General features: G+C 43.2%; 47 protein-coding genes, 1 pseudogene and 1 riboswitch (2 of these 49 running past the window's edge). Of the genes and pseudogenes, 5 read left to right on the top strand and 43 right to left on the bottom strand.

Features of this window, described 5'->3' with window-relative positions; genetic code table 11:
• Positions 1-987 carry the 3' portion of a radical SAM/CxCxxxxC motif protein YfkAB gene (gene yfkAB / locus LGO15_RS02045; RefSeq protein WP_226086485.1) on the top strand. It extends 135 nt beyond the left edge of the window, so only the last 987 of its 1122 coding nucleotides appear in the window; the start codon falls outside the window, past its left edge; its stop codon occupies positions 985-987.
• A gap of 43 nt (positions 988-1030) precedes the next feature.
• On the opposite strand, the gene LGO15_RS02040 is transcribed toward yfkAB, so the two are convergent.
• From LGO15_RS02040 to LGO15_RS01930, 23 genes are all read right to left on the bottom strand, one after another.
• Positions 1031-2131, bottom strand: a complete 1101-nt coding sequence (locus tag LGO15_RS02040) for a flavin monoamine oxidase family protein (protein ID WP_413231365.1) — start codon at positions 2129-2131, stop codon at positions 1031-1033.
• A 116-nt stretch (positions 2132-2247) separates the two neighbouring features.
• Positions 2248-2808 carry a sugar O-acetyltransferase gene (locus LGO15_RS02035; protein ID WP_226086484.1) on the bottom strand — a complete coding sequence of 187 codons (561 nt, stop codon included), beginning with the start codon at positions 2806-2808 and terminating at the stop codon, positions 2248-2250.
• 122 nt (positions 2809-2930) lie between these two features.
• The gene (locus tag LGO15_RS02030) at positions 2931-3959 is read right to left on the bottom strand and encodes a ribonucleotide-diphosphate reductase subunit beta (protein WP_226086483.1); all 1029 of its coding nucleotides are present in this window, start codon (positions 3957-3959) and stop codon (positions 2931-2933) included.
• Positions 3960-3980: 21 nt separating this feature from the next.
• Positions 3981-6203 (bottom strand): ribonucleoside-diphosphate reductase subunit alpha, encoded by a 2223-nt coding sequence (locus LGO15_RS02025; RefSeq protein WP_226086482.1) that lies wholly within the window; start codon positions 6201-6203, stop codon positions 3981-3983.
• On the bottom strand, positions 6178-6690 hold the full coding sequence (locus LGO15_RS02020; protein ID WP_226086481.1) for an acyl-CoA thioesterase: 513 nt from the start codon (positions 6688-6690) through the stop codon (positions 6178-6180). The genes LGO15_RS02025 and LGO15_RS02020 overlap by 26 nt, the downstream gene beginning before the upstream one ends.
• Before the next feature lie 164 nt (positions 6691-6854).
• A riboswitch (cobalamin riboswitch) is annotated at positions 6855-7040 on the bottom strand.
• Between the two features lie 99 nt (positions 7041-7139).
• Entirely contained in the window at positions 7140-7841 is a 702-nt protein-coding gene (locus LGO15_RS02015; RefSeq protein ID WP_226086480.1) for a LutC/YkgG family protein, read from the bottom strand.
• Positions 7838-9262 carry a LutB/LldF family L-lactate oxidation iron-sulfur protein gene (locus tag LGO15_RS02010; RefSeq protein ID WP_226086479.1) on the bottom strand — a complete coding sequence of 475 codons (1425 nt, stop codon included), beginning with the start codon at positions 9260-9262 and terminating at the stop codon, positions 7838-7840. The genes LGO15_RS02015 and LGO15_RS02010 overlap by 4 nt, the downstream gene beginning before the upstream one ends.
• Positions 9263-9280: 18 nt before the next feature.
• Positions 9281-9997 carry a (Fe-S)-binding protein gene (locus tag LGO15_RS02005; RefSeq protein ID WP_226086478.1) on the bottom strand — a complete coding sequence of 239 codons (717 nt, stop codon included), beginning with the start codon at positions 9995-9997 and terminating at the stop codon, positions 9281-9283.
• A 42-nt stretch (positions 9998-10039) separates the two neighbouring features.
• Positions 10040-10747, bottom strand: coding sequence for a FadR/GntR family transcriptional regulator (locus LGO15_RS02000; protein WP_226086477.1), 708 nt, complete (start codon positions 10745-10747; stop codon positions 10040-10042).
• Between the two features lie 77 nt (positions 10748-10824).
• A complete protein-coding gene (locus LGO15_RS01995) occupies positions 10825-12405 on the bottom strand; it encodes an L-lactate permease (RefSeq protein WP_226086476.1) in 1581 nt (526 codons plus the stop codon).
• A gap of 611 nt (positions 12406-13016) precedes the next feature.
• The gene (gene katG / locus LGO15_RS01990) at positions 13017-15236 is read right to left on the bottom strand and encodes a catalase/peroxidase HPI (protein WP_226086475.1); all 2220 of its coding nucleotides are present in this window, start codon (positions 15234-15236) and stop codon (positions 13017-13019) included.
• Positions 15237-15389: 153 nt separating this feature from the next.
• Positions 15390-15716, bottom strand: coding sequence for a hypothetical protein (locus LGO15_RS01985; RefSeq protein ID WP_226086474.1), 327 nt, complete (start codon positions 15714-15716; stop codon positions 15390-15392).
• Between the two features lie 515 nt (positions 15717-16231).
• A complete protein-coding gene (locus LGO15_RS01980; protein ID WP_226086473.1) occupies positions 16232-17251 on the bottom strand; it encodes a Gfo/Idh/MocA family oxidoreductase in 1020 nt (339 codons plus the stop codon).
• Positions 17252-17319: 68 nt separating this feature from the next.
• Positions 17320-18399, bottom strand: coding sequence for a D-xylose ABC transporter substrate-binding protein (gene xylF, locus LGO15_RS01975; protein ID WP_226086472.1), 1080 nt, complete (start codon positions 18397-18399; stop codon positions 17320-17322).
• Between the two features lie 81 nt (positions 18400-18480).
• Positions 18481-20019, bottom strand: a complete 1539-nt coding sequence (locus LGO15_RS01970) for a response regulator (protein WP_226086471.1) — start codon at positions 20017-20019, stop codon at positions 18481-18483.
• Positions 20012-21451, bottom strand: a complete 1440-nt coding sequence (locus LGO15_RS01965) for a sensor histidine kinase (protein WP_226086470.1) — start codon at positions 21449-21451, stop codon at positions 20012-20014. Before LGO15_RS01965 ends, LGO15_RS01970 begins: the two co-directional genes overlap by 8 nt.
• Positions 21444-22421 carry a sugar ABC transporter substrate-binding protein gene (locus tag LGO15_RS01960; protein WP_226086469.1) on the bottom strand — a complete coding sequence of 326 codons (978 nt, stop codon included), beginning with the start codon at positions 22419-22421 and terminating at the stop codon, positions 21444-21446. The genes LGO15_RS01965 and LGO15_RS01960 overlap by 8 nt, the downstream gene beginning before the upstream one ends.
• Before the next feature lie 292 nt (positions 22422-22713).
• A complete protein-coding gene (locus LGO15_RS01955) occupies positions 22714-23889 on the bottom strand; it encodes a sugar ABC transporter permease (RefSeq protein WP_167832376.1) in 1176 nt (391 codons plus the stop codon).
• Positions 23890-23901: 12 nt separating this feature from the next.
• Positions 23902-25422, bottom strand: a complete 1521-nt coding sequence (locus LGO15_RS01950) for a sugar ABC transporter ATP-binding protein (protein ID WP_167832377.1) — start codon at positions 25420-25422, stop codon at positions 23902-23904.
• A gap of 79 nt (positions 25423-25501) precedes the next feature.
• A complete protein-coding gene (locus LGO15_RS01945; RefSeq protein ID WP_167832378.1) occupies positions 25502-26611 on the bottom strand; it encodes a sugar ABC transporter substrate-binding protein in 1110 nt (369 codons plus the stop codon).
• Positions 26612-26937: 326 nt separating this feature from the next.
• A complete protein-coding gene (sstT, locus tag LGO15_RS01940; protein ID WP_167832379.1) occupies positions 26938-28176 on the bottom strand; it encodes a serine/threonine transporter SstT in 1239 nt (412 codons plus the stop codon).
• 438 nt (positions 28177-28614) lie between these two features.
• Positions 28615-30288 carry a M4 family metallopeptidase gene (locus tag LGO15_RS01935; protein WP_226086468.1) on the bottom strand — a complete coding sequence of 558 codons (1674 nt, stop codon included), beginning with the start codon at positions 30286-30288 and terminating at the stop codon, positions 28615-28617.
• 282 nt (positions 30289-30570) lie between these two features.
• Complete coding sequence (locus LGO15_RS01930; protein ID WP_226086467.1) at positions 30571-31554, bottom strand: tRNA dihydrouridine synthase; 984 nt, start codon at positions 31552-31554, stop codon at positions 30571-30573.
• A gap of 278 nt (positions 31555-31832) precedes the next feature.
• Between LGO15_RS01930 and LGO15_RS01925 the strand changes: the two genes are divergently transcribed.
• A complete protein-coding gene (locus tag LGO15_RS01925) occupies positions 31833-32930 on the top strand; it encodes a glycosyltransferase (RefSeq protein ID WP_226086466.1) in 1098 nt (365 codons plus the stop codon).
• A 20-nt stretch (positions 32931-32950) separates the two neighbouring features.
• Here LGO15_RS01925 and LGO15_RS01920 read toward each other — a convergent pair whose 3' ends face one another.
• The gene (locus LGO15_RS01920) at positions 32951-33895 is read right to left on the bottom strand and encodes a glycosyltransferase family 4 protein (protein WP_226086465.1); all 945 of its coding nucleotides are present in this window, start codon (positions 33893-33895) and stop codon (positions 32951-32953) included.
• 27 nt (positions 33896-33922) lie between these two features.
• On the bottom strand, positions 33923-34831 hold the full coding sequence (locus LGO15_RS01915) for an NAD-dependent epimerase/dehydratase family protein (protein ID WP_226086464.1): 909 nt from the start codon (positions 34829-34831) through the stop codon (positions 33923-33925).
• Between the two features lie 149 nt (positions 34832-34980).
• Between LGO15_RS01915 and LGO15_RS01910 the strand changes: the two genes are divergently transcribed.
• Positions 34981-35871, top strand: a complete 891-nt coding sequence (locus LGO15_RS01910) for a GT-D fold domain-containing protein (RefSeq protein WP_167832385.1) — start codon at positions 34981-34983, stop codon at positions 35869-35871.
• A 16-nt stretch (positions 35872-35887) separates the two neighbouring features.
• Positions 35888-36994, top strand: coding sequence for a glycosyltransferase (locus LGO15_RS01905; RefSeq protein WP_226086463.1), 1107 nt, complete (start codon positions 35888-35890; stop codon positions 36992-36994).
• A gap of 29 nt (positions 36995-37023) precedes the next feature.
• Here LGO15_RS01905 and LGO15_RS01900 read toward each other — a convergent pair whose 3' ends face one another.
• From LGO15_RS01900 to LGO15_RS01860, 9 genes and pseudogenes are all read right to left on the bottom strand, one after another.
• Positions 37024-38727: a glycosyltransferase family 4 protein gene (locus LGO15_RS01900; RefSeq protein WP_226086462.1), complete on the bottom strand. Its 1704-nt coding sequence runs from the start codon at positions 38725-38727 to the stop codon at positions 37024-37026.
• A 161-nt stretch (positions 38728-38888) separates the two neighbouring features.
• Positions 38889-41261, bottom strand: a complete 2373-nt coding sequence (locus LGO15_RS01895; protein ID WP_226086461.1) for a CsxC family protein — start codon at positions 41259-41261, stop codon at positions 38889-38891.
• Between the two features lie 379 nt (positions 41262-41640).
• On the bottom strand, positions 41641-42402 hold the full coding sequence (locus tag LGO15_RS01890; protein WP_226086460.1) for a Nif3-like dinuclear metal center hexameric protein: 762 nt from the start codon (positions 42400-42402) through the stop codon (positions 41641-41643).
• Between the two features lie 424 nt (positions 42403-42826).
• The gene (locus LGO15_RS01885; protein ID WP_226086459.1) at positions 42827-43228 is read right to left on the bottom strand and encodes a DUF429 domain-containing protein; all 402 of its coding nucleotides are present in this window, start codon (positions 43226-43228) and stop codon (positions 42827-42829) included.
• 53 nt (positions 43229-43281) lie between these two features.
• Positions 43282-43644: pseudogene (locus LGO15_RS01880) on the bottom strand (hypothetical protein); the annotation flags it as partial.
• A 628-nt stretch (positions 43645-44272) separates the two neighbouring features.
• On the bottom strand, positions 44273-44890 hold the full coding sequence (locus tag LGO15_RS01875) for an HAD family hydrolase (RefSeq protein WP_226086458.1): 618 nt from the start codon (positions 44888-44890) through the stop codon (positions 44273-44275).
• A 173-nt stretch (positions 44891-45063) separates the two neighbouring features.
• Complete coding sequence (gene mutM, locus LGO15_RS01870) at positions 45064-45867, bottom strand: bifunctional DNA-formamidopyrimidine glycosylase/DNA-(apurinic or apyrimidinic site) lyase (RefSeq protein WP_226086457.1); 804 nt, start codon at positions 45865-45867, stop codon at positions 45064-45066.
• 187 nt (positions 45868-46054) lie between these two features.
• Positions 46055-47425 (bottom strand): 23S rRNA (uracil(1939)-C(5))-methyltransferase RlmD, encoded by a 1371-nt coding sequence (gene rlmD, locus LGO15_RS01865; RefSeq protein WP_226087794.1) that lies wholly within the window; start codon positions 47423-47425, stop codon positions 46055-46057.
• Between the two features lie 90 nt (positions 47426-47515).
• Positions 47516-47884 (bottom strand): hypothetical protein, encoded by a 369-nt coding sequence (locus LGO15_RS01860; protein WP_226086456.1) that lies wholly within the window; start codon positions 47882-47884, stop codon positions 47516-47518.
• Between the two features lie 184 nt (positions 47885-48068).
• Between LGO15_RS01860 and LGO15_RS01855 the strand changes: the two genes are divergently transcribed.
• A complete protein-coding gene (locus tag LGO15_RS01855) occupies positions 48069-48344 on the top strand; it encodes a hypothetical protein (protein WP_226086455.1) in 276 nt (91 codons plus the stop codon).
• Positions 48345-48397: 53 nt separating this feature from the next.
• Here LGO15_RS01855 and LGO15_RS01850 read toward each other — a convergent pair whose 3' ends face one another.
• The 9 genes from LGO15_RS01850 to LGO15_RS01810 form a co-directional block, all read right to left on the bottom strand.
• A complete protein-coding gene (locus LGO15_RS01850) occupies positions 48398-48847 on the bottom strand; it encodes a BsuPI-related putative proteinase inhibitor (protein WP_226086454.1) in 450 nt (149 codons plus the stop codon).
• Positions 48848-48981: 134 nt separating this feature from the next.
• Positions 48982-49872 (bottom strand): ABC transporter permease subunit, encoded by an 891-nt coding sequence (locus LGO15_RS01845; RefSeq protein WP_167832395.1) that lies wholly within the window; start codon positions 49870-49872, stop codon positions 48982-48984.
• Positions 49865-50818, bottom strand: coding sequence for an ABC transporter permease subunit (locus tag LGO15_RS01840; protein ID WP_226086453.1), 954 nt, complete (start codon positions 50816-50818; stop codon positions 49865-49867). Before LGO15_RS01840 ends, LGO15_RS01845 begins: the two co-directional genes overlap by 8 nt.
• A gap of 57 nt (positions 50819-50875) precedes the next feature.
• Positions 50876-51298 carry a hypothetical protein gene (locus tag LGO15_RS01835; protein ID WP_226086452.1) on the bottom strand — a complete coding sequence of 141 codons (423 nt, stop codon included), beginning with the start codon at positions 51296-51298 and terminating at the stop codon, positions 50876-50878.
• 363 nt (positions 51299-51661) lie between these two features.
• Complete coding sequence (gene recQ / locus LGO15_RS01830; RefSeq protein ID WP_226086451.1) at positions 51662-53794, bottom strand: DNA helicase RecQ; 2133 nt, start codon at positions 53792-53794, stop codon at positions 51662-51664.
• A gap of 123 nt (positions 53795-53917) precedes the next feature.
• Positions 53918-54991, bottom strand: a complete 1074-nt coding sequence (locus LGO15_RS01825; protein ID WP_226086450.1) for an ATP-binding protein — start codon at positions 54989-54991, stop codon at positions 53918-53920.
• An 86-nt stretch (positions 54992-55077) separates the two neighbouring features.
• On the bottom strand, positions 55078-56058 hold the full coding sequence (locus tag LGO15_RS01820; protein ID WP_226086449.1) for an anti sigma factor C-terminal domain-containing protein: 981 nt from the start codon (positions 56056-56058) through the stop codon (positions 55078-55080).
• Complete coding sequence (locus LGO15_RS01815) at positions 56045-56545, bottom strand: RNA polymerase sigma factor (protein WP_226086448.1); 501 nt, start codon at positions 56543-56545, stop codon at positions 56045-56047. The genes LGO15_RS01820 and LGO15_RS01815 overlap by 14 nt, the downstream gene beginning before the upstream one ends.
• Before the next feature lie 159 nt (positions 56546-56704).
• A protein-coding gene (locus tag LGO15_RS01810; RefSeq protein WP_226086447.1) for a nicotinate phosphoribosyltransferase crosses the window boundary here: on the bottom strand, positions 56705-57671 show its 3' portion. Its footprint extends 509 nt past the window's final position; 967 of the gene's 1476 nt are visible here — the last part of the coding sequence; the start codon falls outside the window, past its right edge — the gene reads right to left on this strand; its stop codon occupies positions 56705-56707.

Raw genomic sequence — 57671 nt, 5'->3', positions numbered from 1 at the left:
TGCGCTGTCGGCTATACATTGCAGACCAAGGACCCTGCCGCACTTCCCTTGGAGCTGCTTTTGCACCGTTTGGAGGAAATCCCGAAGCTCCGGTCTTTGAGCATTACCGGCGGAGAGCCGATGCTTTCCCTTTCTTCTGTAAAAAATTATGTTGTGCCGATTTTGAAATATGCTTCTGAACGTGGCGTCCGGACGCAAATCAATTCCAATTTAACAATGGACCTTTCGCGGTATGAGTTGATCATTCCCTATTTGGATGTTCTCCATATCTCCCACAACTGGGGTACTGTCGATGACTTCGTTCAAGGCGGTTTTGCGATGATGGAAAAGAAGCCTGACTACCAGCAGCGCGAGAAATATTTTACAAGAATGATAGAAAACAGTAGAGAGCTCGTCAAAGCCGGAGTCATGGTGTCAGCAGAAACCATGCTCAACAAACGCACCTTGCCTTATCTTGAAAAAATACACAGGCAAATCGTTGATGAAATGCAGTGCCAGAGGCATGAGGTGCACCCTATGTATCCTAGCGATTTTGCCAGCAGCCTGGAATCGCTGACGCTTGAAGAAACTCGCCATGCCATCCACCATCTGCTCGACATTCGTGATGAAAATGTGTGGATGTTGTTCGGAACGCTGCCTTTTTACGCCTGCAGCAGCAATAAGGAGGACCTGGAACTCCTGAAACGTCTATACAGCAGCAAGAACGTCACCGTCAGGAACGATCCAGATGGACGTTCACGTCTTAATGTGAATATTTTCAATGGCGATATCATCGTCACCGATTTCGGCGACACCCCTCCGCTAGGCAATATCAAGGACACGAGGCTAGAAGACGCCTATCAAAAATGGCAGGAATCCGAAGTCGCCAAGCAGCTAAGCTGCCACTGCCCCGCTGTATCCTGCCTGGGCCCAAATATACTCGTAAAAAACAGCTACTACCAGGAGACCGACTTCAGCAAGAGGCATCATAACATCACTAAATACTAATGTTAAAAAGGCCCGATCCCTATTGGATCAGGCCTTGTTCCTATCATAAAGCTTTCATTGCTTCAGCTGCTGCTCGCTCTGCTGCTTGAAGTGCGCCTTCCAGATGCCCTCCATGTCCAGATGCTGTTTCTGTACCCGCGAAAACAACTTTGTTTTCCCACGAAATCATTCCTGCCGGCAGGCCATATTCCGGGAAAGCGGTCAATGGTTGTGCATCTTCCTCCACAGCTGTTGCCTGATCGCTCGCCCAATCTTTGTAAAATAGAGCTAGAGGTTTTTCTGCTGAAGGGCCAAAGAGCCGTGTCAATTGTTCGGTGACCAGCCTCAATATCTGTTCCTCACCAAGATCCTGTCGCAATTTGGGCGGAATGCCGAAAAAGCCAAAAAGTGCGCCATATTCTTTGTCAGGCGAGGCGTCATGGAGTTCCTGCAACGGACCTGCCCAGCTGGTAACCTGTCCGGAAAGGCCGTCCTCTCTCCAAAATGGCCGATCATAAACCGCAACCACTTTCGCCTGTCCACCCATCCACGTTGGTTTGTCTTTCAGGCTGGCTCTAAGTTCATCTGGGAGTGTCGGTGAAAAAGCAATCCTTTCCGCAACGATTCTAGGCGGCAATGCCAGGATCACAGCTCCTGCAGAGATGGTCTTCACGGTTCCATCAATCCCCTCAGCTACTATTGTGACTCCGCCAGCTTCATCCAGTTGGATGGCTTTTACCTCGGTATTCAATTCAACACTGCCATCTGGAAGCGATGCTGTCATGGCCTCCACAAGGGATTGAACACCTCCGGCCAGCCTTACAGATCTCTCAACAGCACCATCCGGAAGGACATGCCGCTGCACAGGACCAGATTGCGATTGTTCAAAAAGCATGGCTCCTGCGGTATGCTGATCTATCGTCGGCAGCCCAAGGTCTTTGACCAATTTCGTGATGATAGGCTCATGATCCGGCCAGAACCAGGTGGGACCTAAATCATACCTGCCCAGCTCTGGCCTATCTTTGGATGCCAAACTCAAAACCCTGCCCCCGATTCGACTCCGCGCCTCCAGCACTCTGCAGCTTATTCCTTTTGAAACAAGCAAAGCAGCAGCCCTAAGCCCGGACAGCCCAGCTCCGACAATCACGACCGGTTGCTTCATCATGGTTTCCTCCATTTATTAATACCTCGTTTCAGATGAGATCCAAGAATGTACATTTCGTCACACATTTTTTATCCAAAGCAAGATCAAGTCTTCCCACAGTTCCAGCTTAGACCTGCTTACAGTTCAATCTTCTTGATCACCCTGGCTGGATTTCCGCCAACTACCACGCTATCCGGCACATCCTTCGTCACGACTGCCCCTGAAGCAATCACGGCATTGTCACCAACCGTCACTCCCGGGTTGATGATGGCACTTCCGCCAATCCAGACATTGTTTCCAAACGTAATCGGCTTCGCATATTCCCGTCCCGAATTCCGTTCAGTTGGGTCAAGCGGATGGGTGGCTGTATAGATTTGAACACCTGGTGCAAGCATACAATTGTCGCCAAAACGGACTTCACAAACATCGAGGATCGTACAGTCGAAATTGGCAAAGAAATTCTCGCCGACATGAGTGTTATAGCCATAATCGAACCGTATATTGGGCTCCATCACGACCGTTTCCCCTGTTGAACCGAGCAATTCCTTTAATAACTTCGTCCGTTTTTCGCCTTCCGTTTCTAATGTTTGATTATAGAGCCTCACTTTTCGCCTTGCTTCCTCACGCTCTTTTACCAATACCGGGTCTGCAGGGTTGTACATTTCCCCTGCCAGCATCTTTTCTTTTTCAGTTTTCATGTTGATGACCTGCTTTCCAATCAAGTGTAGAAGACGTCAAAAAAAATGGAAGCGAAAGGAACGTCCCCTTTGCTTCCATTTTATCAATAGTAGCGAAACTTATAAAATAGGACCGCAGTAATCTACAGTTCATCAAATCCATTCTCATCGGAGGTCTTGGTGTACTGTCTTGATTTTTGCTCGAAGAAGTCGGTTTTTCCGAGATCCACTTCCTGATAGGCGATGATCCATCTTAGCGGATTGGTGCGATACCCTTCGAAGGGAGCAGCAAAGCCCAGTTGTTCTGCCCGTTTGTTGGCCATGAATTTTATATAGTTTTCGAGGTCTGAGATGAGCAGGCCGTCAATCTCGTTGCCGATGATATACTCTGCCCAATGTATCTCCAGCTGTGCTGCTTCCCGGAAGGCGGCAGTGCCAAATTCCCTCAAGGAGCTAGTGTCATACTCTGGATTTTCATGCAGGATTTCCTTGAAGATTCTTTCAAATAGCCCTACATGAAGCTGTTCGTCACGGTTGATATAATTAATCATCGTGCTCGTGCCGACCATTTTCTGATTGCGCGCCAGATTATAAAAGAAAGCGAAGCCTGAGTAAAAAAACAAGCCCTCAAGGATGACATCATAAACAATGGAATGCAGCAGGTTTTCAATGCTCGGATTCTGTGCAAAACCTTTGTACCCGTCCGTGATGAATTCGTTCCGCTTGCTTAAAGTCGGTTCTGTCCTCCAGTAGTCGAACACTTCCTCCTGCTTCGATTTGGAAACGATGCTTGACAGCACATAGCTGTAGGAATGGTTATGAATCACTTCCTGCTGGGCCAGCATGATCATCAGCGCATTCAAACTGGAGTCGGTAAGGTAATCAGCCACTTTACCGGCATAGTCGGTTTGAATGCTGTCGAGCAATGCCAGCAGCCCGATGATTTTTAAAAATGTATCCTGTTCCTTTTCAGATAGTGCGGGAAACTGTTTGATATCCTTTGACATGTTGATTTCAAAAGGAGTCCAGAAATTCCCGAGCATCCTCTTATATTTTGGATATGCCCATTGGTAACGCACATCATCCCAATTCAGGATATTCGAACTCCTGCCATTGATGATACCGGTTGAAGCATTAGGCGCATCGACATCAATCAGCACTCTTTTTTTCATGAATTTTCCCGTCCCTTCCTCTTAACTATGGCAGCTTTCACATTCCACAAAATCACTGCTCGATGTGGAACGCACATAATATGTGGTCTTCAATCCGGATTTCCAGGCATCCAGATGCAAATCCAGGAGCGCCTTTGCTTTGATCGTATTTTTCACATAAAAATTAAACGAGATGGATTGGTCAATATGGCGCTGGCGCCTTGCATTCTGCCTGATGCTCCAGTGCTGGTCCACATTGTAGGCCGTCTTATAGAACCACATCGTTTCCGCTGTTAAGTCAGGTGCGGTCACCGGAATCTTGTAATCTTTCTTCTCCTCCGAGTACTCAAGCCTGAAAATCGGGTCTATGCTTGCTGTCGAACCTGCCAGGATCGAGGTGGAGGAATTCGGCGCCACTGCCATCAGGTATCCGTTCCTGATGCCATGCTCTTTTACTTCCTCTGAGAGATCCCCCCACATTTTTCCTTTATACTGCCTCTTCTCGAAAAACTGTCCTGTACACCAATCTGATCCTTCGAAATAAGGATAAGCCCCTTTTTCCTTTGCCAGCTCCATGCTTGCACTGATCGTTAAATAGGCGATTTTTTCATAGAGAGTATCACAATACTCGACAGCTTCTTCACTCTCCCATTTGATTCCTTTCAGAGCGAGAAGATGATGCCAGCCGAATGTTCCCAGTCCGATTCCCCGATAATTCTTATTGGTCAACTGTGCCTGCAGTACAGGGATTTCATTGATATCGATGACGTTATCAAGCATTCGGACCAGTATATGAATCACTCTCTCAAGAACCTCATCCATGACACTTTTCGCCAGGGAAATCGAGGATAAGTTACAGACGACAAAGTCGCCTGGCTTTTTATAGATTAAAATCTTCCCATCCTCCACTTTTTCCTCTTCCAGGAGGGTCGGGCTCATGTTCTGGGTAATTTCCGTGCAAAGATTGCTGCAGTAAATCATACCCTTATGATGATTGGCATTCAGCCTGTTCACCTGGTCCCTGTAAAACATATAAGGAGTGCCGGTTTCAAGCTGGGAAATCATGATTGATTTAAAGATTTCGATGGCAGGTACCACTTCATGTGACAAGCCTGGATGATAGACGCATTCCCAGTACTTATCCCGGAAGGAGCCTGTCCCCTTCTCCTCATCAAAGAAATCCTCAAGCGAATAGCCCATGACGCGCCTTACCTCATGAGGGTCAAACAAATACCAGTCCCCGCGTTTTTCTACTTGCTCCATAAAAAGGTCCGGGAGGCAGATGCCTGTGAATAAATCATGGGTACGCTGGCGCTCGTCCCCATTGTTCAGCTTTGCGTCAAGGAATGGGAAAATGTCTTTATGCCACACATCCAGGTAGACAGCGATTGCACCCTGGCGCTGCCCCAATTGATCGACCGAAACCGCTGTGTTATTCAGCTGCTTCATCCATGGAATGACACCTGAACTGATCCCTTTAAAGCCTTTAATATCACTGCCGCGGCTCCTGATTTTCCCGAGATAGACACCGATGCCTCCTCCGTTCTTACTTAAGGTAGAAATGTCCGTGTTGGAATCATAGATGCTCCTTAAATCATCAGCCACCGTATCGATAAAGCAGCTCGATAGCTGGCCATAGCTTTTGCCGGCATTGGCTAGCGTTGGAGTCGCCACAGTCATATAGAGGTTTGAAAGCGCCCAGTAAGCTTCCTCCACTAATTGAAGCCGCTTTTCTTTCGGCTCTTCCGCCAGAAGGGTCATGGCGATAATCATGAACCGCTCCTGCGGCAGTTCAGCAACATCCCCTGTATGCGTGCGTGCCAGGTACCTTTCCACCATCGTTAACAGGCCAATATATGTAAACAGTTCGTCTCTCTCGGGCTCAATGACTCTCTCAAGAAAATCGATTTCTTCCCGTGAGTAAGATTCTACGATTTTCCCATCATAGATCCCTATTTCTATCAACCTATTGATCAATTCATAGAAGGATCCGTAACCAGTTGCTCCTCTGAAGGACGAACTAAGCTTGTACAATCTCTTCTGGTAAAGCCGTGCTGCAACATAGGTCCAATCTGGCTCATTCCGGTCAATTCGCTCTACTGCGTTCAGAATCAGCATGTTCTTGACCTGGTCATCTGTCATATTTTTCACCCGAAGAGCCTGTTCCGTTTTTTCTTTAAAATCCGAAAAGTCCAGCAGTGGGAATGCTCGTTCCATTTCTTCGATCTGCTTCGCGGCTCTATCCTCTTTTACTTGATTGCTCATTCACGATCCCTCCAGCTTGATTACTCTTCCTCTTTTCCAGTCTATGCTGCCTTCTCATATCAGCCGTGTTGAACAGCTGCCACTCCTCATCATTCTCTGGAATGACCTTTGCCACCGGAACGGGAGTACCCTTTTCATCCTTAGCGACCATGGTTAAAATCGAGGTGGTCGTCAAAGTCTTTTTACAAGTCTTCAAGTTTTCGCTTTCCACTTTTACGAACACTTCCATGGATGTTCTCCCTGTCGAAATCACGATTGCTTCCAGGGTCAATATATCGCCCACTACTGCGGAAGAGAGAAAATTAACCGAGTCAATCGAGGCCGTGACGACTGCCGTTCTGCTGTGTTTCATCGCCGCTATCGCAGCAATTTCATCAATATATGCCAATACCGTTCCGCCAAAAATCGTCCCAAGATGGTTGGTGTCCGGAGGCAAAACAAGCACATTTTGAAAAGTCCTCGACACATTTGTTGATAATCCTTCCATTCCTAACCTCCTGTTTTTTTAAAAATACTTCCTGAAAAATGAGAAAAACCCATCTCGAAAGATGGGTTAAAGTTAACGTTGATGTCATGAACGCTCATATGTAGCTAAAAAACAGCATGAGCCTGTCAATTGATCCCCGTAATACCTTCCCAATTCCCGAAGAAGATAACACGAATAGATATGGCAGGTCTCCTGACTTGTGCTTCACCCTACTTTGAGGCCTTCCCATCTATTTGTTAGACAGTGGTTCTTCCTCATTTCGTCAGCACTTACAGTTGCGGGAACAGTTCTGGATTCTCACCAGATTCCCTATTAAGTCTTATTCAGACACCATATTTACCGGTATATTCAATATTTAGTTATGAAACTACTTATCTAACACAATATATCGTGTTATGAAATGATAGTATATCATCTTTCATTCTTTTTCAACTATTTTTCATCGAAGCTTAATCCACGACAATGTATGTTGCTTTGACAGGTCCGTGCACTCCGACAATCAGGTTCATTTCGATGTCGGCACTGTTGCTTGGGCCGGTGATGAAACTGACATAGGAAGGGACGTCTTCGCCGCTGGCCTGTGCCTCGTGGATGTGTCTGGCTGCCTGAGTCATCCGTGGCACGAGGGTGCTTTTCGGAATGATGGCAATGAACGTCCGCGGCAGCAGACTGATCGATCGCCCATTGTCTTTCGTATTGAACAATGTCACAGTGCCAGACTCGGCAAGCGTGATGTCGCTGAACACAAGCCCTACATCTGCTCGTTCCGCAATCTTTTGATTTTCCTTGCCAAGCGCTGGATTCCACACATGGACATCCACACTGTCTCCCTGGTCTTCGAAAAACTTCGTGATCCCATACTCCTGATGGCGGACATCATTGGATGTGACAATCGCCTTGCCTTCATAGGCCTGAAGCGTTTCGTTCAAAACTTCCGTCAGGCCGGCACGGTCTGTCCTTTTAAAAGTGGTATGGATGACCTGGCAATGTTTTTCAAGCACTTCAACCAATTCGTCCTGGCTCATACCTTTGAACACTTCATCCTGAGGAGTAACGCTCCATTGTGGCCGCTGTACTCCTTCTGTCCGTCGCTCCCGGCCTAGTCTGGACGCCAGTTTATTTAAAAAGGCTTCTCGATTCTGGATGCTCATTTGGATTCACCGTCCTTCTGTCTTTGCTTGAACCACGAACGGAACGACTGTCCCTGTGGAGCATAAAAATCACGGACTTCGGTCCACGCCTTCAGTGGCCCTGGCCCATTTTCAATCATTCCATCTTTCGTCCATGGCCCAAGTGCCGGCTTGGCCATTTTCGCACTCATATTATAAACCGACGGATTAGAAGCCCAAGTGGAAAAACCTTTCATCATCAACTTTTCTGCCGTTGGGGTCATATTTTTTTCCACAATGATCTGTCGATGGCGGATCAGATGCTCATGCAGTGGAATTTTAACAGGACAGGCTTCCGTACAGGCTGCACACAAGGTCGATGCATATGGAAGCTCTTTATGATCTTCGTAACCTTCCAGCAGCGGTGTGATCACAGCACCGATTGGCCCCGGATAAATTGAGTTGTATGCATGCCCGCCGATATGACGGTAAACCGGACATGCATTGATGCAGGCTGCACAGCGAATGCAATGCAGAGCCGATTGAAACTCGGTTCCAAGGATTTTCGAGCGTCCGTTGTCGACAATCACCAAATGGAATTCCTCAGGACTGTCCACTTCCTGCTCAAGGCCAGCACCCGTAATCGCCGTGATATAGCTCGTCAATTTCTGACCAACCGCCGCACGTGTCAATAGACTGACAAGGACCTCCATCTCTTCCCATGTCGGTACGATCCGTTCCATACCCATCACCGTGATCACGATATCCGGAAGACTCGTCACCATTTCGGCGTTCCCTTCATTTGTGACCAGCGTGATTGAGCCAGACTCCGCAATCGCAAAGTTGCAGCCAGTCACACCGACATCAGCTGATAAAAAGTCCTGGCGCAGCTGCTCACGGGCAAAGGCAGCCAGTTCCTCCGGCGTGTCAGATCCGGTATAGCCTTTTTTCTTCGCGAACGTTTCGCGGATCTGTTGTTTGTTTTTATGCAGCGCAGGAGTCACGATATGGGATGGCGGATCTTCATCCAATTGCAGGATCCATTCGCCAAGGTCGGATTCCACCACTTCAGCGCCAACTTCCTCAAGCGCCTTATTCAAGCCGATTTCCTCAGTGACCATCGATTTCGCCTTGACGACTTTTTTCGCATCTTTCTTTTGAATGATGCTTTTCACATACTGGTTCGCTTCTTCTGCTGTCTCGGCAAAAAATACATGCCCGCCGCGTCTTGATACTTGCTCACTCAATTGATGCAGGTAATAATCGAGGTTTTCCAGCGTATGGGTGCGGATTTCCTCACCTAAATCGCGCCAGTCCTCCCAGTTTCCAAGCTCAGCCGCCTGTGTAAGCCGTCCGGTCCGGAATCTGCCTTGCGCGGAGGAAACAGCCTGCCGCATAAAATCATCTTTAATTCCTTTTTGGATTCGATCTTTATAAGGAACTTCACCAATTTTGATGCTCATCTCTTTTCCCTCCGTTCCTTAGTGTGTATTTAAAATTTCTGTGATGTGGATGATCTTCACTTTTTTGCCTTCTCGCTCCATGCGTCCGCCAATATTCATCAGGCAGCCCATATCAGCACCGACAAGATACTCCGCTTGCGTCTCTGAGACATGGCGCGACTTTTCACTGACCATCTCTTGAGAAATGACCGGATTCTTCACGGCAAACGTTCCGCCGAAACCGCAGCAATCCTCTTCCCACGGCAAATCTACCAGCTCAACACCCTTCACATTGTGCAACAGGATTTTCGGCTGTTCTTTTACCCCAAGAAGGCGTTTCATATGGCAGGAAGAATGGAATGTCACTCTTCCTTTAAAAGTAGAGCCCAAATCAGTGATGCCCATTACATCCACAAGGAACTCGGTAATTTCGTAACACTTAGCAGCGAAGACCTTCGCTTCTTCTTCCCACTCAGGGTCTCCTTTAAAAATATGTGGATATTCCTTCAGCATGCTCACGCAGGAGCCTGATGGCCCGACCACATATTCCGAGAAACGAAAAGCCTTCATCATCTGTTTCATAGATTGCTTAGCCTCTTGTAAATACCCGCTGTTATAGGCAGGCTGCCCGCAACACGTCTGTTCCATCGGGTAATCCACTTCACATCCAACTCGCTCAAGGATTTCAAGCGTATTTCTTGCCACATCTGCAAAAAGAATATCGCTCAGGCACGTACTAAATAAGGATACTTTCATGATTGTCCACCTCTGGTAAAAGTCAGCGAATCACCGCGCTAATCACTCAATGCATTTAAAAAGTCGGTCCTGCACTTTCTGTAAATGCTCAAACATGGCTTGGCGCGCTTCATCTGGCTGTCGATTTTTTATTGCTTCAAAAATCCTTCGATGCTCAAAATGCAAGTCATCAACAATGTTATCTGAATACAGGAGTACCTTCCGGGTTTCCTGAATGGTTTGTGAATTCAGCGCTGAGACGCTGCTCATCAGATTGATCAATAATTTGTTATGTGTCGCATTGGCGATGGCAACATGGAAATCCAGATCCGCTGTCGAAGCGAGCTCCTCATTTCCATTGGCATGCTCCATCACGATCAACGCTTTTTCGATCGCCAGCAAATCTTCCTCCTGGCGTACAGCAGCAGCATGAGCCGCCGTGCCGCTTTCCAGAATCTTTCTGACCTCATACAGTTCCTTCACATCTTCAAGCTTCATCAAGAAAGCGCTAGTGACGGGCAATTGGAATTTCGAAGGGTCAAAGGTATTCACAAACGTTCCTTCTCCCTGGCGCATCATCACCAGCCCCATTGTCCGCAGGCCACTCAATGCTTCCCGAATCGTGGAACTCCCAACGTCAAAGCTTCTTGCCAGCTTTTCAACTGAATCTAATTTATCACCAGGTTTTAACTCACCCGTTTTTATCAACTCAATAATTGAGTCAGCAACTTGTTCATAAACTTTTTTAATCTCAACTCTTTTGTATGGCATGTCGTTCATCTCCCATCTATTCCTTACTATTATACAGAGAATTTAGTTCTCCGAAAGATAGTGGGACCTTTTGGATACTATAGAAGGTTTAAAAAGATAAACCCAGAAATTCCAGCGAGGATTCCATAGAAAATCGCAGGCGCTAACGTTTTACGAATGATCTCGCCTTCTTTGCCGGATACTCCAACAACTGCACTTGCAGCAACGACGTTATGCACACAAATCATGTTTCCAGCAGCTGCCCCAATGAGCTGGACGGCCAGCACGATATTCGACTCGAGGCCAACGGAATCTGCGACGTTGAATTGAATTGGCGAAAACGTCAGCGTCGATACTGTGGCACTTCCGGTAATGAACGCCCCCAGCTCACCAAGGAATGGAGCAACGAAGATCCATACCGAGCCCAATGAGCTTGCGAAGGACTCCGCAATATACTGCGGCATGCTGATCAATTCATTCATGTTCAATCCTGAGTTCACGAATACTTGCACCATCGATAGCGTCGCAATCAATGAAATCGATGTCATTTTCATCGTCGATAATGACTCCTTCGACGCATTGGCAAAGGTTTGATATGATTTACGCTGGAATAAGAACGCTAAAACCGCCGCAGCAGTAAGGATGGTGCCTGGAGAATACAAGAATTCCCAGGCTGATGTCACGCCCTCAACCCCTAAGATATTGCTCCAGGTAAAGTCGATTGTTGTTCTCGTAAACTCTTTCAGCGCAGGAACAATCCTTGTAAGCAGCAATAAAAGAACGACAACAACATATGGTGACCAGGCTGTCACAATACCCATCTTTGACTTTTCAGTCGAAACAACAAAGTCTTTACGCATCGCTGCTTTCCATTCTGTTTTCGGAAGCAAGAATCCTTTCTTAGCAGTCACAGTCGCCACCGCCAATGTGATGAGGGACGCAAGAATCGAAACAAATTCATGTCCAAAAAGACTTGCTACCAGGAATGCACTGCCTGTATAAACGAACCCAATCATTAGTGTCCATGGAAGCATCGGCAACGCATCCTTGATACCGCTTCCAAAAAACACCGTTAACACAACCATTAAAACGAATGGAATAAACGAACCTGCCAGCAGATCAAGACTTGTCACTGTTACAGCAATATCATGGAAAAAAGGTGTATCGGCACCTGGAATATTGCTCAATCCAACAGCCACTGGCGTCCCAACCGCCCCAAACATAACCGCGGTACTATCGGCAATCAAGGCAATCGTCGCAGCTGCGATTGGCTGGAAACCTAAAGCCAGCATCAACGGACCTGTCACCATCGCCGGCGTTCCAAACCCTGCTGCTCCTTCAATAAGTGAACCAAATAAGAAAGCAACGATAATGACCTGCACCCGCATGTCACCAGAAATACTTTGAAACCCCTGGTTAATTCTCACAACCGCTCCTGTATTTCGAAGCGTGTTCAATAACACCAAAGCACCAAATAAAATCCAAAGAATCGTCAACGTCTTATGTACCCCTTGAAAAATCGATGCCAACACTACTTGCCCTTCCATCCCCCAGGCAGTAAGCGCTAACAAAATGACGATCAATGAACTCAACGTCATCCCCTTAGCTGCCGGCATCCGCATAATCACCAAGAATAAAAACGGAGCAATAATCGCACTTAAAGCAATCAGCAATAACATCTGTACCCTTCCCCCTAGTTGCTCATATTGAGTTTTCATAGCTTCATAGTTTCGTTTGCAAACCCTCTCGTCATGTGGTCATCAGATGACCTCATTATCTTTTCACACTTTTTAAGAGAATTCAATAAGAAAAATCACACATTTTGGTTTTAATTCTATTTTTAGCGAGGGAGATTGCAGGCAACATAATAAAGCATAATCACCAATGGGAAGGCTATGTTGATGTTTATAAACATTTATAAGCGGACCTTTCCGGCTAACATTTATAGGGGATGTTATGGTGGAGAAATAAGCGGAGAATTTCCGGCTATTGTATGTAGAGGGTGCTTATGAAGCATAAATAAGCGCAGAGATTCCGGTTATTATATATAAAGGATGCTTATGATACCGAAATAAGGGGACATATTCCGGTTAACTTCAATAAAATGGACAAAAATCAACGATTTTTATGAAATAACCGGAAAAACAACCCTTATTTTTAAGAAAAAAAGGGTTGTTTTCAATTTAAGCGGAATTTCTCCGGTTATTTTTCAAACTCTGTAGGTCCAAAAAGTTATATCCATAAAAAATAGATAGCAGACCAATTGATCTGCTATCTACTAAACTATTTATTAATGTTTTAACGCCAATTCCGAAGTGTTACGGGCCTGTTCACTCAGATCAAACCGATCTGCATTCATGACCTTGACCCAAGCTGAAATAAAGTCGCGCACAAACTTCTCTTTGTTATCATCCTGGGCATACACTTCGGCAATCGCGCGAAGCTGTGAGTTAGAACCGAAAACGAGGTCTACTCTGGTGGCTGTTCGAACTAGGTCACCTGTCTTGCGGTCACGACCTTCATATACAACACCGTCTACTGGCTTCCATTCCACTCCCATATCGAGTAGATTCACGAAGAAATCATTTGTCAGTGTGCCGATGGAATCTGTGAATACGCCATGTTTTGTGCCACCATGGTTCGTACCAAGGACGCGCATCCCGCCAATCAATGCCGTCATTTCCGGTGCACTAAGGTTCAACAGCTGTGCTTTGTCCAGCAGCAGCTCTTCCGGACTCACGCCATACTGTTTCTTCTGATAGTTTCGGAAACCGTCGGCATATGGCTCCAAGACCTCAAAGCCTTCAACATCCGTCTGCTCTTGAGTCGCATCCCCGCGTCCAGGAGCGAATGGAACCTTTACATCGAAGCCAGCATCTCGAGCGGCTTTCTCAATAGCCGCATTTCCGCCCAGCACAATCAAGTCAGCAAGACTGACTTTCTGGTCCAGTCGGCTTTGAATGTCTTCGAGTACACCAATCACCTTTGCAAGCTGTTCCGGCTGATTCACTTCCCAATCCTTTTGCGGAGCCAAACGGATGCGGGCACCATTCGCTCCTCCGCGGAAATCCGAGCCACGGAAGGTACTTGCCGAAGCCCATGCAGTCGTAACCAGCTCGCCGATAGTAAGCTCGGAGTCCAAAATCAATTCCTTGATCTTTTCTGCTTGTTCATTGGTTAATTCATATTCAACAGCCGGAACAGGGTCTTGCCAGACAAAATCTTCTTCTGGGACTTCCGGACCTTTATATCTTGATTTGGGGCCCATATCACGATGCAATAACTTGAACCATGCCTTTGCAAATGCATCCGCGAACTCATCTGGATTTTGATGGAATCGGCGGGAGATTTTTTCGTATGCCGGGTCATGCCTCAAGGCAATATCGGTTGTGAGCATCATGGTTGGAACTTTTACAGAAGCATCTTCCGCATCTGGTGCCAGATCCTTCTCGGCCGGATCTACTGCCAGCCACTGATAAGCACCTGCAGGACTCTTGGTCAGCCACCATTCGTAGCCGAACAATAAATCAAAGTAGCCATTATCCCACTGTGTCGGATTTGCCGTCCAGGCTCCTTCCAGGCCGCTCGTAATCGTGTCACGGCCCTTGCCGCTGCCATATTCATTTTTCCAGCCTAAGCCCATTTCTTCAATCGAAGCAGCTTCAGGTTCCGCACCAACCATGGCCGCGTCCCCCGCCCCATGGGCTTTTCCAAAAGTATGTCCGCCAGCGATCAGGGCTACGGTTTCTTCATCGTTCATGCCCATCCGCGCAAAGGTTTCGCGAATGTCCTTAGCTGCTGCCAGTGGATCCGGCTTGCCATTCGGTCCTTCAGGATTCACATAGATAAGACCCATTTGCACCGCAGCAAGCGGATTCTCCAGCTCGCGATCGCCACTGTACCGTTTATCGCCAAGCCATTCTGATTCAACACCCCAGTAAGTGTCTTCTTCCGGATGCCAAATATCCGGCCTTCCTGCGCCGAAGCCTACTGTCTTGCCGCCCATCGACTCAATGGCCACATTACCTGCCAGCAAAATCAAGTCAGCCCAGGAAATCTTATTGCCATACTTCTGCTTGAGCGGCCATAACAGTCGGCGAGCCTTATCCAGGTTGCCGTTATCAGGCCAGCTGTTAAGCGGCGCGAAACGCTGTGAACCCGTTCCGCCGCCGCCCCGGCCATCACCAATACGATAGGTGCCTGCCGAGTGCCAGGCCATCCGGATGAACAACGGCCCATAATGACCATAGTCAGCCGGCCACCAATCCTGACTTGTTGTCATAAGGTCGTGCAAGTCCTGCTTCAGAGCATCATAGTCCAGCTTTTTAAACTCTTCATTATAATTAAAATCTTCTCCCATAGGATTGGATTTTCTGTCATGCTGATGGAGAATATTCAATTGTAACTGGTTCGGCCACCAGTCCCGATTCGTCGTCCCGCTAGTTTTATGACTAGTAGCACCCCCGTGCGTAAAAGGGCATTTTCCAACCTTTGCAGTATCCTTGTCCATTTTCTTTCCCCTTTCGTTTAAATAAAAATAATTAAAGTTTCACCATTAATAACTATGAAAGAGGCAAGAAATTTAGTATCTATAATTGGAATATTTTATGATTTGAAGCAACTGAGAATGGAATTGGAGGAAATAAGATTGGTTGAAAGACCGCTAGCCAAAATAGACTTCAACACTTTTTTCTTTCTGTGCCGTTTCTAAACAGCTTTGGATAAAGAGGAAGATTTGTTTTTGATCCCAGGAAGTACAATCACTTTCCGACGGTGCAGCAGTTTTAAAGAATTTTTTATAGCCTTTCATAGCCTTTTCAACTTGTTGCAGCGAAAAGATCGAGCTCTTACCTGACCCACTGACTCCGGCATAGAACTGGTAGGCATCGAGGAAGCGATACAGCAGCAGTGCATTATGATTCCCCATGCTAAAACGCGCATAAGCAATTTCTTCCCTTGCTTTATTCAAACCGTAAATATCATGACCCATTTACTGTTCCTCCTTTTTTAAAAATAAAATTTAATAGAAGTGTGGTTGGGTAGTTTACATGGGTAATCACTCCCTTCGTGTATGTATTGCTATTAGGTAACTTTTGTTTAGTGAAGAGATGGCTTTCAAAAAAAATTGAGGGTTTTAGGGTTGTTCAGAAAGGTTTGTATCCTAAATCTAGCAATAGGGTGAGTTTATTAGAGAAATTATGAGGGTATTACGCTTTCTTCTTCTTATAAAAGAATACCATATTAGGTATATAATCGATTTGAGTATTTTATAAACTTATCGACAATTTTGTGAATGATAACTGACCTCCCTTACCAGCTTTCCCCCAACACTTTCTCCGTTAATTGATAACGCATAAGGTGCTTTTGTTACTACAAAAAACGGAACCAGTTTCACCTGATTCCGTTGATAATCTCTGATTGATTCATAGCTTAATGTCAAATATCCTAAGTCGTAAGCCATTGGGTCTCATCGCATTCCGATCAGGATTAGACGATTCATTATTTTCACTCATTCAACCATTCTTCTTTATTAATCATTCTTCCTTCTTCCGAAGATGTACGGGCCAGTTCGATCAACTTGGTCACTCTAAGTGCTTCTTCCATTGAAACAACCGGCTCCCGACTGGATATGCCATCTGCAAGTAATGAAAAAAAGTGGTCGTATCCTCCAGATTCTATCGTTACCTCTTTCGTATCATCTCTATAGATTGTACCCACTTCTTTTTCTTTTCCTTGATAGAAGGTCCCATCTGCCAATTGAGGTTCCTGCTTGTCTAGCCCATATTTTACGAAACTGCCTTTTAATCCATGCAGTTCAAAACGAGGGTAGGCAGAATTAATAAATGAACTTGAGCGCAAATAGACTCGTTTCTGGCCATAATGAAGCACGATGAGAAAGCCATCATCCGTTTCACCATTCTCCCGTTGAGTCATTATTTCTGCGTATAATGCATCTGGTTCACCGAACAAAACAAGTGCTTGATCAATTAAATGTGAGCCTAAATCGTATAAGATGCCCGATCCTGCTCCTGGTTGCTCTCTCCAGCGGTTACGTATAACAGGTCTGAATCGATCAAACCGTGATTCAAGGACTTTCCAATCTCCGAGAACTTCTTCTTTCAATAACTTTGTTATTGTTAAAAAGTCTCCGTCCCAGCGGCGATTTTGGTGTACAGACACTACTGACCCGCTATTCTGGGTAAGCCGAATGAGTTCTTTTCCTTCTTCAACTGTTAAAAACGCCGGCTTTTCGACAAGCACGTCTTTTCCTGCAAGAATACATTGTTTCAACATATCATAGTGCATGTCAGATGGCGTCGTGATGACATATAAGGTTGCCTCACTCTGAGTAAGTGCCTCTTCAACCGTTGCATATACCGGTACATTGCTTACATCACTATGATCTTTGGAAGATCCTGATCTTGAAATAATCCCGACCACTTCATATTTCTCAGAATGAATTAAGTGCGGCAAGTGGAATACCTTTGCGGCAAAACCAAACCCGACAATTATTGTTTTTATCACGAAAGAACCTCCTTCAATCTCGTTGTTATAAAATGATTGTGTTAAAAAATACCATCCGGGTCTATTGATCATTCCCCTATCTTTTCATAAACCTCTTCTCGCAGATGAAACCCATCAGCAATAATGGTGTCTTCTATATTATTAATATCTACAGCAATTGGCGCAAGGAGGAGCGATGGTATCTCTAATTTTCCGTTATTCATCTTTCGATTCGTTGTAATGGTTTCTCCCTCTGCCATTTTGATAGCTGCTCTTGCTGCTTCGTATGCTAATGTTTTAATAGGTTTGTAAATGGTCATTATTTGTGTCCCTTGCACAATACGCTGAGCTGCTGCTAAGTCTGCATCTTGTCCTGCAACTGGAATTTTCCCCGCAAGACCTTGTGCTTCAAGTGCTTGTATGACTCCACCTGCTGTGGCATCATTTGCAGCAATAACAGCATCTATCTCATTATTATTTATTTTCAAAGCGGCTTCCATATTTGCCTGTGCATTTTCAGGAGTCCAATTTTCAGTCCACTGATCATACACAATCTGTATGTCCCCCCTATCAATGAATGGCTGGAGGACATTAAAAACTCCTTTTTTGACTAAATGAGCATTGTTATCTGTATTTGCTCCGCCGATATATACATACTTCCCTTTTGGAACTAACTCTGTAATCGCCTCAGCTTGAAGTTCTCCGACTAACTCATTGTCAAAAGAAATGTAAAAATCAACAGATGAATTTTTCACTAAACGGTCATAAGAGATAACTTTAATGCCGGCAGAGTGCGCTTTGTTAACGATCGTTGCAACAGCCTCTGCATTATGCGGCACGATCACAAGCAAATCAATCCCCTCGCTAATTAACGTTTCTGCCTGAACAATTTGCAGGGTATCGTCACCCTTCGCTTCCCGTATCACGACTTCCGCTCCTAATGCCTCTACCGCTTCTTTGAATAAGTCCCTATCTCTTGGCCACCGTTCCTCTTCTAAAGTGTCCATCGAAAATCCGATTTTGAGCTTGTCTTCAAAATCAGTTACCCTCTCATTCTCTGGTTTTTTATTCTCTTTATGTATCGGAGACACACCCTCTTCGCATGCCGCCAATAACATTAGAAGGAAGATAAGATTCACTAAACCGACTTTCCTTAACTTTCTTACCATCTTTTTCCCTCCCTTCCCCTGCGGCATTTCTGTTTCGCTTCGGCATTACACTTATAGACTGCTTTTCTTATAGGAAAGAGACTATTCTTTTATTCCAAGCAGTGTTTTACGATATTCTCTTGGGGATACATTGCACATCTTTTTAAATACTTTGCTAAAATAATTTGGTTCATGATAGCCGACTTCAATTGTAATTTCCTTAATGCTCTTTTCCGGTTCTGCTAACATTTTCTTTGCTTTTTCAATGCGGCACTCAGTTAAAAAGTCAATGTAATTAATCCCTAGTTTTTCTTTAAACATTTTACTGATATAAATGGGGCTTAACCCGACTTTATTACTAAGCGTTTCTAATGAAATATTCTGTTGGGAATTTTCCATGATGTATTGCTTGATCCGATAAATTGTATCCGCTTCCAAACTAATATAATGTCTATCATAAGAATCTTTTACATCCATCAGAAGATTGGCCGTTTCAGAACGTAATTGACGGTAATTTGACGCTTGATAATGGTAAATTGGAGTTGCTGTCTCAATCCCCAAGTCGCTTATAATCGACCAGATTGACCATAATGCTTCTAATACGAATTGTTGTGCTTGCTGGATTTCTATCCCATCCATCTCGTATGCCTGGATCAGATGGCTAATGTTCGATTTAATTTCGTCCCACTGTCCAAGGCGAACCTGGTCGGAAAGATCTTTTTTTAAAAACTTCGCCTGTTGCCAACTGCCTGTTTCATTCAAAACAGGTATATCTTGATAAAACCGATATTTTACCGGAAGCGTCTTATTGCTCGAAGCAATGATTGCCTCTTGATAAGATTGACGAATTTTCTCTAATGAGCTGCAATCATTACCGATCCCAATGAACCAGCCAGCTTTCTGCTCCTTGTTTACTTCTAATAAAATATCTCTTGCTAAAGAAGTTGCTTGTGATCGATAAGATTGACTGTTTCTAAAGATAATGATCGGCAGCTGGCCATCGTATAGAGCACCCATCCAACCACTTCTTGTTTTCCTTACTTTTTCTTTAATCCGTGAGTAAAGATGCTCCTGTCCATCTGGTACAATCACATTCATGACAAATACCTGACTCGTTGATTGGATTTCGAGCATTTCCATTAGCATATTTAAGTGAACTTCATGCACATGATCAAATAGCAGCTGCGTTACAACATCTGTTTCAACGAGAGCTAATGTTCTTTGAAGCATTTCACGCTGCATGCTGTTTTCTGCTTGTAACTCCCTCTCGTTTTCTAATTCTTTCAATACCTTCCCGACCGTTGCCCTTATTTCACTCACCTTACTCGGCTTTAAGATATAATCTTTTGCTCCAAGCTTTAAGGCTGACTGCACATAATTAAACGTATCAAATGCGGTTACCATGATGAATTTAGTAGTAGGAAAATCCGCAAGTATCTGCTCTACGGCTTCCAGGCCGTTCATGCCAGGCATTTGGATATCCATTAATACTAAGTCTGGTTTGAAACTTGCTGCTAATTCTACTGCTCTACTCCCATTATTGGCTTGCTCAACAATCAGTTCCGGGAATGCCCGATTTAAAATGGCTTCCATCCCTTCCCGTTCTATTTGTTCATCATCCACAATCAAAAGTTTAATCATGCATTTCGCCTCTTTGTTTCGGAATTTTCAATAGAACTGCCGTGCCGCTGCCTAATGTGCTCTCAATATTTATGACGTCATCCCTCTCATAAAAAAGGCGCAGACGCTTTACCACATTACTGAAACCTATTCCTGTTGAATGTCCTGCTGGCTGCACTTGACGTTCCATTAGAATTTGATTAATGATTTCCTCAGACATGCCGATTCCATCATCCTCAATTTGAATCAGGACGGATTCATTCTTTTCTTTCATGCGAATTGTGATGACACCCCCGTTAATATTGGGCTCTATTGCATGAATGACAGCATTTTCAATAATCGGCTGCAGGGTAAGTGCGGGAATCGCAACATGTAAGCATGATTCATCAATGTCTAATTGCAGTTGAAGTCGATCTGTAAAGCGCGCCTTCTGAATCTGCATATATTGATTGACAACCATTAATTCATCTCTTAATGTGACGGAACGGTCAATTTGCTTTAAATTGTAACGTAAAAGATCTGCCACGCTGACGAGCAAATCACTAATCTCTTCCGACCCTTCCAGATACGCTTTTTTCGATAGCGTATTAAGCGTATTAAACAAGAAATGCGGATTCATTTGGCTTTGCAGACTGCGGAAATGACTTTCCTGCAGCAAAATTTTGTTCTGCTGCAGTTCATGTTCCAGCTTTGCTTTTTCCTTTATTTGCTGAATCAAATTATTTATATTCGTCCGCATATGATCGAATGTCTTAGCTAGAAAGGCAATTTCATCATTCGATTTGACTGTTATTTCATTATCGAATCTCCCCTTCGCCAGTTCACTTGCAGCCTTTGTTAATTGTTGGACCGGCCTTGTGATGCTTAAGGAAAACCAATAAGTAGCCAATAATAACAGTAAGGATGTTAATAAAATCATCCATATGGCAAGCTTCACTAATTCAATTGATTGCTCCATGATTCCACGATAGAATGGCTCATGTGTTTTGAGTTCCATATCGATCAATGTGAGCGTCATATCGGAAATATAGTTACTAATACGCGTCGTTTCTGCCAGGTCTTTTACCGCGGCCTCGGAATCTCGTTCGAGTCCCATCAAGCGGTCCGTTGTCTCGATTAAACTGCCCATTAAATGAATGTAATTTGTTAATGTAAAATCATTCACTTCATTTCTCACCTTAAACACTTCATATCTGGCAGATTCCAGCGACTTTTTACTGCTCTCTAATTTCTGTAAGTTTTCTGGTGTTGATTGGTTCATATAGTTATTCAAGTCTGTGATTACTTGATTGCTGGACCTCGAGACATCACTCAATATTAAGTATCGGTTTAAGATGTCATTATACTTTACTTGTGTTTTATAGTTATAGAATGTCAAAGTGATCCAAATGACGGACATGATGACAATGACAATAGTTGTGAATGTTAATATTTTTCTTCTAATGCTATTCATTTCTGTTGTCCTTCAATATGCGTATGTTTGTGAAGTAACCTTTAATATCAAGCGGGACCGTCTCCCCATTCAGCCAATTAACAAGTTGCTCTACACTGACTTCACCCATTGTTTCTGGATCTTGCTCGACGACTCCGTCAATTTTGCCTTCTTCAAAAAGCGGTAACGATTCTGGTCCATCATCAAAGGTATAGATAAAATAAGGTTCAACTTGGGAGCGCTTTCCTATTTCCTGGACCATTGGACCAATCATGTTCGCGTTTACCGCGATGAATGCATCCACATCCGGCATTTGATTTAACTGGTCTCTCATCGTGGTGGTGACCTGATCCTTAGACTCTGCTGTTTCCGCATATTGTATTTTAATATTTGGATAGACTTTCAAAGTGTCATAGATGCCTTTTAATCTCTCATTTTGGTAATACTCTTTCTGCCTGTCAGAAAGGAGGACAACATTCCCTTCCGTCCCCATATCACTTAACAACTGCCTTGCTATTAATCCTCCAGCACGAAATTGGTCTGAACCAACATATGTTCTTCTTAAACTCTCTTTCATTGGCACATCATTTGCTACCGTAATAATCGGAATTCCATTAAACGCAGCCTTTACTTTTGTGAGCTCTTTGAACTCGTCTGTATCAAGCCCTTGTATGATGATACCATCCACTTTGGAATGGATAGCCAGCTCCAGCTTTTTTAAGAATTGTTCTGAATTATTGCTATAGCTTCCCCATATTTCAAGGCTGGCTCCTTCTTTCACCGCCTGGCTCGCTGCTCCCTTGCCAACCTTATTCCAAAATGTCGTGTCCATGTCTCTCGTGATGAAAACTAAGCGATAGTGAGAGTCTGTTTCCTTCTTTGCTTTAGGTAAGGAAACGTCATTACTAAAGACGATGTTGGCTGATACGAAAATGAGATAACAAAGGGAGGCAAATACAAGGCCCAGTATGGTATACATATACTTTTTCATCTTTGCTTTCTCCCCTTTTTCTTTCTCTGACTGTCTGGATGTTATTTAACTTGATTCTATCAGCCTGGCTATTAAACCGCATTATAAAGTTAAAGGTAATTATGCAAGAAAAACGCAAGCGCCTGAATCAGCCCCGACAAGCGCTGGAGAGCAAACCTCGAGGAAGTACTTTCAGGGATGAAAGCCGGCTAGGCGCTGGAGCTAGACCATTCTCGACGTGAATTTCACACATTCTTATATGTCAAAAAAGGCTTCCCCAATTGTCTTGGTGAAAGCCCGCTAAAAGAGGGTGTTAGTTTCCTTTTCTTCTTGTCATGACGTCGAAGATTACGGCTAAGGCTAAAACGCCACCTTTAATCATATATTGATAGGAAATCCCTACTCCCAGCAAATTCATTCCGCTTGTTAAAGATGCCATTACGATTGCTCCGATGATGGCCCCTGTTACTTTACCTACTCCCCCTGCTGCAGATACACCGCCAACATAGGCAGCTGCGATGGCATCAAGTTCGAATAGTGTTCCTGCAGTTGTAGTGGCTGCCTGAAGACGAGAAGTAAATAGAATACCTGATAAAGCAGATAGCAAGCCCATTGAACCGAACACAATAAATGTAATCTTGTTAACGTCAATACCACTTAAATGTGCAGCCTCTGGGTTACTGCCGACTGCATAAATATGTCTTCCAAGTACTGTCTTCGTTGTCAAGAAATGATAGACAAGCACAACTAATAAGATAATCACCACAGTCCAAGAGAAACCATTATAGCCAGCTAAAATCCAAGTGATTGCAGCGATGATAGCCGAAACGAACACAAGCTGTAAAATAAAAATCTGCTTTGAAACTACTTGGAAATTATATTTAATCTTATTTCTACGATTGGAGATTGCACTAAAATTGTAAAATACGATTCCCAGTACCCCAATCAATAAAGATAGTAAATGCAACCCGCTAATCTGCATGATAGATGGAATGTATCCATTTCCAATTGCATTAAAAGCATCATTTTGAACGATAATGGTTCCAGACTTTTCTGTAACCTGAAGAATCGCACCGCGATAAATCAGCCAGCCTGCCAGTGTTGCAACAAAGGCAGGAATTCCTACTTTTGCAACAAGAAATCCTGTAAACAAACCAGCAATTGTTCCAAGGAGCAAAATCACAGGGATCACAATATAAACCGGTAAACCATGCTGCATTAGAAGTATGGCAGCAATTGCTCCAAGGAAACCTGCTAAAAACCCGATTGAAAGGTCAATATGCCTTATGACAATGACCAGCATTACACCGACAGCCAGAACCGCAATATAACCAGCAGAATCTAGCAAGTTGCTAATATTGCGGGAAGAAATAAATAAGCCATCCGTTAAAATGGTAAAGATGAGAAAGATGACGAATAAGGCAATGTACATCCCGTAATCACGAATATTTTTACTGATTAACGTTTTCACGTCATTTATTAAAGTCATTGGTTTAACCTCCTATTGTGTTGCAAGCTGCATTATTTTTTCCTGGTTGGCTTCATCTATTGGCAATTCGCCTTTGATTTCTCCTTCGGCCATGACATACACTCTGTCACTCATTCCCAATACTTCACCAAGCTCAGAAGAAATCATGATGATACTCAATCCCTCTTCAATCAGCTTGTTCATCACCGTATAAATTTCAAATTTTGCGCCCACGTCAATCCCTCGGGTAGGCTCATCTAATATTAGGAGTTTAGGGCCAACAAACAGCCACTTGCCTAGCGAAACTTTTTGCTGGTTACCACCGCTTAATTTGCCAACAAGCTGTTCTAAAGAAGCGGCTTTGATGTGCAATGAAGTTTTATAGCCCTCTGCTACTTTAATCTCTTCATTGTCGTTAATGACTCCGTTGGCAGAAATCCCATGTAAATTCGCGGCAGAAATGTTGCTTTTAATATCCTGCAGTAAAAACAACCCATCCCCTTTACGATCTTCAGTAACGTACGCAATGCCCGCTTTAATTGCCTCACTAGTATGTTTCAATGCTTTTGGCATCCCATCCAGCAGTAAGTCGCCTTGCAATTTATAAGACTTCGCGTTTCCAAAGATACTCAGGGCAAGTTCCGTTCGGCCAGAGCCCATTAAGCCTGCCAAACCAATGATTTCACCTTTTTTAACATATAAATTCGCATTCTTCACGACATGTCTGCCAAGCTTTTGGTCGTACGCAGACCACCCTTTTAACTCAAGTACCTTTTCTTCATATGTGTTTTTCGAACGTTTCGGATAGATATCTTGAATTTCACGCCCAACCATATTTTTTATTATCGTATTTTCTGTTATCTCACCTTTAGACGCATCCAGGGTAGTGATTGTTTGCCCATCGCGAATAACCGTTGCACTATTTGCTATCGAAATAACTTCCTTCAATTTATGAGAAATCATAATGCAGGTAATTCCTTGTTTTCTAAGATCGTCAAGTAAGTTTAATAAGTTTTCACTATCGTCCTCATTTAAAGCTGCAGTCGGTTCATCGAGAATGAGAAGCTTTACGTCTTTGCTTAATGCTTTGGCAATTTCAATCAACTGACGTTTCCCTACTCCTAAATCTTTAACAAGAGTCTCCGGATTAATGTCGAGGTTAACTTTTTCAAGCAATTTCTTTGCTTCAACAATCGTCTCATTCCAGTCAATAAAAGCACCTTGCTTGATTTCATTGCCAGCAAATATATTTTCATAAACTGTGAGATCAGGAAATAAAGCTAGCTCCTGGTAAATGATCACGATACCTGCATTTACACTATCGTTAATCTTATTGAATTGCTGCACCTTACCTTCGTAAACAATATCACCTTCATAAGTCCCGTAAGGATAAACCCCGCTAAGTACTTTCATCAGAGTTGATTTTCCGGCCCCATTTTCTCCAACTAAGCAGTGAATTTCACCCTTCTTCACTTTAAAATTGACATTGTCGAGCGCCTTAACTCCTGTAAATTCCTTTGAAATCTGCTTCATCTCCAGAATATATTCGCTCATCCTCATTCCCTCCAAGCAAAACAGCTATAATAATTGCGTGATAGTATTCAAATGGAATACTATCACGCAGTTTTAAATCTTATAGTCCAGAAAACTCACTAGCTTCGTAGTATTCTGAATCAATTAGTTCTTTCTTAACGTTCTCTTCGTCTACCACAATTACGTCTGTTTGTTTCGCTTTCACATCAACTTTTCCATTGTTGTAAGAACCAGTTGTAGCTGGTTTTTTATCATCCAGGATGTCGATTGCCATGTCAATTGCGTCTGCAACCAGTGTTCTTACATCTTTAAATACAGTCATAGATTGCTTGCCATCAATGATGTATTGAATAGAAGCTTTCTCAGCATCTTGACCTGTCACTACGAAACTAGAAATGTCAGAGTCTGTTCCGAAAACATCTGCAATGGATCGAGCCGTTCCATCGTTTGGAGCTAAGACTGCTACATCACCTTTTAAATTAGCACCTGCTGCTGTTAAGTGTGTTTGCGCTTTATTTTTCGCTTCGTTAGGATCCCAGTTTGTTGTTACCTGACCCAGGATTTTTCCTAACTCATCACGAGTAAGGTCTTGCTTATCTTTTAATGCTTCTGCTTCTGTAGAGTTAGCGATTACAAAAGTACCATCTGCAATCTTCGGCTGAAGAACTTTCCAAGCACCTTCAAAGAATAAAAATGCGTTATTATCAGAAGAAGCACCTGCATAAAGGTATAGCGGAACGTTTGAGCCTTCTACATTGTCAATTAAGTATTGAGCTTGAGCGGCACCTACTGCCAAACTATCAAATGTTACATAATAATCAATTGCATCTGTTTCTGTAATTAAACGGTCATAGGCGATAACGGTTACGCCTTCTTTTTTCGCTGCTTCTACTGCAGAACCAGCTGCTGCACCATCATGAGGAGCAATAATTAATACTTCAATACCTTTGTTTAGCAAAGTTTCTACGTTTTCTTTTTCCTTTGCAGAAGAACCTTGGCTGAATAAAATTTCAGTCGTGTAATCAGAATCAGCTAATGCATCTTTAAAGCGCTGTTCATCTTGCACCCATCTCGGCTCATCCTTCGTTGGAAGAACAATTCCTACACTCACTTTACTGCTTCCGCCAGTTGTCCCGCTGCATGCAGCCAGCATTCCAGTTAACACAGTCATTACAATCAAAACAGAAAATAATTTCCAAACTTTTTTCACTAATATTTCCCCCTTTAAAGATGAAATTAATTTGCTACAATTCCATCATATAGCGGACAATACACTTTGAAAGCGTTAACATATAGTAATCTTTTATTATCTTCTGTACTTTTTTAGCTTTTCTGAAAAAAGAGCCCACCAGTTTTATGTAGTTTCTTAAATGGCTTTACAAAAAGCTGTTTATTAAAGAAACGTATCTGTCATAATGAGTACAAGCGTCACTCATCAGATAAATTTTCTTATGATCATGAACAAGAAAATTCCAAAACTAAAGCAGGAACCCGATAGGTTCCTGCTCTAGTTTTGGAATTTATATTTCGGTCATATTATGACGCCTTCTTGATTTCAACCACTTTCCCTTCTTCACGCCATTTCTTGAATTCTACGGCAGCTGTGAAGAGGACGTCTGTGGATGAGTTAAGGGCTGTTTCAAAGGAGTCTTGCAGAACACCAATGATGAATCCTACAGCAACCACTTGCATAGCGACATCATTCGGGATGCCGAACAAGCTAGATGCGAGCGGGATCAGCAGCAGGGAACCGCCGGCAACGCCTGAAGCACCAGCAGCACTGATAGCAGCCAAAACACTTAGGATGACAGCAGTCGGCAGATCCACTTGAATGCCCAGCGTATGGACTGCAGCCAGTGTCATTACTGAGATGGTTACAGCTGCTCCAGCCATATTGATGGTCGCTCCTAATGGAATGGATACAGAATAAGAGTCTTTATCAAGGCCTAATTCTTCACATATCTTGATATTCACAGGGATATTTGATGCAGAACTTCGAGTAAAGAAGGCTGTAATGCCACTTTCTTTTAAACATTTTAAAACAAGCGGATATGGATTTTGCCTGATCAATGTGAACACGATAATTGGATTGACAACAAGGGCCACAACAAGCATGCAGCCGATCAGGACGGCAAGCAATTTTCCATAGCCAAGCAAAGAACTGATTCCGTTTGTCGTAATCGATTCAAATACAAGCCCCATGATGCCCAGCGGTGCGAATTTGATCACCCAGGCAACGATCTTGGACATAGCATCGGCTAAGTTCCCAATCACCGTCTTTGTTGAATCAGCTGCACTCTTCAGAGCAAAACCAATCAGGGCTGCCCATGCTAAAATACCGATATAATTTGCATTTATAATAGCGTTAACTGGATTGTCCACGATGTTGAGCAGCAAGGTTCTTAAAACCTCTACCACACTTCCAGGAGGCGTCATGCCCTCCGCACCAGCAGTAAGCTTCAAGCTCACCGGGAACATAAAACTAGCAATAACGGCAATGAGTCCAGCTGCAAACGTTCCTAAAAGATATAAAGAAATAATCGTTTTCATGTTTGTTTTATGCCCGCGTTTATGCTGGACAATCGCCGACATAACTAAAAATAATACCAATACAGGGGCAACTGCTTTCAGGGCACCTACAAACAGAGACCCTAAAATCGCAACCGGCTTTGCAAGCTCAGGAACCGTTAATGCGAGAACCACACCAATTACTAAACCCGCAATAATCTGTTTCACCAGGCTTACTTGTTTCAACTTCCCTAGTAATTCTTGCATCGTCATCTCCCCTTAATGTAAATTCTTTTTTTACATTGCATTTGCAAGATAAACAATGAACGTCCCGTTGTCCTCCTACAAAACACAAATGTCCTTGTTATGTGTATTATAGATGTTAAAATGGTATATTACAATATAAAAATTCTAATATACTAAAAGTCTAAACTATCTTAATACTCAGATAATAATACACCATATTATATTTACCTGTTAATAGATAATTCTACCCAATAAAGGTCCCTTTTTAAGGGAACCAAAATCTCAACCAGCTTTCTTTTGGCTGCTAAAAAAGCCTCATCCCACAACGAATAAGACTCTCTAATATTATGCAAGTACTATTTTCGCAACAGCCTCCACATGCGAAGTGATGCTGTTTAGACTCATGAAAAATCCCTCAAACTCGCAGCCTGAGGGATTTCAAGTTATCATTCAAATTGATTAATAGATTCCGACCGCATCGAATCCTGATTGTACGGCTGCCTCTTCCTCGCTGCCTTCACCATAAAGATCAATTGCAGACTGGACAATCGCCTGTCTTGCATCGCTAAAATCGGAATTGGAAGTTAAGTAAACCGTTAAAGCGCGATAATAGATCTTCCCTAATTTTTCTCTTCCAAGGTCTTGGGCAATCAAGTATGCGGCATGGTTTGTAATCGACGAGTTAACATGGACTCCCCCGCCGTCTACCGAAGTTGGCATATGATAAAACTCGTCCATATGGTCTGGATAGACTCCGCCATTTGTACTGTATGCCCTTCTTTGCTCATTGCTGACGACAACACCATTTGGATTGCTCAAGCTGCGCAATACGGTTGAACCGTTAGCCCTAGCCTCCGGTGCCATAATATCCTCGCCCATTTCCCAGTCACTGTCATCAACCAGCGCACCAAATACATCGGCAAATGATTCGTTCAGTGCCCCTGATTGATTACGATAAACTAAATTTGCCGAATGAGAGATTACACCATGTGTCATCTCGTGAGCTGCAACATCCAGGCCAGCTGATAGGGATATCATGAATTTTCCGTCACCATCACCGTAAGTCATCCAGCGCCCATTCCAGGAAGCATTGTTGTAACCATTCCCAAAGTGAACTTTTGAAATGATCGCCATCCCGTTCCCATCAAGGGAATTACGGCCATGCTCATTCAGGAAATAATCATAAACTTTTTCGGAATTATAGTGCGCATCGACAGCCGCTCGATCATAATCGCTGATAAAAGCTGCCGAGTTCCCTATATGAACACTATCATTACTGGAGCTATAATCATTTTTAGCATCATAGGTTACGATGCCTCCAAGGTTCTCATGAGAATAATCGGCTAATGAAAATTTTGTTCCAGAATTCGGCTCTTTCACCTGCGTGATATGGAGCTCCCTGTGTTCGCCATGTACACCTTTTCCTGCACCTTTCTGCGTTTGTTCGTCAGCATGCATCAAACCATTGTACTGATCGATTACCTCTCCCGTTTTTGCATCCACAAAAACGAACCAGTTGCCAGGCTCCTCTCCCATGAAGTTGACATTCACTTTATATGCTGTGTAATTTTTACCCTCAAAAGGCAGGATAACAAGCTCAGAAGTTGGTTCGTATGTCAGTTCCTCAGGTGCATTGACAGAAGCCATTGCCGCGCTCAAAGCATCATCGCTGCTTAATGACGCATTTATGTCGACTGAATCTGCTGTAATGGTCTGATTGGTTCTTCCGTTGACAGACACGATTTCATTATCCTTATTAAAATGAACAACAACCTCGGCGCCTTCAACATTCACACCATTTACAGATTGATTAAAGCGTACGTGAGTCATACCGAGTTGATCTTTTTCAGTGCTCTTTACCTTGAGGTTTTGATCAGGATGAGGAATTCCCGTTTTGTCTTGGTTTTTCTTCAGATAATTTAGCGCATTAGAGGCTGAGCTCGATGAGAATTTCTCTGAATATCGCTCCTTCACGAACAAAGGAACACTTGCCTTCTCATTCCACTCCTTGAAAGCTTGTCCACTGCCAGCCATACTTGAATCAGCTGGCTGAGCGAGCACACTGCTAACAGGAATAGAGCCTACCAACATTGCCGACGACAAAACTACGGGTAAAATAAACTTCTTCTTCAAAAACCATTCCTCCCATCAATTTCCATTGGATGGGTTAATTATATATTTCCAAAAACGAAATATCATGAATAATTAGAATTATTTGAATAAATTTAAAAACTGGATAAAATATCCTAAATTTACGAGTTCAAGTAGGCTCCTTGTCCTTCTAATTCCCTTCAATGACTCAGGCATTTTGGATTACCAATTTATAGTTGGAAGAAGTCAACCATGATATCCATTCACAAAAAATAGAGACCCCTAAATTCGAGGCCTCTATCTTCTTAGCTTCCACCATATCTATTACTGTTCACCAGTAGCATCAGAGTTATTGGCAGCAAATTGCTTCAGCAATTCACGCACTTCACCTGTTGACTTAGTATTCATTAGTTGATTTCTCAATCCACTCGCCCCAGGGAATCCTTTGACATAGATTTTGAAAAAGCGATGCAGAGCCGTGAACGGTCGCAGTTCTAAATGCGAATACTTGTCATGCAAATCCATATGCAGGCTTAGGAGATCAAGCAATTCCTCACTGCTATGCTCTTTCTTCTCCATCTCAAAGGCAAATGGATTATGGAAAATGCCCCGCCCAATCATCACCCCATCAACACCATACTGCTCAACCAATTTCAAGCCAGTCTGGCGGTCGGGGATATCCCCATTGATGGTCAGAAGGGTATCCGGTGCCACCTCGTCACGGAGCTTCTTAATCTCCGGGATCAGCTCCCAATGCGCAGGCACTTTACTCATTTCATCCCTTGTGCGCAGATGAATGGAAAGATTAGCAATATCTTGTTCTAATATGTGTTTCAGCCAGCTCTTCCATTCGTCTACTTCTGAGAAACCAAGCCTTGTCTTTACACTTACAGGCAATCCTCCTGCTTTTGCTGCCTGGATTAATTCAGCTGCTACTTCCGGACGGCGGATCAGGCCGCTTCCTTTGCCATTCTGTGTGACATTGGGTACAGGGCAGCCCATATTGATATCGAGGCCCTTAAAGCCCATTTCTGCCATACCAATACTCATTTTCCGAAAGTTCTCAGGCTTGTCCCCCCAAATATGCGCGACAATCGGCTGTTCATCCTCTGTAAAAGTCAAACGTCCCCGGACACTTTGGATTCCATCTGGATGGCAATAACTCTCGCTATTTGTAAACTCGGTAAAAAACACATCAGGCCTTGCCGCTTCACTCACTACATGACGAAAAACCACATCCGTCACTTCTTCCATTGGTGCCAGTATAAAAAATGGCCGTGGTAAATCACGCCAGAAATTTTCTTTCATATTCGTTCAATCCCTCTCATCATGGGATAACAGCTTTTCCATCCCAAAATTAAAAAGCAGAATGCTTCTGCTCCAATACACTTATACCATGCCTAAGCCCTTTTTATCAAACTGATCGTTGATGGCAATTTTAACTTTACACTCACTAAGCATCCTATAGAGCTTGTTAAAATAATATGTTGCCTGAGACCTATATCCCACATCCGCGCTCGAACGGGTTTCACATACTTACCCCTTTACATAAAATGTGAAGAAACTCTTTTACAGGAGGGACAACAATGGCTACCATCAGTCTCTGCATGATTGTTAAAAATGAAGAAGAAGTGTTGGGGAACTGCCTCACTAGTGTACAGGAAATCTGTGATGAAATCGTAATCGTCGATACGGGGTCGACTGATCGGACGAAGGAAATAGCCAGGCAGTTCACTGACAAAGTACTTGATTTCGAGTGGATTGACGACTTCTCCGCAGCTCGGAATTTCGCCTTCAGCAATGCCACGATGGAGTATATCCTTTGGCTGGATGCTGACGATATTCTGCTTCCAGCTGACCAGCAAAAGTTCAAAAAGCTGAAAACCTCCCTGAATCCGGATTTTGATGCTGTCTCCATGATCTACGTCATCCTCAGGGATGAATTTGGGAACCCGACCTTCCATTACCGAAGAAACCGCCTGGTGAAGAGGAGCAAGAACTTCAAATGGATCGGACCCGTACATGAATATCTTGATGTTAGCGGCAATATTTTATCCTCTGATATATCCGTCGAGCATAAGAAGGATGAAAAACAATCGACCGGCCAGTCATCTGACAGGAATCTAAGAATATATGAAAACCGGATTAAAAGAGGCGAGGAATTTTCCCCGAGGGATCTATACTATTATGCCAATGAACTTCGTGATCACAGGAAGTATGATAAAGCGATCATTTATTATAACGAGTTCCTTGGAGGCAAAAAAGGCTGGGTGGAGGACAATATAAGAGCCTGTTTGAATCTGGCTGATTGTCATGGCCACAGAGGAGAAAAGGACGAAGAAATGGAAGCTTTGCTGAAGTCACTGTCTTACGATGCCCCCCGCCCTGAACCTTGCTGCCGCATCGGCGATCTTTTCAAAGCCAAAAGAGATTATCAAACAGCAGTTTTTTGGTATACTACCGCCACACAGATGAGTAAGGATACAGCCGGCTTCCAGAACCAGGCATATTTAACATGGTATCCGCATCTACAATTATGTGTGTGCCATTGGGAATTAGGCAATGTAGAAAAATCAGTTGAACACAATCAGAACGCCAAAAAATACCGGCCGGATGACAAGCAGGTCTTGTTCAACGAGAAATTTTTCAACGATTTTTTGAAAAGTAAAAAAGGAAAGAAGTAAGGGCAACCCCTTACTTCTTTTTACATTTCGAACAAAAACTGATTCCATTCAGGCACCGTTTTTTCAATCGAATAATTTTCCAGGACATGTCGACTTCCTTCTTTTCCATACTCTAACAATTCGTCTTTTTGGTCCAGGAAATGCGTTATGGCTTTAACATAAGCAGCTGGATCAGCACTGTCCAGAACTAGGTGCTTCGCAACAGGAGGTGCCACTTCCTTCACATAGCCAATATTGGTAGAAATGACAGGTACTCCACATGCATAAGCTTCCAAGGCAGGAGCAGGACCCCCTTCGTTGTTTCCCGTGATTAGCAGCAAATCAATCGAATGATAATAATCTGGCATCTTTTCCACAGGAACGTAGGAGTCCAGAGTCGCTTCTTTAAAAACAACTTTTGAGTTATCTTCAAAAGCAGCTTTTACTGGTTTGTAAAGAGTTTCATAGTTTTTACTTTTCTTTTTCGCATCACCAACCCAGCCAATTACAAGCTTCTCGCTGTCTTTTTTCACTGCAGGTTTAAAGAGTTCGGTATCGACAAACTGCTTTAAGTATTTAACCTTGCAATCGGGTACAATGTTCCCCAAAACAGAAGCAAGCTTTGGATTTATGCACCCGATCTTGTTGATCCTTTTTAAATACTTATCAATGAAAGGCTGATTTAATTCGATGTCACCCAGCCATTCCTTATATTCGGTCTGGTTTTTTGTAAAATAAAAGTAGGATACCGCTAACGAACTATCTACCCGTATTCCCACCTTCAGCAAGTATTCTGCCAGACCTAGACACATGGAAGAAATGACTTCATATTGGTCATTAATCTTTTTCGCGCCTTGTGCTGCAACTCGATTATAAACTGATTGAATCGATGCTATTTCAAGTTCAGGGTTATGCGCTTGAACGACCATTGCATGCTTGCCTAGAACCCACCAATCCACATCATAGACAAGTAAAAATCTTTTCATTAACAACTTCCTTTCAGCTATAACGAATTACTGCCTGCTGCTGTCAATCGTCTTCTTCAATCCCTCTTTCAAAGAAAACTTAGGCTTCCACCCTAGTTTTTTTTGAGCCAATTGGTTATTCAGGCAGCTATGGAGAATATCGCCGGTCCGGAATTTTTTATGGATGGGTGCCAGCTTTGTATTCAATAAGGAATTGATTTCCTCCACGAGCGAGTTAATAGTCAATTCGTGATTACTGCTTATATTGAATACACCGCGGCAATCCCTTTCCAAAGCAGCGATATTAGCACCAGCGACGTCTTCTACATAAATAAAGTCCCTTGTTTGTTCTCCGTTACCAAAGATTACAGGCGATTCATTATTGAGCATTTTTTTTATGAAAATCGAAACGACACCACCTTCTCCCGCTGCATCCTGTCCGGCTCCATAGACATTCGCATACCGCAAGATCGTATAATCTAAGTCATATTGCTGGGAATAAAGGGAGATATACATTTCTGGCGTGTATTTCGAAATGCCATAGTTTGATAGAGGTTTAACAGGGTGTCGTTCGTCCACAGGCAAATAGACGGGGTTTCCATATACTGCGGCCGAAGAGGAGTAAATCAATTTACAACCGTATTTTTTACATAGCTCCAATATTTTCAGCGTACCCAAAATATTGACCTCAGCGTCCAGCGCAGAGTTCTCAATTGATTTCTGGACATTGATTTGTGCTGCAAGATGGATGACTGCATCTGGTCTTTCCTTTTCAAAAATAGACCCTAAACCGTCATCTAGTATATTCAAAGAATAAAATGCAGCCCCTGGATTCAAGGAATCCTTTTTTCCAGAAGAAAGATTATCCACTACTACTGTTTCATAGCCTTTGTCCACCAGCGCATTCACAACATGCGAGCCGATAAAACCTGCTCCTCCTATTACCAATAACTTCATTACCTTCTCCCTTCGAAGCTTAAGTATATTGTTTCCTCTATACCTTATGTTGTTTTTCAGGCCATTGTTCGGGCTTCATTTATGAACCATTCATTTAGCCTGAAAATATAATGTTGGGACTGTAAAAATCACAAGGAAGGAGACTTATCTTGAGTTACTCAATCTCTAAGGAAGAATGGGAAAAGATCTTTAATCTTGGATATCCTGGACAATGGGATAAAGCCTCATTGGCTTCAGAAGCTATCTATAGAGGCGGGGAGGATCTCATACAAAGAAGATTAATGGATAATCAATATCTCCCTTATAATATTGAAGACATTATTGATGAGGGCTTGAAGAGTTTCTCAAACGACATTATCCAACTTAAAACTCCACATGAAGTAAAGAATCAAATTTGGCACGCCATGAAAGAAAAAAATGGCTTAAGTGTCATTCGTTTAGGTGATGGTGAACTTTTGGCGCTAGCACATGATGTTTTGGTTCCTTCTGATGTAATCAACAAAAGTGGAAAATTAAAATATGCACTAGGTGGATTCACAGTACCCAATATTGAAAAAAGAAACGAACTTACCAGAAATTTATTTGAAGCTGACTTTATTGGTATTCCAGCTGCCAGATATCCAACTTACCAGCGATTATTTAATAAGCTTGCCAAATCACTGAAGCTGCCTTTGAAAAATATGAATATTACCGATTCTCGCATAAATTATTTGATGAATGACGGATTCACAATCTATCATGACCTGCTATCTAAATATCGCATTCTACTTATCGGAAACCGTGCAGAAGACGGCATGCAGTATTTTAAAAATTTGGGATATAAGTCGATTGTGGGCGCAGTAGCGGTACCTAATATTTATGAAGTTCCGAAAGTACTTGAAGAAATAAATCAATATGAATTCGATGCTGCCTTTGTGTCCGCTGGAATTCCAGCAAACCTAATATGTGTTGACATAGCCAAAAGGGGTAAAGTGGCCATCGATTTTGGCCATCTATTAGATTGGTATATAGATGGAAGGAAAAGAATCAGACAAAATTAAAAAGTAGGGAGATAATATGATAAGTGTAGTGCTAGCTGTTTATAACAGTGAACAATTCATTGGCGAGGCGATCCAGAGTATTTTAAACCAGACGTTAGCCGACTTTGAATTGATCATTATCAACGATGGGTCCACAGATCGCAGTGAAGATGTGATCCTATCTTTTAAGGATCCACGCATTCGTTACTTTAAGCAAGAGAACAAAGGAGTAGCAGGAGCAAAAAATGCGGGGCTAAAGCAGGCAAAAGGAGAATATATCACGATCCATGATTCTGACGACATATCCCTTCCCAATAGATTTGAAAGGATGCTAAAGGGGTTGGAATCAAGTGACATCGGATTTGTCCACAGTGACATGCTTTTGATGACTGAGAAGGGCAAGCCATTTGGCTACTGGCAATCCAACAATATTTTTCCCGAAGATATATACCCTTTTTTCCTTAGTATAGGTACGCCTTTTAATAATCCTACTATCATCTTTAAAAGAGAAGCCATTAATGGAATTTTGCATGATGAACAAGTAAAGGTCGGTTCCGATACAGATTTAGTTCTGCAAATTGCCCGTGAGTGGAAATCCCATCATATCCCAGAACCCTTATACCTATACAGAAGACATCAAACTAATGTCACGAACAATAAAGATCCAGAAGTATTGACCAGGCATGTAAGAAAGAATTTAAGAGATGAGGACTTGAAGTGGATCCCGGAAGCAGATTGGGATTCAGCCGAGGGGAACGCGCTATTTACCGCAAAACTGATAGCAGGTGTTGCTCTTTCAAGAAGAGGAATGCTGGACGATGCAATCTATATGTTCAGGGATGCCATTCCTATGATCAACAGTCAATCTGACAGGGATTTTTATGAAGGAATGAAAGCTCTTGTAGAAAAGGATTATCACCGTTCCGTAAAAATGTTTTGTAAAGCAGAAGAGAAAGATCATATTCTCGAAAATTACCTCGGCGAAGCCTACCTTGCTTTAAAAAAGTATGATGAAGCCTTCTCACATTTTATAAAAGCCCTATCCATTCATCCGAATTATAACGAACCTGTGCAAAACATAAGAGCTATAGGTATAATAAAAGGCCAAAATACGATTGATCGCCGTGTGAATAGATATAAATAACCCTCTAAAATTATAGAGGGTTATTTCATTTACGGTTCTACTTTATAGAAAAACTCTGCTGAACCAGTCGCTTCGCCTAATAGTTTTATTGCCTCAACCGAAAACGGATCTTGCTGTTCCTTTTCCCCTGCCAATATGCCTAATTTATAAAAATCAGCGTTGTGTGGATGTTCTTTAATGTATTGCTTTAACATTCTTTTCGCTTCTTGTTTTCTTTGCAGCCTGATTAATGTTAATACAATCCATTTTGCCCAAACCGCTTTATCTTTTGACGTATCCCCATTATATAATTGTGTAAATTCTTCTAATGCCTTATCATATTGTTTTTTCAGAAAGGATTGATAACCTTTTAAATCATACAAATGCAGCTTCTTTAATGGCCACACAGGACAATAGCATTCCTCAACAATTCCTTCATCGCAGTTTTTCCTTATTGCGACTACTTCCCACCTCGCTATTTGCGGAACTTTTTCTATTGAATAAATAACAGGAGCCTTTACAATATCTGCATTCGTTACAAGGAGCATTTTTTTCAGCTTTATATAATCTTCCTTATATAAACAATCTTTTTCTTTTATGGCTATATCCCAATCATCTAAGGTGCAATCAGGTAAAACTCCGTGCCCAGCAATGTTTTTATAATACACAAGGATATTCTGAATGATGTTGTTCCATTTGTATTGATTTGCAGTAGCTATTCCATTGGTTATTAAGCTCTCTTTTAGACCTGCATCTGTAAGCACTTCTTTTATTTTTTCAGCCATATCGACAGAATCCTTCATATTACTAATTAAGGCGTTCTGACCATGTACAGCGTATTCCAGTGAACCTGTATTATTCGTTGTAACAACAGGACAACCACAGGACATTGCCTCAAGAGGTGGCAGTGGAAAATTCTCGTATGTTGACCCACAAATATATATAGCAGCACCTCTGTAGAGGCTGCCAATCTTTTGTTGTCTTGGGTTGACAAATACTCGCGTGACCCGGCTTCTTAACTTTTCAGAGGGCTCTTCCGGTGTGATCCAATACAAATCAATCTCAAAATCTTCTTTTACTTTTTCATATGCATCAATGATATCAGGAATACCTTTAAAAGCTGCACTTTCTCCTCCTACCATCAATAAGTATGGACGTTCTCCTAACTCTTTATCTCCATTTACACAAAACACACTTTCATCTACTGCATTGGGGAAAACCTGTGCTTCTCTTCCATATATCTTTGTAATCAATCCTGCTGCCTGGTGCGAAACAGTGAATACAAAAGAAGGAATTTTATATTGTTTTTGGATAAAGTTCTTTAATGTTAAATTCATTGAATCATAGTCAAATAAATGAAAATCGCCCTGTTCAAAATAAACAACAGGTGCAATGCCTGTTTCAATGCATGCCTGAATGTGATCCCAGTATGTGGCTACAATTACATCACAATCCGGGATTCCTTTTGCCAGGTCAAGATCAAAGGGTACTTGGATATATTCCGCTTCAATCGGAAACCATGACGGCTTCTGATAATGTGAAACAAGCGTTACTTTAGCACCAACCTCTTGTAATTTGTTCGCATGTTCAAATATTACTTTTACACCGCCACAAATTCCTACATGGGTCATTGCATAAACAATATGGAGCTGGTCTTTTCGTTTTCTTCTTCGTGGATTTAACAATTGCTTTTCAGCCATTTGAAGACGTGCCAGACGTTTGTTGAATTCATTTGATCTTAGCGTTTGAATCATTCAATCACCCGTATCTTTAATTTCATCTTGATATCTTATGGGAAATTCCCTCAAAAGTGCGACCAAGTTCTATAAAACATAATCTGATTAATCTAAACCTAATAGAAATATGAAAACCCCTCATTTTACCCCAAAGGGGAAATGAAGGGTTCATTTACTTGTTATTGTGGATCAGCAAATTCAATATCACATGTTGAAACAGCTGTATCAGTCGTAATAACGTTTCCTGTTTGTTGTCCTATGAATATTATGCCAACCGCTTTAGAGTTTACACGTCTGTTACCAGTTGCATTTCCGCCAGCAGATATATTATAAGTTGTGCCAATCATTAAAGCATTTCTTATTTCCTGCTCACAATCATCTTCACAGCTTACCTCAGGTGGTTCTGGTAAATTCAGTGGTACAATTCCTAATGTTTCAAAATTAGTATTAGGGGTTCTAATCCAGGCAATCTTACAAATACTTATAATAGTTCCATCATTAAGTGTAACTATTCCTTCTCCAACCTGCGATACATTCGTTATTGACCCTGTGACGGTACCGCCGTTTTCAGTATTTATTTGAACGTTAACTGATCCTGTCGCGCCAGCAATCTGCAACAATACATTCCTGATTTGCTCTGTACAAGTACATTCAAGTTCGTCACATTCACATATTCCAGTTGGTCCGGTCGGTCCGGTTATTCCGGTTGGCCCCGTTGGTCCTGTCGGTCCGGTTGGTCCTGTTGGTCCCGTTGGTCCCGTTGGTCCGGTTGGTCCTGTTGGCCCCGTCGGTCCTGTTGGCCCGGTTGGTCCCGTTGGTCCTGTCGGTCCGGTTGGTCCTGTTGGTCCCGTTGGTCCTGTTGGTCCCGTTGGTCCCGTTGGTCCTGTTGGTCCCGTTGGCCCCGTTGGCCCGGTTGGTCCGGTTGGTCCTGTTGGTCCTGTTGGTCCCGTTGGCCCGGTTGGTCCTGTTGGTCCCGTTGGTCCTGTTGGTCCCGTTGGTCCCGTTGGTCCTGTTGGTCCCGTTGGCCCCGTTGGCCCCGTTGGCCCGGTTGGTCCTGTTGGTCCTGTTGGTCCTGTTGGTCCCGTTGGTCCTGTTGGTCCTGTTGGTCCTGTTGGTCCCGTCGGTCCTGTTGGTCCTGTTGGTCCTGTTGGTCCTGTTGGTCCCGTCGGTCCTGTTGGTCCCGTTGGTCCTGTTGGTCCTGTTGGTCCCGTCGGTCCTGTTGGTCCCGTTGGCCCGGTTGGTCCGGTTGGTCCTGTCGGTCCGGTTGGTCCTGTTGGTCCGGTTGGTCCTGTTGGTCCCGTTGGCCCCGTTGACCCGGTTGGTCCCGTTGGTCCCGTAGGTCCTGTTGGTCCTGTCGGTCCTGTTGGCCCCGTTGGTCCTGTTGGTCCTGTTGGTCCCGTTGGTCCGGTTGGTCCCGTTGGTCCCGTTGGTCCGGTTGCTCCAGTTGGTCCTGTGGCTCCGGTTGCTCCGGTTGGCCCGGTTGGTCCGGTTGGTCCGGTTGGTCCGGTTGCTCCAGTTGGTCCAGTTGGTCCTGTCGCTCCGGTTGCTCCAGTTTCTCCGATTGGTCCTATTGCTCCTGTTGCACCGGTTACACCCGTTGCTCCTGTTGCTCCTGTTGGCCCCGTCGGTCCGGTTGGTCCGGTTGGTCCTGTTGGTCCTGTTGGTCCCGTTGCTCCTGTCGGCCCGGTCACTCCGGTTGCTCCTGCTGGCCCCGTCGGTCCGGTTGGCCCGGTTGGTCCTGTTGGTCCTGTCGCTCCGGTTGCTCCCGTTTCCCCGATAGGCCCGATTGCCCCGGTCGGTCCGGTTGGCCCTGTCGGCCCGGTCGGTCCAGGTGCTCCTCCACCAATTGGGACTTGTTGTTTCTGAAGCAGCTTGATTGTAAACTTGACAATCATCTTCTCTACAATGTTTCTAAAGGATCCCTCAAATATTGCTCCCTCGTGTAACGGTACCCTGTCTGTTGCTTCATCGTATTCTATAATATTGCTAGATACCAAATCGCAGTAGGGAAGTTCATTATAGTGTTGGGTACTGGATTGATGAAATGTTGAAGGGTCGCTCGTTAGCAGCTCATCTTTTTCAGGATAACCTTCCGATAAAGGTTCTTTAAGCAAGAAATCAAATTCACTGCGCTGGTTAAATCGAACATTTACTGGACGAGTTATGAACTCCCTAATTGGAGTGGCACACTCAAAAGGAACTTTCACAGTAAGAGACCGAATATCCGAGTCTATAGACTTCCGCTTCCATCCCTTGGGTGCAGCAGCGTATCTGATATTTTTTTCTACATATCCTTTAATGAATAGCTGATTGGTTGGCACCAGCAAACGACATTGAACAAGGACTACTCGTTTTTTGATATCCTTGATTTCCAGCACGTCTTCTGGAAAAGTAATGTCAGCTTTTACCGAGGTACTTACTTCAATTTCAGCTAAAACTACAGGTACCTTGCTTATCCTTGCATCAAAATTCACATCCGGTACTACGTTTCTGTTTGAACAATTGCTAATATTCGCCGAAAAATCCTTATTGTGATTCTCTTTATCTCTCAATAATCTCACTCCCTTATTTTTTATTGAGAACACAATATCTTATGGGAATTTCTTTACAGAGGATTGGACTATCAGGAAACGTAGGAGAAAATCCACGTTTGTCTTAGAACATAAATGGAGGTAGAAGCTGTGAAGGAGGTCAAGCTTTAGAATCTTGGAATTATTGTTATGAATCGCCGAACGAGTAAAACTGTTTTTGTTCTTTAAAAGGCATAAAAAAAGACAACTCCCAATTGGTATTGCCTTTCTTGGTTATAGGTTGTGCTACACACTTCAGGGACGCCGCAGGGAAGTAGCAACACATAAGGTCTGGTAAGTCATTACTTTTTTAGTGAGCGGAAATATAAGAAAAGAACTCCATGTTCTCTCATTTATATACTTATTTTATATTCGTCTCATAATGCTCTTCATTAAGTCTCACTACTTCAAGTTCTTTTATATTCTCATTTAGTTTCATTGCCAAACTTTCAATTCCAAAGAATTCTGTGAAGGTATGACTGCCAATGATCAGATTCATCCCTTTAAACTGAGCATATTGAATCGTATACAAATTACATTCACCTGTAATGTATACATCACAATCATTTTCAACAGCTTCCTTAAGGCAAGCTGTTGGCGCTCCATTGCCACAAACCAAGCCCACTCGCTTTACCGTTTTATCATTAAACCTCCAAGATTTAACTGGTTCTTCAAGCAAATGTTCCATCTTTTTTACTAAGTCATTAAATTCGATTTCTTCATCATACTCTGCGATTCTTCCAAAATATAACCCTTCCCATTCGTGGGTTCTTTTAACAGGTTCTAAATTCAATTTTCCTAATAGACTATCATTTGTCCCAAAGTTACAGTCATCAAGTGGCAGATGATTATAGTAGTGACTAATGCCATATTCAGCTAGTTTTTCTACGCATGCCTCTTTCAACCCAAATATTTCATCCCAGGCATCGTGGTGTGTCACCATCATATCAACACCATGAATCCTTGCTTCCTCAATCGTTTCAAGTGTTAGGTTAACACAGTATCCCAATTTCTTAATCCTTTGATCTGCCTGGTAAGTAATTCCCGATTCACTTGAATAGATTTTCTTATTCGTTATATTGAACAGATCATTAATTCTTTCAACAATATATAAAGCATCCATATACTGACCTCCTCCATTCCATCTTGTTTTGCCTAAATTTACTCATTACATTATTACCATGGTTGAAATCTAAAGATGGAATTAATTGAGGTAACCGCAATGAATACTACAGAAATAACAACTGAACCCAACGTATTTCCAATACTCACGGCCAACTGCCGCTGAATTTAACAGCAATAGTCATAAGGATGCAGCGGAAGGCAAGCACGGTAGATCCATTTTGCATTATACAAAGGAGCCTTCCAATGCCATGCACCTAACGCAGCAGCACATGCATCGATCGAATGGCTTTCTACTTCCACTTCAATAGGTAATTGAGTAAGTCCCTGCTCCATAAGCCAATTCCGAATAAAACTTCTAGCTGAATGTCCTTGTTTGTATGCCAACACATATTCAATATTTTGTTTGGACAGTCTCGACCCAATTACGGCCCTGGATGTACTTCCACTAAAGAAATGGGATACGCGGCGTTTAGATTCTCTATTTCTCTACTTAGTTTTATTCCTCTTAATGTTAAATACACCATTCTATTTAAGGTTGGCGGCATGATTGACCCCGATCTCATCCCTAAATTCACAATAAACTTTCTTAGTTCCCGGTCACTTTCTCTATCTCCTCCACCGTCTTGATAAGACAATGGTGCATCAATTCCGATTATTACCTCATCTAATTGGCTTTGTTCATAAATCTCTCTCAATATGTTCTGATCGCTTAAGTTATTTGCCCACTTAACCAATTGCAGGTGATTTCCCTCTTGTTTAAAAATAGTGAGAACGGTATCCTTATGATTTTTTGGACCTGATAAATCAATTCCGATTACTCTCATATAAAACCCTCACTTCCATAATTACAGGCTGTAAAACAAATTCGCGATTTAACTTAATGAATCTTCAGCAATTTTATCAGCCGTATGACCTCCTGATCGTCTCCAGTATCGATAGGGACGAGCTTTGTACTTTGAATGATCTCATTATAAAATTTTTTCCCAGCTGGGTATTTACCATCCCAGCGCAGAGGGACATTGTACACATTGATCGTGCCGTCTCCATTACCACTATAAGTCACGGAGCCATCCACCAACCGAGAACCTCCCAACTGGATGACATCCTCCGGATAACTTGCGCTTGTTTCATCGTCAGGATTCAGTTTCTCTCCAGCTGGAATGTGCTGGACATTCAATTCATCGATTTCCTGATTGGGTGCTAGTTGCAGCCAAACCCGAGCATACTCAATTTGATTACTTGTATAGTTAGATAACGCTTCCTCGTCCGCCTGATGTTCACTGTTTTCGAAATCCTGGATCAGGACGACTTTGAATTCACCATCATAGGAGACCCAACTGACTGAATCCACGCGACTCTTGTTTTTAACTTCAGGCAATTCATCCATGATCTGTTTCGCCTTATTGAACATCACTTCAGTTTCTTCATAACTCTTCGTATGTCCATCCTGAAGTTTTTCGTTGATTTCATGACTGTACTCTTCCGAATTTGGCAGCAATTTAACTGTATAGTTCGTCATTCCTGAGTCACTTTTCCATACGTCCGTTTCATAATGCGTCCCATCAATTTTATAGTGCGCATTCAGGTACTCGTCGATATTCATATTCTCTGAGACTTGTTCATCTGAAGCACCATCTGTTTCTGACGGTTGCGCTTCCTCTTCGTTGTTGTTATCTAAGTCAGGATCAACAGTTTGATTTTCTTCCTCGTTTGCTGGTGGCATATCATTCTTCACTTCAGCCTGTGAGCAGCCTGCAGCCATGACCAGCAAAACCATCATTAAAATAAAAGGTATTCTCTTCATACTTTACCCTTCCTTTATGTACGGATTTAAATAGTGTTGACTTCAAATATTCGTTAACCATCCACTAGAATACTCTTAAAAGTTCTTCAAAACTTTTAATTTTCATATCATATTCACTTACTTGGCCAAATCCGTATTCAGCATAAATAAAGGGAATCTTAGCAAATCTGGCTGCTTCTAAGTCTCCTTGTGTGTCCCCCACATAAACTGGGCTTGATAAGTTATTTCTTTCAATAACTAAGTTAATATTCTCACCTTTTGATAGACCCGTTCTACCTGGGTTTTCAAAGTCTAAAAAATACTTTTCAAGTCTATGAGACTTATAAAAAGCTTCTATGTACCCATCTTGGCAGTTACTGACGATGTATAGTTTGTATTTTTGAGAGAGCTCCTTCAGGACATTCTCTACATTGTGAAAAAGAACCCCTCCGTTTTCTTCTAAGAGAGATTGTTCTACTTCGCAAAGTTCTTTTACTAGATTTTGTCGTTCTGTATCATTTAAAGTGGGAAAAAGTTTCCTGCTTATTTCATTCATCTGTAAACCCATCGTACCTTCAAAATCCATGCGGGTTAATTCACTATTTATAAGATTACTTTTTCGTATAACGCCGTTCCATGCACTAAGTACAGTGTCTATCGGATCCCAAATGGTTCCATCCAAATCAAAAATGATACTATCCAATTCAGTTCACTCCCATTTATGTTAGCCCTTTCCTTCAGGGCTTCTAATGACTCACACCAATATAACACACCAAAAGATGGAAATAAAACAGACTAACTAAAAGAGCCTTATCCGCTATGGGATAAGACTCTCTAATTTCACAGCAGTCACGATGTGTATTTACAAAATTTAATCTATTGTTGGCAATTAGGACAAAAGTAAGTTTTTCGTGAAGAGATTTCACTTTTTATAATGGAAGCATTGCAACGAGAGCATGGTTCACCTTCTCTGTCATAAACATAAAATTGATAGCCCCCTGTTTTGCCATCTCCTTTATATAGCGGGTTTTCCATATAACCTCCTTGTTGTATTCCTCTTCTAAGGATAAATTGAATTGAATGATACAGCCGTGATAGTTGTTGATCGTCAAGATCATTGATTTTTTTATCAGGGCGAATCTCTGCATGCCAAAGAATTTCATCGGAATACCCATTCCCTATTCCAGCTAGCACTTCTTGATTGATTAATGTTGTTTTGATTGTTCCTCTTCGTTTTTGCATGATTTGATGAAAGGCATCTAATGTGAAATCAGGATCTAGCACTTCAGGCCCCAGTTTTTTGAACTCTTCCTGGACCTCTTCAGGTGATAAAAGATGCAGGTAGCCTAATCGCAGTCCAATGAAAAATAAGTGCTGTTCGCCGAATGATAGCTTTACTTGAATCGTCCTGTTTGGTTTATCTTCCTCTTTGCCAAAAAACATCCAACCGCCAAGCATCAGGTGTAACAATAAACATTTGCCATCCTGTAATTGAAAAACTAAATATTTTGCCCTTCTAGTAATTGTTTTTACAGCTTGATTTGAAACTTGTCTCGTAAACCCGTCAACCGGTACGTTAATAGACTTTTCACGCCCAACCTCAACATTCGAAACTTTTTGCCCACCTATCAATGACCCCAGCAATGTTTTATATGTTTCCATCTCTGGCAATTCCGGCATGATTTTGTCCCCCATTTTACCATTTATTTTTACAGTATTTCCTACTGGGGAGTTATTATAAATGGATGGCTTTAAGCATGAAACATGGGACAGTTCTTCCTCTCATTCGGGAAGAGGTCTATCATTTAATCAGTCAAATAATCACCACAAAAAGAGCCTTATCCACCAAAGGATAAGGCTCACAAATTTATGCTAATACGATTTTCGCGACAGCTTCACAGTGTGTTGTCTGGGGGAACATATCAACTGGCTGTACTTCTACTGTCTTGTACCCGCCATCCTCTAGAATTCGAAGGTCCCTGGCTAAGGTGGCCGGGTTACATGATACATACACAACCTTCTTCGGTTTCATGTCAATGATGGTTTGCAGCAATGCCTCGTCACAGCCTTTTCGCGGCGGGTCGACGACCAATACGTCGGCGCTGTTGCCTTCTTCGTACCATGCCGGAATAACTGTTTCGGCTTCACCGACTGCGAAATCAGCGTTCGCAATTCCGTTCAATTCGGCGTTTCTTTTTGCGTCTTCGATGGCTTCGGGAACGATTTCGACACCGAATACCTTTTTTGCTTTTTGCGCTAAAAATAACGAAATCGTGCCGATGCCGCAGTAGGCATCAATCACGGATTCTTCGCCTGTAAGTTCAGCATATTCAAGTGCTTTGTCGTAGAGGACCTTTGTCTGCTCAGGGTTGACCTGATAGAAAGAACGGGCGGAAATCGCGAACTTGATGTCACCGATATAGTCATAAATGACCTCGCTGCCCCAGAGAACCTCCGTTTTGTCTCCCATGATGACATTTGTTTTCTTCGAGTTCACGTTATGGACGATTGATTTTACCTTAGGCAGCCTTGCGACGATTTCATTCACCAGCTTCTTTTGCTGAGGAATCTCATTTGTCCTGGTCACAATCACCACCATCAGTTCACCAGTCTGTCTTCCGTAACGGGCCATGATGTGGCGAAGGACACCTTTATGGTTTTCCTCATTATATGGCTGAATGCCCAGCTCGCTGGCGATTTCTTTCACCGCCTTGATTGCCTCGTTGATTTCTTGGAGATGCAACAGGCTTTCATTCGTATCAACAATTTCATGGCTGCGCGGTTTGAAGAAGCCTGCAATCAGCTTCCCGTCCTTCTCACCAACCGGCACCTGTGCTTTGTTCCGGTAATGCCATGGGTTGTCCATTCCCAAAATCGGATGTACCACAACATCCTCAAGCTTGCCGATCCGCGTCAGCACTTGCGTCACTTGGTTTTCTTTATACTTTAGCTGCCCCTCATAGCTAATATGCTGCAACTGGCAGCCACCATATTTATGGGCATCTTCAGCCGGACACTCTACCCGGAACGCACTTCTTTCAAGAATCTCCATCATGCGCCCAAAACCGTACCCCTTGTTCACCTTGGTCACTTTGATGGTTGCTTTTTCACCAGGAAGTCCGCCCTGAACAAAAATTGGATAGCCATCAACCTTGGCTACACCCGCTCCGTCATGCGTCAAATCCTCAAACTCAACATCTATATAATCATTCTTTTTAACAGGTATCGTTTTGCTCATCATTTCCGTCCTTTGCTGTGAATTAGCTAAGTCAGATTTTATCATATTAAAGGCCGGATTGCGAAAAGCTCCGGCCTAATAATATATTTTTTACCAGCCAAATCCGGCAGGTCTCGGAGTATAATATCCAGGTCCGCCAAATCCAGGGTTGCCCTGGTATCCATAACTTCCATTCCATGGGCTCGCCTGAGATCCATACCCTGCATATCCTGGTATTCCTTGATATCCATACCCTGCGTACCCTGGTGTTCCTTGATATCCGGAATATGATCCTGGGCCTGCTGGGTATCCAAATCCCCCTGGATAACCAAATCCGCCAACGTCCGGCCCGTCTAGTATTTCTCCTCCCAAATATCCTAGTCCTGCCCCAATCAATCCAGCTGCCAATGGGCTAAAACCACCCGTTCCAAATGTTCTTGCCTGTGGTAAAAAAGGTGTCCTAATTGGATGTCTGTACATGAATGTTCTCCTTTCTCCTTTGGGTGTTTACACCATTCCTAATCACCGTATGTTATTTTAGGCAAATAGTTTGGGGAACTTGCCTACGTTTTTAAAATTTGGGCACTGCATTCAGCCGGAAACCTCAACACCAGCTTATTTTACGAATAGAATATTGGAAAAGGACAAAGAAGGAGGTCATTTAATGGATGAATTGGAGATAAAAATAAAAGAATTAGAAATGAAAATAGAGGAACTAGAGAGCTTACAAGAGAACTTTCAGGAGACAGTACAAAATCAGCTGGACAATAGCGATGTCAGGATTTTAATGGAAAAGATGCTGGCTGAGAAAGAATTTGTGACTACTTCTGATCTGGAACAAACCGTAAGCAAAAGTCAGGTTCAACTGATTAAATGGATTGTAGGAACGGGAATCAGCTCGGTCTCCATTATTATTGCTTTATTTGAATTCCTTAAATAAAAAAAAGCGGAGGAAAAATCCATCCGCTTTCCTGATTTTGAATGTACTTACTTTTACTCGACAGTAAATTCCTTCGATACTTCGTATTTCTTGCCGTCTTTCGGAGTCATCCAGGCGGTCAGAATATAATCTCCTTTTTCAAGGTTAAGCTCATGAAGGTCAATATCATATGTCAACGACTCCCCCTGCTTCACAGTCTCTTCTCCCAGTGCCTGTAAAAAAGACGCAACGCTTGAGAACAGAAAAACCTCTTTGCCATCCTTCGTTTTTACCGAGTAATCGTATCTTTGTGAACTCGTGAATTCGAGAACCACTTCTTCTTCCGTCTGATTCTTCACTTCATATTGAAAAATCAACGGACTTTCCTCTGTCAAACTTGCAGCCATTTCTCCTGCCACGATTCCGGCACCTCCTTGATCCTGGTCATTATTCGAAACCTGGTTTTCCGTTCCACAGCCGGTTACCAGCAAACCCATCAGCAATACCATCAATATTTTTTTCATTGTCCGTCCCTCCTGTTGAAAAAACTCTTTATCTATTTGTCAGGAGTTCCGTTCAAAAGGTTACATAAATAGATAAACTAAATCACCCATTTTTAAACAAAAGGGGAGAAGTGCCTTTTACACCTCCCCCTCAATTATGCTCTTTTATACTTTTTATCAAAATATTGCTGCAGTCCGCTGCTGGTCATCGAGAAGGCTAATATCGTAATACCAATGGCGACGGTACCGGTAATCGGCAGCCATGGGTGTGACCAGATGTGATGGGTAATCTCCGCGAAGTAGGTCGGCCAAGCATTGGAGGCGTTCATCGCCTTATACACTCCACTGAGCTGGGAAACGAATTCAACACTCAAGAAAATCCCCACGATTCCAAGCTGGCCGATGAGGAATAATGTTCTCCCAAGGTCGGAGAAAAATTGGACGATGAAAAACGGCCTTAGGGGCGGCCAATAGTAATTTTTCAGCATCGTCAAAGCCGATGAGCCTGAGACAATCCCTGCCTCCACATAAGGTTTCTTTGAAATGTCGACCATTCCCTGGTAAAAGATATCAGCAACCCTGCCAGCTTCAATAAGAGCGAGCACAAGCATGATCCAAAGATATCGATTATCGGAAAAAGTAACGAATGGTGTGCCAATAATCAAGATGACAAAGAAAATCGGTGGCATGAATGAGAACAATCGATTCCACATGACCAGTATGCGATGGAAGATTTTCGTATAAAAACTGGCCATCGCCAGCGGAATTGCGATGATGTAACGAATCAGGACGATGGCGAGAATCGTTAACAGCGTTTCTTTCGTACCCAAAAGCACCCTGCTCAATAAATCTTTACCGTTTGCATCAGAGCCAATCGGGAAATCAGCAGATGGTGCAAACGGAGGAAGCTCGAATCCTCCACCTTCTTTTTGCTTCATCACAGTTTCTTTCAACGATGTATCCACAAATGGAAGATATGGTGCTATGAATGCAATTACCAATAGAAAAGATATAATCGTCAGGCCAAATAATAATGATTTATTCATGATTCATCTCCTGTGAAGCCGGGGTGACAAGACTCTTGGAAATCTGCGTGACCAGATTCGAAACCAAAATGATTGTGGCAAAAAAGACAGTATAACCGGCCGCCGAAATTCCGTCGACCATCATTTCCATCCCGACCCTGAAGCCAGTGCCCCTCAGCACCGCGCTAAACAGCCCATCCGCCGCGCCTTGAAAATCCATCAATTTTTCAACGATAAACAGGTTCGATAATACATAAAGAGTGATTGTATTTCCATGCGCCAGAATCTTAGGAAACGAATTCTTCAAGATATGTACGAACAATATTTTCATGCCTGGAGTTCCTTTTGATTTCGCGGTTCGGATGTAATCATTTCCTTCCTGCTCCTGCAGACTTACATTGGTGATATTGGCAAGATAGAAAACAGGATAAATCAGCAGAAATAGAATCCCAACCACATAGGTTTCCAGCTTTTCACTTCCATATAACGTCACATGGAAAAACAAACCTTTTTCATATAAAAACATCAGGCCAATCTGAATGATGATAATGAAAAAGAGATCTGGCATCGAGATGAACAGCCACGTCGTTCCATTGCCAAGAAAATTCAGCTTCTTTTTTTGCATCCTGAAATCAAAGATCCCTTTCAATACGCCTAAAATATAGGCCAAAATCAAGGTTGGAGCAACCAAAAGCAAGCTTTTCCACGCCTTGCCCGCAATCCGATTCGCATACGACTGGCCAGGGACAAACTCTCCAAGGTCAGGGTTCTCCTTTATATAAGTAAAGAAACCTTTGATATTCTGAATATGCATGTCCAATTCATAGTCATAGCTGGCAGATTTGAACTGCCCTCCCTTCCCTGTCTCAAAATCGGTCTTAGCCGGCAAAAACAATATCCCAATAAACAAAAATACGCAGACGATCCATAACACAAACTGCTCGATTGCCTTTTTAAAATAAACCATGAAGCCTCCTGATGGAATGTATTTTATTAAACTAGTAAGTTGCATTCTACCTTTCTCTCAATCTCCTAAATCCTCATAGTGGAGACCTTCATCAGGCAATTGCGTATCCGGCACGCCTACGCTTACCTGCTTGATGCCTTTATCGGTAACAGAATAAGAGTAACTCCAACCCGGCTCATTGTTGAACCTGACTTCCAGATGATAAGGATTATAGTTTCTGCTCGTGCGGTAACTGATCTTGAACTCCTCACTCGGATACCTCTTTTCCAGGTATTCAGTAAGCTGTTCCGTTTTGATATCGCGATGATAGTCGATCCAGAGGGGACGAAGCGCGAAAAAAGCCAACTCTGTTATGATAACAACCACGATTATCTTTATAGCATAATTCCGCTTCTTCATGGGCAAAAGGAAAGTAAGCCCCAGAAGCATCAACACGAAACCCAAAGCGAACAATATCTCAATAATCGTAATAGGATGCATCCTGACACCACCTTTTTTCGACACTAGTTATATTTTACCATTTTTAATTTTTCAGAAAAGTATTTTATTAAGATATTTAATTCTATTTTGGTTGGAGGAGGGCATATAGAGAGGAGTGCAGTGACGATAATTTGAGAGGATGCTATTTTTTTGGGGGAATTTAAAGCCATTTACGTGACGATAAACTGGTCACCCACTTCTTGTGACCGTGCTCTCTCGATCTTCTCTTTCACGGGCACTGACCAATGTTTCACGGTTCCATTAAATTCACTTTTTGTGCCGATAAAATAGGGAACATCCTTAAAAGAATTCCAATTTCCATTTACATTAAAGCCAAAAAAGACGAAGCCCGCGGGCTTCGTCCTAATGTACCTTTTTCTTAGACATATAGAGAAATACCTTGATCATGAAATAGCTGACGTCATCGGGCAGCAGTTCCTTGATGGGCTTGAGCTTGTCACGTCCTGCTTCTGCGACGGCCTGTTCGAGGTCGTCGATATACCCAGAAGGAATCAGCACGTCATAGTCGACTTCCATTCCCTGCTGGATACACTGAATCAGGTGGTTTTCGACCGTGCTTTCTGCCAGCTCGCGCTTTGAGGCTATCTCGGCTACGGATCTTTTTTCCTGATGCAGCTTGTAGGTTTCCAGATGGGAATCACCGATAGTCTTTTTCGCCGGTTTCCTTACTGGCTCCGATACAGCACCCATCACTGGCTGGCGCTCGGGATGCTTCTCGCAGAACTCGATAATCAGCTGAATGAATGGGGCACCATACTTCTGCAGCTTGTGTTCTCCAACACCAGCCACTTTGAGAAACTCCGCATCCGTCAGCGGCAGCTTCAGGCACATATCCTTCAATGAGGAATCGGAGAAAATCATAAATGGCGCTACTTTTTCCGCAGCGGCAACCTCTCTACGCAACTCACGCAGTTCTTCAAACAATGGATCATCGTTTGAAACCTGCTTGACCTGCACCGCTTCCTTCCTGAAGACCTGCGTTTTTCCGAGCAGAACATCCTTCCCTTTTTCCGGCACATAAATCGTCGGGTATGTCCCATGCTCGACGCCGATCAGCTCCTGGGAGATCAGGAACTCAATCAAGTCATTGACCTGCTTGGCATTGCGGTCCTTCATCAGTCCATAAGTCGGCAATTTATCCAGGCGGAACTCAAGGACTTTTTTATTCCGCGAGCCCGTCAATACATTAGCCGTCATGGCCTTTCCGTATTTCTGGCCCATCCGGATGATGCATGAAAGCACCATCTGCGCATCCTTCGTGACATCTTCTGTCTCGCGGGAATCGGTACAATTGCCGCAGCGTCCGCAAGGCTCTGTCTCTGTCTCGCCAAAATAATGAAGGATATAGGATTGCAAGCATTCCTCGGTATGGCAGTATCCGACCATTTGCTGCAATTTTTCCAACTCAGGCGCAATTCGTTCCCGATCAGCAGACTGATCAATCAAAAAGCGCTGAACCTGGACATCCTGTGATGAATACAGCACGGTACATTCACTGTCCAAGCCGTCACGACCGGCACGGCCAGCTTCCTGATAGTAACTTTCCATATTTTTCGGCATCTGGAAATGGAGAACGTACCTGATATTACTCTTATCAATTCCCATTCCGAAAGCCGAAGTCGCAACCATCACAGACGCCTCGTCCTGTAAAAATCGCTCCTGTTCGCTGTTCCGGTCTTCATCATTCATGCCTGCGTGGTAGCGGGCGGCATTGAAACCTTCCTTCTGTAGCCATTCATACAACTGATCGACGATTTTCCTTGTCGCCGCATAAATGATGCCGGCTTCCTTTTCGTTCTTTTTGATAAAATCCCTTAAATACGCCTGGCGGTCCTGGCCCTTTACAACGGAAAAGCTCAGGTTACTTCGCTCAAACCCTGTAATGACCGTATTCTCAGGGTTTATTTTTAACGAAGCGCAAATGTCTTCCCGTACTTTCGGTGTTGCTGTTGCCGTCAAGGCAAGTACAATTGGTTTTCGCGGCAGACGGTCAGCGAGTCCGGAAATCTGCAAATAACTCGGCCGGAAATCATGGCCCCACTGCGAGATACAGTGCGCTTCATCGACGGCGATCAAAGGAATTTCCATGTCCTGCAGGTCGTCGATGAACTCCCAGGACCCTAGCCGCTCTGGAGCTATGTACAACAGCTTGTACTTTCCGTTCCTTGCATCATCCATTCGCGCTGCAGCTTCTCCGGCAGTAAGCGAGCTGTTGATATACGTCGCTGGAATGCCTAGCTGGACGAGCGTATCTACCTGGTCCTTCATCAAGGAAATCAGCGGAGAAATCACGATGGTGGTCCCTGGCAGCACGAGAGCCGGGATTTGATAAACGATCGATTTACCGCCTCCAGTCGGCATGACGCAGACTGTATTTTTTCCTTCCAGCACATAGGAAATTGCCTGTTCCTGTCCCAACCGGAATGAAGAATAACCGAAATGATCTTGCAATAATTGATGGGCTTTTTGCAGCATAGCGAGGTGGCTCCTTTCAGTGAGAAAATGTGGGGAATTAAGGGGTTGCTCTTCCATTTTAACAGATAAGTCTTATGGAACGACAGCAAAAATGCCGTGCTCCGAAAAGAAGCATGGCATTATTTATTCGGCATTCAACATGGATTCTACATTTCGATTTCTAGGCAGCACAATCCGTATAGTCGTGCCTGCCCCAGGTTCGCTTTCAATATCAATGCTTCCTTGATGAAGGTCGATGATCCGTTTGCAGGTGAGCAAGCCCAATCCTGTTCCTTTTTCCTTCGTTGAATAAAAAGGCTCAAAAAGGCGATTGAATCTTGATTCCGGTATTCCGCAGCCTTTATCAGAGACGGTGATCATAACGGCATCTGCACTAGCCTCTTCCAAGCTTACCCCGATGAAATGGCCATTGTTCTCCGTGGCTTCGATCGCGTTCTGCAGAAGATTGATCAGGACTTGTTTTATCTGATTCCCATCACAATTCAAATTGATTTGTACTTTTGCTTCCAATTCAATATTGATGCTCTTCAAATTGGCCTGCGGTCCCATGAATTGGATACAGTCCCTCAATAATTTATTTACGTTTGTGTTTTGAAAACGAACATTTTCTTTCGGTTTGGCAATGAACATGAACTCATTGACGATTTGATTGATTCGCTCCATCTCATCCATCATGATATCAAGGTATGGAATCAACTTTTGATCCGAAACACTTTCTTTGACAATTTTAGCGAAGCCTTTCATGGATGTGAGCGGATTCCTGATTTCATGCGCGATTCCCGCTGCCAGTTCCCCGACTACAGATAGCTTCTCCATTTGCTGGGCCTGCTTCTCCCTTATTTTCTCCTTTGTTATATCAATGGTTGTCCCGATGACTTCAATCGTCACCCCGTTATGGCATACCGGATTCAGGATGGCTAAGTACTGGACTTCCCCAAAGCTGCCTTCATAGTTAACATTTTCGCCATTCCAGGCCTTTTCGTAAAAAAGCTCTTTGCGCTGAGCCTGCTCAGGCGGAAGGAATTCAAACAAAGATTTTCCTACAATAAATTCAGGACAGAGACCCACTTTTTCGATTAGTTTCCCCTCAATGAATGTATGGATAAAAGTGTTGCCTACTTTTTCAAACTTGAAAATAAAGCCTGTTTCCCTAGGTATGAATTGTTCATAATCGATTGCATTACATTGATGATTCACACAGCAACACCCTCAGAAAAGATTCGTTCCCTAATAATTCTTTATAGCTAGGGGAAATCCTTTAAAAAACAGGGAAATAGTGATGGTTAATATTTATCAATTGTCACTCCAAGTACCGATGCCCTGATAAAATCCAGCTTCCTGAAACGCTGCAATTCTTCCGGGGTTCCCGTAACAACCGCCCCGCTGATTAGAAGTTCACCGTTTTTGGCATTGGCCTTAACCGCTTTCAGGGCTTCTTTAACAGAAGCGCTTGATTCGCTTGCTCCTTCTAAGGCAGCTAGATACCCTTGGCCGTTACTTGCTGAATAAGGGTACTCTTCAGTCACTTCGAACCCAAAAGCATTGCCGCCGCCCTTCACTTTTAAACCGTCAGCATCTAGTTCATCATTCATCCTTGCCCTTTGTGGTTCAGTCGTCGTATCCACCCATAGCCAATTGACATTTTCGTGTCCAAGCGTTTTGCTCAGCTGATCCAATGTCATCGGCTCCTTGAAAGACAGGGCAACCTCAACAAGCATATTCTCGTCCAAACCAGCAGCAAGATCCAATTCCTTTGGCAGATAGTCATATGTCAGGCCCGGATAATAGAAATCAATCTTCCGTTCGTTATTATAATCATTATAACGGACCGTCCTTTTCGCTTCTTCGTCCATGGAATCCGTTGTAACCATTCCGCTGCCGCGGTGGATGGTTTGGATCCGGCCGAATACAGGGATTTTCTTTGTTGTTTTATCCCAGACAATCTGCCGGCCGCCAATTTTCTTATAATAAGTTGTTTCCCCTAAGACGCTGAAGAGATTATGGATATAATAAGTGCTTTCTCCAGAAATATTTGCGCCCTTCACCATGCGTTCCATATGATTCTGATTATCCCGCAGTCTTTTATTCAGGAGATAATCACTGCCAACAAATATCACAGTCAACAATACTGCGGATGTAAGGAATGCGATGAATGTGTACTTAATGGTCTGCTTCACTCTCGATTTCTTTATAGCTCTCTGCATGGAAGGACTGCTCATAAAGTCAATATCCTGCGAGTATTTTTCTCTGTTATTCTCTGTCATAGGCTGCCTCCTTTAATACCTTAGCTAAACGCTGCCTGGCCCTGAACAAATTCGTTTTGACGGAACTTACACTAATGCCTAATAATTGCGCTATTTCCTGGTAAGAAAGCCCGCTCTGATACTTCAATAATAATAACTCCTGGTATTGCGGCTTTAACCGGCTCAGCAATTCTCCAAGCTCATTTCTATTTTCCTTTGTTAAAATGGCTGCTTCAGGCTGTTCCTCACTATTGGATGTGTGCTGTTCATTCTCCATATTAAGCTCGATTCGCCTAAGCTTCCGGCATTGGTCATAATGGAAATTCAATGCTACTCGAATCAGCCAGCTGCGGGTTTTCGCCGGCTGGATCGAATCATTAAAAAGCAAGTATTTATATGCGGTTTCCTGAACAATGTCCTCTGCATCGACATGGGCAATCCCCTGCTTCAGCAGGTACCGATAGACAATGTTCAGCTCATGATTAAGATCTTGATTTACATCTCCCATACCGACCTCCCGCATACATAACGTTTATCCTAATGAAAAGTTAACACATCCGGATAAGTTTTTTGTTTATTTTTCCAATAAAAAAAGAACCTGCCTAAGGATGAGGTTCAATCGATATAAAAAAGACTGCTTTCACCATAGGAAAGCAGTCATCACTTTTTACAGTTTTTCTCCAGTCATCTCCATGACCTTCTCTTTCACTTCTTCTATATTGCGCATTTTGTTATCCCAGCATTTTTGGCTGAGGTCGACTGGATATTCTTCGGGGTTGAGCATCCGTGTGTATTCTTCCCAAAGAACGCCTAAGCAGTATGTTGAATGTTGGCGGACTTCTTCCAGGCTCGGCTGGGTGTAAACAAGCTTGCCCTCATTGAAGATATCATGATGCAAATCCCTCGCGTCGAAATTGGTGACGAATTTGCTGATAAAAGTATGGACTGGATGGAACATCTTCAGCCGCTTTTCCTGCTGCGGATTTTCACCTTCGAGCGTGATGTAGTCCCCTTCTGAACGATTGTTGGCTTTGTTGATGATTCTGTACACATTTTTAATGCCAGGCGTCGTTACTTTTTCCGGATTGGACGAAATCTTGATTGTGTCCTCCATCGTTCCGTCTGCCCGCTCGACTGAAACGATTTTATAAACAGCGCCAAGGGCAGCCTGTTCGTATGCTGTGATCAGCTTCGTCCCGACTCCCCAAGTATCGATTTTCGCACCCTGGGCTTTCAGGTTCATGATCGTATACTCATCCAGGTCGCTGGATGCTACGATTTTTGCATCTTTAAAGCCGGCTTCATCCAACATTTTACGAGCTTCCTTTGAAAGATAAGCAAGGTCGCCGCTGTCGAGACGGATTCCGATGAAATTGATTTTATCGCCGAATTCCTTTGCCACTTTGATCGCGTTTGGCACCCCTGACCGCAGCGTATCATATGTATCGACCAGGAAAACGCAGTCCCTGTGCGTTTCCGCATATTTTTTAAACGCGGTGTAGTCATCTCTGTATGCCTGAACCATTGAGTGAGCATGCGTTCCGGAAATCGGGATCCCGAATAACTTTCCCGCACGTACATTGCTGGTAGAATCAAAGCCTCCAACATATGCAGCACGCGTGCCCCAGAGTGCA

Origin of the sequence: Mesobacillus sp. S13, from assembly GCF_020422885.1 — a bacterium.
Taxonomy (GTDB): domain Bacteria; phylum Bacillota; class Bacilli; order Bacillales; family Cytobacillaceae; genus Mesobacillus; species Mesobacillus selenatarsenatis_A.
This window is presented reverse-complemented; position numbering and strand designations above follow the sequence as displayed.

What these genes read in the sequence shown, in the direction of transcription:
- LGO15_RS01890 (WP_226086460.1), bottom strand. Translation starts at nt 42,402, where the DNA reads ATGGATGCTTTATATATTGTTGAAAGAATTAATGATCTGTTCAATATA.
- LGO15_RS01840 (WP_226086453.1), bottom strand. Translation starts at nt 50,818, where the DNA reads ATGGTTTATTTTAAAAAGGCAATCGAGCAGTTTGTGTTATGGATCGTC.
- mutM (WP_226086457.1), bottom strand. Translation starts at nt 45,867, where the DNA reads ATGCCGGAATTGCCAGAGATGGAAACATATAAAACATTGCTGGGGTCA.
- LGO15_RS01960 (WP_226086469.1), bottom strand. Translation starts at nt 22,421, where the DNA reads ATGAAAAAGTATATGTATACCATACTGGGCCTTGTATTTGCCTCCCTT.
- LGO15_RS01915 (WP_226086464.1), bottom strand. Translation starts at nt 34,831, where the DNA reads ATGAAGTTATTGGTAATAGGAGGAGCAGGTTTTATCGGCTCGCATGTT.
- LGO15_RS02030 (WP_226086483.1), bottom strand. Translation starts at nt 3,959, where the DNA reads ATGAAAAAAAGAGTGCTGATTGATGTCGATGCGCCTAATGCTTCAACC.
- LGO15_RS01970 (WP_226086471.1), bottom strand. Translation starts at nt 20,019, where the DNA reads ATGATTAAACTTTTGATTGTGGATGATGAACAAATAGAACGGGAAGGG.
- LGO15_RS01920 (WP_226086465.1), bottom strand. Translation starts at nt 33,895, where the DNA reads ATGAAAAGATTTTTACTTGTCTATGATGTGGATTGGTGGGTTCTAGGC.
- LGO15_RS01965 (WP_226086470.1), bottom strand. Translation starts at nt 21,451, where the DNA reads ATGAATAGCATTAGAAGAAAAATATTAACATTCACAACTATTGTCATT.
- LGO15_RS02020 (WP_226086481.1), bottom strand. Translation starts at nt 6,690, where the DNA reads ATGGAAGGATTATCAACAAATGTGTCGAGGACTTTTCAAAATGTGCTT.
- LGO15_RS02000 (WP_226086477.1), bottom strand. Translation starts at nt 10,747, where the DNA reads ATGCCATACAAAAGAGTTGAGATTAAAAAAGTTTATGAACAAGTTGCT.
- LGO15_RS02015 (WP_226086480.1), bottom strand. Translation starts at nt 7,841, where the DNA reads ATGAGCATCCAGAATCGAGAAGCCTTTTTAAATAAACTGGCGTCCAGA.
- LGO15_RS01900 (WP_226086462.1), bottom strand. Translation starts at nt 38,727, where the DNA reads ATGATTCAAACGCTAAGATCAAATGAATTCAACAAACGTCTGGCACGT.
- LGO15_RS01925 (WP_226086466.1), top strand. Translation starts at nt 31,833, where the DNA reads ATGGCTACCATCAGTCTCTGCATGATTGTTAAAAATGAAGAAGAAGTG.
- LGO15_RS01860 (WP_226086456.1), bottom strand. Translation starts at nt 47,884, where the DNA reads ATGTACAGACATCCAATTAGGACACCTTTTTTACCACAGGCAAGAACA.
- recQ (WP_226086451.1), bottom strand. Translation starts at nt 53,794, where the DNA reads ATGCTGCAAAAAGCCCATCAATTATTGCAAGATCATTTCGGTTATTCT.
- rlmD (WP_226087794.1), bottom strand. Translation starts at nt 47,425, where the DNA reads ATGAGCAAAACGATACCTGTTAAAAAGAATGATTATATAGATGTTGAG.
- LGO15_RS01850 (WP_226086454.1), bottom strand. Translation starts at nt 48,847, where the DNA reads ATGAAAAAAATATTGATGGTATTGCTGATGGGTTTGCTGGTAACCGGC.
- LGO15_RS02010 (WP_226086479.1), bottom strand. Translation starts at nt 9,262, where the DNA reads ATGAGCATCAAAATTGGTGAAGTTCCTTATAAAGATCGAATCCAAAAA.
- LGO15_RS01905 (WP_226086463.1), top strand. Translation starts at nt 35,888, where the DNA reads ATGATAAGTGTAGTGCTAGCTGTTTATAACAGTGAACAATTCATTGGC.
- LGO15_RS01985 (WP_226086474.1), bottom strand. Translation starts at nt 15,716, where the DNA reads ATGGGTCATGATATTTACGGTTTGAATAAAGCAAGGGAAGAAATTGCT.
- LGO15_RS02005 (WP_226086478.1), bottom strand. Translation starts at nt 9,997, where the DNA reads ATGAAAGTATCCTTATTTAGTACGTGCCTGAGCGATATTCTTTTTGCA.
- xylF (WP_226086472.1), bottom strand. Translation starts at nt 18,399, where the DNA reads ATGGTAAGAAAGTTAAGGAAAGTCGGTTTAGTGAATCTTATCTTCCTT.
- katG (WP_226086475.1), bottom strand. Translation starts at nt 15,236, where the DNA reads ATGGACAAGGATACTGCAAAGGTTGGAAAATGCCCTTTTACGCACGGG.
- LGO15_RS01950 (WP_167832377.1), bottom strand. Translation starts at nt 25,422, where the DNA reads ATGAGCGAATATATTCTGGAGATGAAGCAGATTTCAAAGGAATTTACA.
- LGO15_RS01815 (WP_226086448.1), bottom strand. Translation starts at nt 56,545, where the DNA reads ATGGGAGATGTAAATCAAGATCTTAATCATGAGCTGAACATTGTCTAT.
- LGO15_RS01845 (WP_167832395.1), bottom strand. Translation starts at nt 49,872, where the DNA reads ATGAATAAATCATTATTATTTGGCCTGACGATTATATCTTTTCTATTG.
- LGO15_RS01855 (WP_226086455.1), top strand. Translation starts at nt 48,069, where the DNA reads ATGGATGAATTGGAGATAAAAATAAAAGAATTAGAAATGAAAATAGAG.
- LGO15_RS01930 (WP_226086467.1), bottom strand. Translation starts at nt 31,554, where the DNA reads ATGAAAGAAAATTTCTGGCGTGATTTACCACGGCCATTTTTTATACTG.
- sstT (WP_167832379.1), bottom strand. Translation starts at nt 28,176, where the DNA reads ATGCAAGAATTACTAGGGAAGTTGAAACAAGTAAGCCTGGTGAAACAG.
- LGO15_RS01835 (WP_226086452.1), bottom strand. Translation starts at nt 51,298, where the DNA reads ATGCATCCTATTACGATTATTGAGATATTGTTCGCTTTGGGTTTCGTG.
- LGO15_RS02025 (WP_226086482.1), bottom strand. Translation starts at nt 6,203, where the DNA reads ATGAGCAATCAAGTAAAAGAGGATAGAGCCGCGAAGCAGATCGAAGAA.
- LGO15_RS01885 (WP_226086459.1), bottom strand. Translation starts at nt 43,228, where the DNA reads ATGAGAGTAATCGGAATTGATTTATCAGGTCCAAAAAATCATAAGGAT.
- LGO15_RS02035 (WP_226086484.1), bottom strand. Translation starts at nt 2,808, where the DNA reads ATGAAAACTGAAAAAGAAAAGATGCTGGCAGGGGAAATGTACAACCCT.
- LGO15_RS02040 (WP_413231365.1), bottom strand. Translation starts at nt 2,131, where the DNA reads ATGATGAAGCAACCGGTCGTGATTGTCGGAGCTGGGCTGTCCGGGCTT.
- LGO15_RS01820 (WP_226086449.1), bottom strand. Translation starts at nt 56,058, where the DNA reads ATGACAGAGAATAACAGAGAAAAATACTCGCAGGATATTGACTTTATG.
- LGO15_RS01955 (WP_167832376.1), bottom strand. Translation starts at nt 23,889, where the DNA reads ATGACTTTAATAAATGACGTGAAAACGTTAATCAGTAAAAATATTCGT.
- LGO15_RS01995 (WP_226086476.1), bottom strand. Translation starts at nt 12,405, where the DNA reads ATGTTATTGCTGATTGCTTTAAGTGCGATTATTGCTCCGTTTTTATTC.